The 57,671-nt window shown below is 31.1% G+C and carries 54 protein-coding genes and 1 riboswitch (2 of these 55 running past the window's edge); of the genes, 19 read left to right on the top strand and 35 right to left on the bottom strand.

Going from position 1 to position 57,671, the window contains the following annotated elements; translation table 11 throughout:
• From BXY80_RS10080 to BXY80_RS10015, 14 genes are all read right to left on the bottom strand, one after another.
• Positions 1–631 carry the 5' portion of an acetyl-CoA C-acyltransferase gene (locus BXY80_RS10080; protein WP_120201529.1) on the bottom strand. The gene continues 563 nt to the left of window position 1, outside the view, so only the first 631 of its 1,194 coding nucleotides appear in the window; its start codon is at positions 629–631; its stop codon lies off the left edge, out of view.
• A gap of 102 nt (positions 632–733) precedes the next feature.
• A complete protein-coding gene (locus BXY80_RS10075; RefSeq protein ID WP_120201527.1) occupies positions 734–3,142 on the bottom strand; it encodes a 3-hydroxyacyl-CoA dehydrogenase/enoyl-CoA hydratase family protein in 2,409 nt (802 codons plus the stop codon).
• A gap of 1 nt (position 3,143) precedes the next feature.
• Positions 3,144–3,599: a MarR family winged helix-turn-helix transcriptional regulator gene (locus BXY80_RS10070; RefSeq protein ID WP_120201525.1), complete on the bottom strand. Its 456-nt coding sequence runs from the start codon at positions 3,597–3,599 to the stop codon at positions 3,144–3,146.
• Between the two features lie 89 nt (positions 3,600–3,688).
• Positions 3,689–5,461, bottom strand: coding sequence for an AMP-dependent synthetase/ligase (locus BXY80_RS10065; protein ID WP_120201523.1), 1,773 nt, complete (start codon positions 5,459–5,461; stop codon positions 3,689–3,691).
• Positions 5,462–5,623: 162 nt separating this feature from the next.
• Positions 5,624–9,322, bottom strand: a complete 3,699-nt coding sequence (gene purL / locus BXY80_RS10060; protein ID WP_120201521.1) for a phosphoribosylformylglycinamidine synthase — start codon at positions 9,320–9,322, stop codon at positions 5,624–5,626.
• A 159-nt stretch (positions 9,323–9,481) separates the two neighbouring features.
• Positions 9,482–11,362 (bottom strand): endonuclease, encoded by a 1,881-nt coding sequence (locus BXY80_RS10055; protein ID WP_120201519.1) that lies wholly within the window; start codon positions 11,360–11,362, stop codon positions 9,482–9,484.
• Between the two features lie 3 nt (positions 11,363–11,365).
• Positions 11,366–12,574, bottom strand: a complete 1,209-nt coding sequence (locus BXY80_RS10050) for an RsmB/NOP family class I SAM-dependent RNA methyltransferase (RefSeq protein ID WP_120201518.1) — start codon at positions 12,572–12,574, stop codon at positions 11,366–11,368.
• Positions 12,575–12,776: 202 nt separating this feature from the next.
• Positions 12,777–13,226: a sensor of ECF-type sigma factor gene (locus BXY80_RS10045; RefSeq protein ID WP_120201516.1), complete on the bottom strand. Its 450-nt coding sequence runs from the start codon at positions 13,224–13,226 to the stop codon at positions 12,777–12,779.
• 179 nt (positions 13,227–13,405) lie between these two features.
• Entirely contained in the window at positions 13,406–13,915 is a 510-nt protein-coding gene (locus BXY80_RS10040) for a hypothetical protein (RefSeq protein WP_120201514.1), read from the bottom strand.
• Positions 13,916–13,948: 33 nt separating this feature from the next.
• The gene (locus BXY80_RS10035; protein ID WP_120201512.1) at positions 13,949–14,491 is read right to left on the bottom strand and encodes an RNA polymerase sigma factor; all 543 of its coding nucleotides are present in this window, start codon (positions 14,489–14,491) and stop codon (positions 13,949–13,951) included.
• Positions 14,492–14,769: 278 nt separating this feature from the next.
• A complete protein-coding gene (locus tag BXY80_RS10030; RefSeq protein ID WP_120201510.1) occupies positions 14,770–16,605 on the bottom strand; it encodes an ABC transporter ATP-binding protein in 1,836 nt (611 codons plus the stop codon).
• Entirely contained in the window at positions 16,605–18,335 is a 1,731-nt protein-coding gene (locus BXY80_RS10025; RefSeq protein WP_211328348.1) for a phospho-sugar mutase, read from the bottom strand. Before BXY80_RS10025 ends, BXY80_RS10030 begins: the two co-directional genes overlap by 1 nt.
• Positions 18,336–18,413: 78 nt before the next feature.
• Positions 18,414–19,361, bottom strand: coding sequence for a glycosyltransferase family 2 protein (locus BXY80_RS10020; RefSeq protein WP_120201508.1), 948 nt, complete (start codon positions 19,359–19,361; stop codon positions 18,414–18,416).
• 45 nt (positions 19,362–19,406) lie between these two features.
• Positions 19,407–19,937 carry a DUF4199 domain-containing protein gene (locus BXY80_RS10015; RefSeq protein ID WP_120201506.1) on the bottom strand — a complete coding sequence of 177 codons (531 nt, stop codon included), beginning with the start codon at positions 19,935–19,937 and terminating at the stop codon, positions 19,407–19,409.
• A gap of 191 nt (positions 19,938–20,128) precedes the next feature.
• On the opposite strand from BXY80_RS10015, the gene BXY80_RS10010 reads away from it, so the two are divergent.
• A complete protein-coding gene (locus BXY80_RS10010; protein ID WP_120201504.1) occupies positions 20,129–20,380 on the top strand; it encodes a type B 50S ribosomal protein L31 in 252 nt (83 codons plus the stop codon).
• Positions 20,381–20,484: 104 nt separating this feature from the next.
• Positions 20,485–21,660 carry a GlmU family protein gene (locus BXY80_RS10005; protein WP_120201503.1) on the top strand — a complete coding sequence of 392 codons (1,176 nt, stop codon included), beginning with the start codon at positions 20,485–20,487 and terminating at the stop codon, positions 21,658–21,660.
• Here BXY80_RS10005 and BXY80_RS10000 read toward each other — a convergent pair whose 3' ends face one another.
• A complete protein-coding gene (locus BXY80_RS10000; protein ID WP_120201501.1) occupies positions 21,661–23,289 on the bottom strand; it encodes an ABC transporter substrate-binding protein in 1,629 nt (542 codons plus the stop codon). It abuts the gene before it with no gap.
• A gap of 45 nt (positions 23,290–23,334) precedes the next feature.
• On the opposite strand from BXY80_RS10000, the gene mtaB reads away from it, so the two are divergent.
• On the top strand, positions 23,335–24,666 hold the full coding sequence (mtaB, locus tag BXY80_RS09995) for a tRNA (N(6)-L-threonylcarbamoyladenosine(37)-C(2))-methylthiotransferase MtaB (RefSeq protein ID WP_120201499.1): 1,332 nt from the start codon (positions 23,335–23,337) through the stop codon (positions 24,664–24,666).
• A gap of 54 nt (positions 24,667–24,720) precedes the next feature.
• Here mtaB and BXY80_RS09990 read toward each other — a convergent pair whose 3' ends face one another.
• Positions 24,721–25,017: a GNAT family N-acetyltransferase gene (locus BXY80_RS09990; RefSeq protein WP_120201497.1), complete on the bottom strand. Its 297-nt coding sequence runs from the start codon at positions 25,015–25,017 to the stop codon at positions 24,721–24,723.
• 111 nt (positions 25,018–25,128) lie between these two features.
• On the opposite strand from BXY80_RS09990, the gene BXY80_RS09985 reads away from it, so the two are divergent.
• Both BXY80_RS09985 and BXY80_RS09980 read left to right on the top strand, forming a co-directional pair.
• Positions 25,129–25,797, top strand: a complete 669-nt coding sequence (locus BXY80_RS09985) for an alpha/beta hydrolase (protein WP_120201495.1) — start codon at positions 25,129–25,131, stop codon at positions 25,795–25,797.
• Positions 25,798–25,844: 47 nt separating this feature from the next.
• The gene (locus BXY80_RS09980) at positions 25,845–26,792 is read left to right on the top strand and encodes a lytic transglycosylase domain-containing protein (protein WP_120201493.1); all 948 of its coding nucleotides are present in this window, start codon (positions 25,845–25,847) and stop codon (positions 26,790–26,792) included.
• A gap of 2 nt (positions 26,793–26,794) precedes the next feature.
• Here BXY80_RS09980 and BXY80_RS09975 read toward each other — a convergent pair whose 3' ends face one another.
• Entirely contained in the window at positions 26,795–27,355 is a 561-nt protein-coding gene (locus tag BXY80_RS09975; RefSeq protein WP_120201491.1) for a tetratricopeptide repeat protein, read from the bottom strand.
• Between the two features lie 160 nt (positions 27,356–27,515).
• Here BXY80_RS09975 and rpmH point away from each other — a divergent pair, with 160 nt between their 5' ends.
• From rpmH to BXY80_RS09955, 4 genes are all read left to right on the top strand, one after another.
• Positions 27,516–27,677: a 50S ribosomal protein L34 gene (gene rpmH, locus BXY80_RS09970; protein ID WP_040278062.1), complete on the top strand. Its 162-nt coding sequence runs from the start codon at positions 27,516–27,518 to the stop codon at positions 27,675–27,677.
• 101 nt (positions 27,678–27,778) lie between these two features.
• On the top strand, positions 27,779–30,631 hold the full coding sequence (gene carB / locus BXY80_RS09965; protein ID WP_120201489.1) for a carbamoyl-phosphate synthase large subunit: 2,853 nt from the start codon (positions 27,779–27,781) through the stop codon (positions 30,629–30,631).
• Between the two features lie 80 nt (positions 30,632–30,711).
• A complete protein-coding gene (locus BXY80_RS09960) occupies positions 30,712–31,236 on the top strand; it encodes an ankyrin repeat domain-containing protein (protein ID WP_245977250.1) in 525 nt (174 codons plus the stop codon).
• Positions 31,237–31,243: 7 nt separating this feature from the next.
• On the top strand, positions 31,244–32,068 hold the full coding sequence (locus tag BXY80_RS09955) for a T9SS type A sorting domain-containing protein (protein WP_120201487.1): 825 nt from the start codon (positions 31,244–31,246) through the stop codon (positions 32,066–32,068).
• Between the two features lie 52 nt (positions 32,069–32,120).
• Here BXY80_RS09955 and BXY80_RS09950 read toward each other — a convergent pair whose 3' ends face one another.
• From BXY80_RS09950 to BXY80_RS09925, 6 genes are all read right to left on the bottom strand, one after another.
• A complete protein-coding gene (locus BXY80_RS09950) occupies positions 32,121–32,666 on the bottom strand; it encodes a YceI family protein (RefSeq protein WP_120201485.1) in 546 nt (181 codons plus the stop codon).
• 12 nt (positions 32,667–32,678) lie between these two features.
• Entirely contained in the window at positions 32,679–33,038 is a 360-nt protein-coding gene (locus tag BXY80_RS09945) for a hypothetical protein (RefSeq protein WP_120201483.1), read from the bottom strand.
• 10 nt (positions 33,039–33,048) lie between these two features.
• The gene (locus BXY80_RS09940) at positions 33,049–33,900 is read right to left on the bottom strand and encodes a DUF5777 family beta-barrel protein (RefSeq protein ID WP_120201586.1); all 852 of its coding nucleotides are present in this window, start codon (positions 33,898–33,900) and stop codon (positions 33,049–33,051) included.
• A gap of 161 nt (positions 33,901–34,061) precedes the next feature.
• Positions 34,062–34,829, bottom strand: a complete 768-nt coding sequence (locus BXY80_RS09935) for a T9SS type A sorting domain-containing protein (RefSeq protein WP_162843302.1) — start codon at positions 34,827–34,829, stop codon at positions 34,062–34,064.
• Between the two features lie 11 nt (positions 34,830–34,840).
• Positions 34,841–35,218, bottom strand: a complete 378-nt coding sequence (locus BXY80_RS09930) for an OB-fold protein (protein ID WP_120201479.1) — start codon at positions 35,216–35,218, stop codon at positions 34,841–34,843.
• 104 nt (positions 35,219–35,322) lie between these two features.
• On the bottom strand, positions 35,323–36,399 hold the full coding sequence (locus tag BXY80_RS09925) for a hypothetical protein (protein ID WP_120201477.1): 1,077 nt from the start codon (positions 36,397–36,399) through the stop codon (positions 35,323–35,325).
• A gap of 110 nt (positions 36,400–36,509) precedes the next feature.
• Between BXY80_RS09925 and BXY80_RS09920 the strand changes: the two genes are divergently transcribed.
• From BXY80_RS09920 to BXY80_RS09910, 3 genes are read left to right on the top strand one after another with little or no spacing between them, the layout of a single operon-like run.
• Positions 36,510–37,034, top strand: coding sequence for an RNA polymerase sigma factor (locus BXY80_RS09920; RefSeq protein WP_120201475.1), 525 nt, complete (start codon positions 36,510–36,512; stop codon positions 37,032–37,034).
• Between the two features lie 47 nt (positions 37,035–37,081).
• The gene (locus BXY80_RS09915) at positions 37,082–37,990 is read left to right on the top strand and encodes a FecR family protein (RefSeq protein ID WP_120201473.1); all 909 of its coding nucleotides are present in this window, start codon (positions 37,082–37,084) and stop codon (positions 37,988–37,990) included.
• Positions 37,974–40,274: a TonB-dependent receptor plug domain-containing protein gene (locus BXY80_RS09910; RefSeq protein WP_120201471.1), complete on the top strand. Its 2,301-nt coding sequence runs from the start codon at positions 37,974–37,976 to the stop codon at positions 40,272–40,274. The genes BXY80_RS09915 and BXY80_RS09910 overlap by 17 nt, the downstream gene beginning before the upstream one ends.
• Here the strand turns inward: BXY80_RS09910 and BXY80_RS09905 are convergent.
• From BXY80_RS09905 to BXY80_RS09880, 7 genes are all read right to left on the bottom strand, one after another.
• Positions 40,264–40,971 (bottom strand): DUF3307 domain-containing protein, encoded by a 708-nt coding sequence (locus BXY80_RS09905; RefSeq protein WP_120201469.1) that lies wholly within the window; start codon positions 40,969–40,971, stop codon positions 40,264–40,266. The genes BXY80_RS09910 and BXY80_RS09905 overlap by 11 nt on opposite strands.
• On the bottom strand, positions 40,968–41,603 hold the full coding sequence (locus tag BXY80_RS09900) for a SatD family protein (RefSeq protein ID WP_120201467.1): 636 nt from the start codon (positions 41,601–41,603) through the stop codon (positions 40,968–40,970). The genes BXY80_RS09905 and BXY80_RS09900 overlap by 4 nt, the downstream gene beginning before the upstream one ends.
• Positions 41,604–41,916: 313 nt before the next feature.
• Positions 41,917–42,072 (bottom strand): hotdog domain-containing protein, encoded by a 156-nt coding sequence (locus tag BXY80_RS13945; RefSeq protein ID WP_162843301.1) that lies wholly within the window; start codon positions 42,070–42,072, stop codon positions 41,917–41,919.
• A 44-nt stretch (positions 42,073–42,116) separates the two neighbouring features.
• Positions 42,117–43,436 (bottom strand): DNA recombination protein RmuC, encoded by a 1,320-nt coding sequence (gene rmuC, locus BXY80_RS09895; protein ID WP_120201465.1) that lies wholly within the window; start codon positions 43,434–43,436, stop codon positions 42,117–42,119.
• A gap of 92 nt (positions 43,437–43,528) precedes the next feature.
• On the bottom strand, positions 43,529–44,326 hold the full coding sequence (locus BXY80_RS09890) for an ABC transporter ATP-binding protein (protein WP_120201463.1): 798 nt from the start codon (positions 44,324–44,326) through the stop codon (positions 43,529–43,531).
• Positions 44,326–45,342, bottom strand: a complete 1,017-nt coding sequence (locus tag BXY80_RS09885) for a FecCD family ABC transporter permease (RefSeq protein WP_120201461.1) — start codon at positions 45,340–45,342, stop codon at positions 44,326–44,328. Before BXY80_RS09885 ends, BXY80_RS09890 begins: the two co-directional genes overlap by 1 nt.
• Positions 45,343–46,488 (bottom strand): ABC transporter substrate-binding protein, encoded by a 1,146-nt coding sequence (locus BXY80_RS09880; protein WP_120201459.1) that lies wholly within the window; start codon positions 46,486–46,488, stop codon positions 45,343–45,345. It lies immediately after the preceding gene.
• 69 nt (positions 46,489–46,557) lie between these two features.
• Positions 46,558–46,752, top strand: a riboswitch (cobalamin riboswitch).
• Positions 46,753–46,819: 67 nt separating this feature from the next.
• Between BXY80_RS09880 and BXY80_RS09875 the strand changes: the two genes are divergently transcribed.
• Positions 46,820–48,751, top strand: coding sequence for a TonB-dependent receptor plug domain-containing protein (locus BXY80_RS09875; protein WP_120201458.1), 1,932 nt, complete (start codon positions 46,820–46,822; stop codon positions 48,749–48,751).
• A gap of 92 nt (positions 48,752–48,843) precedes the next feature.
• Here the strand turns inward: BXY80_RS09875 and BXY80_RS09870 are convergent, their stop codons facing one another.
• The gene (locus BXY80_RS09870) at positions 48,844–50,289 is read right to left on the bottom strand and encodes a S41 family peptidase (protein ID WP_120201456.1); all 1,446 of its coding nucleotides are present in this window, start codon (positions 50,287–50,289) and stop codon (positions 48,844–48,846) included.
• Between the two features lie 171 nt (positions 50,290–50,460).
• On the opposite strand from BXY80_RS09870, the gene BXY80_RS09865 reads away from it, so the two are divergent.
• From BXY80_RS09865 to BXY80_RS09850, 4 genes are all read left to right on the top strand, one after another.
• Positions 50,461–50,970 (top strand): RNA polymerase sigma factor, encoded by a 510-nt coding sequence (locus tag BXY80_RS09865; RefSeq protein ID WP_120201454.1) that lies wholly within the window; start codon positions 50,461–50,463, stop codon positions 50,968–50,970.
• Positions 50,957–51,448, top strand: coding sequence for a hypothetical protein (locus BXY80_RS09860; RefSeq protein ID WP_120201453.1), 492 nt, complete (start codon positions 50,957–50,959; stop codon positions 51,446–51,448). The genes BXY80_RS09865 and BXY80_RS09860 overlap by 14 nt, the downstream gene beginning before the upstream one ends.
• A 64-nt stretch (positions 51,449–51,512) precedes the next feature.
• Positions 51,513–52,085, top strand: a complete 573-nt coding sequence (locus BXY80_RS09855; protein WP_245977248.1) for a DUF4252 domain-containing protein — start codon at positions 51,513–51,515, stop codon at positions 52,083–52,085.
• Positions 52,086–52,092: 7 nt separating this feature from the next.
• Positions 52,093–52,638 (top strand): DUF4252 domain-containing protein, encoded by a 546-nt coding sequence (locus BXY80_RS09850; protein ID WP_162843300.1) that lies wholly within the window; start codon positions 52,093–52,095, stop codon positions 52,636–52,638.
• A 42-nt stretch (positions 52,639–52,680) separates the two neighbouring features.
• On the opposite strand, the gene BXY80_RS09845 is transcribed toward BXY80_RS09850, so the two are convergent.
• From BXY80_RS09845 to BXY80_RS09835, 3 genes are all read right to left on the bottom strand, one after another.
• Complete coding sequence (locus tag BXY80_RS09845) at positions 52,681–52,878, bottom strand: hypothetical protein (RefSeq protein WP_120201447.1); 198 nt, start codon at positions 52,876–52,878, stop codon at positions 52,681–52,683.
• Positions 52,879–52,893: 15 nt separating this feature from the next.
• Positions 52,894–54,237, bottom strand: a complete 1,344-nt coding sequence (gene purB, locus BXY80_RS09840; RefSeq protein WP_120201445.1) for an adenylosuccinate lyase — start codon at positions 54,235–54,237, stop codon at positions 52,894–52,896.
• A gap of 115 nt (positions 54,238–54,352) precedes the next feature.
• Entirely contained in the window at positions 54,353–54,916 is a 564-nt protein-coding gene (locus tag BXY80_RS09835; RefSeq protein WP_120201443.1) for an adenylosuccinate lyase, read from the bottom strand.
• A gap of 127 nt (positions 54,917–55,043) precedes the next feature.
• On the opposite strand from BXY80_RS09835, the gene BXY80_RS09830 reads away from it, so the two are divergent.
• Both BXY80_RS09830 and BXY80_RS09825 read left to right on the top strand, forming a co-directional pair.
• Positions 55,044–55,511, top strand: a complete 468-nt coding sequence (locus BXY80_RS09830) for a heme-binding domain-containing protein (RefSeq protein ID WP_120201441.1) — start codon at positions 55,044–55,046, stop codon at positions 55,509–55,511.
• 5 nt (positions 55,512–55,516) lie between these two features.
• Complete coding sequence (locus BXY80_RS09825; RefSeq protein ID WP_120201439.1) at positions 55,517–56,752, top strand: glycosyltransferase family 4 protein; 1,236 nt, start codon at positions 55,517–55,519, stop codon at positions 56,750–56,752.
• A 74-nt stretch (positions 56,753–56,826) separates the two neighbouring features.
• Here the strand turns inward: BXY80_RS09825 and BXY80_RS09820 are convergent, their stop codons facing one another.
• Positions 56,827–57,671, bottom strand: partial view of a hypothetical protein gene (locus BXY80_RS09820; protein WP_120201437.1) — the 3' portion only. The gene runs 79 nt beyond the window's last position; only the last 845 of its 924 coding nucleotides appear in the window; its start codon lies off the right edge, out of view; it ends in the stop codon at positions 56,827–56,829.

The following is a 57,671-nucleotide window of genomic DNA, read 5'->3' as shown; positions in this document are numbered from 1 at the left end:
TAGTTGCTTTTTTTCCGTTAGCATCAATATATGTTTGTTCTACTTGAATTGGTACAATTTGATCTTGAAAACGATTTTCTGCTTGTGCTTTTAAGGCTTTCATATGAGAATTGTATGCAAACTCATCTTGATCTTCACGAGATATCTTGAATTGGTTTGCTACAGCTTCAGCCGTATTTCCCATGCCCCAATAATAATCTTCGTGACCAGCTTTTACAATAGCATCGTAATTTAGTTCTGGTTTAAAGCCAGTCATTGGAACACTACTCATACTTTCTGCTCCACCTGCAATGATGCAATCTGCCATTCCAGCTTGAATTTTGGCAGTTGCCATTCCAATAGTTTCTACTCCAGAAGAGCAAAAACGATTAACAGTTACTCCAGGAACATCAATTACTTCTAATCCCATTAACGAGATTAAACGTGCCATATTTAATCCTTGAGAGCCTTCAGGCATTGCGTTACCAACGATAACGTCGTCAATACGTTTAGGGTCTAAATTTGGTAATTCCTTCATCATATGCTGAATTGTTTCAGCAGCTAACTCGTCAGTTCTTTTAAAACGGAACACGCCTTTTGGTGCTTTACCAACTGCGGTTCTGTATGCTTTTACTATATATGCTGTTTTCATTCTTTTTATGCTTTTGGCTATTAGCTTTTCGCTTCTAGCATCTATAATTGTTTTATTAAAATGACCAATAGCAAACTGCTAAAGGCAAATAGTTTAGTAATTTTAATTACGTAATGGTTTTCCTTTGGTCAACATGTGCTGAATACGTTCTAAGGTTTTACGTTCTGTACATAAACTTAAGAAGGCTTCACGTTCTAAATCCAATAGGTATTGTTCTGTAACCAATGTTGGTTCTGATAAATCTCCACCAGCCATAACGTATGCTAATTTGTTAGCAATTTTCTTATCATGTTCACTTATGTAATGACTTGCTTGCATAGAGTCTGTACCAACCAAAAACATACTTAATGCTTGTTTGCCTAGTACTTTGATGTCTTTACGTTTTACAGGTTGCGTGTATCCCATTTCTGCCATTAATTTAGCATGTTGTTTAGCTACAGCAATTTGACGGTCTTTGTTTACAACAACAATATCTTTTCCTTTTTGAAGAATTCCTAAATCGAAAGCTTCATAGGCTGATGTTGCGACTTTTGCCATTCCGATTGTTAAGAAATATTCTTGAAGTGTGTTTAATTCTACATCTCCTTTTTTGAAAGTATCTTGAGCTCTTAAAGTCATTTCTTTAGAACCTCCACCACCAGGAATTACACCAACACCAAATTCAACTAAACCAATATAAGTTTCTGCAGCAGCTACAACTTTATCAGCATGCATAGATAACTCACATCCACCACCAAGTGCCATGCCATGAGGAGCAGCAATAGTTGGAATAGAGGAGTAGCGCATGCGCATCATTGTATCTTGGAAATACTTGATAGCCATATTTAGCTCATCATATTCTTGTTCGGCAGCCATCATGAAAATCATGCCAATATTTGCACCTACAGAGAAATTTGCTGCTTGGTTACCAACTACCAATCCTGCATAATCTTTTTCAGCCAAATCAATAGCTTTGTTAAGTCCAGCTAAAACATCGCCACCTATGGTATTCATTTTAGACTGGAATTCTACATTAAGGATTCCATCTCCTAAATCTTCAACTACAACACCAGAATTTTTAAATACTTCAGATGTTTTTCTAATATTATCTAGTATGATGAAACTGTCTTGTCCAGGAATTTTTTCTTGTGTTTTCTTTGGAATATCGTAAGCATACGTTGCACCATCTTTTACTGTATAGAAAGATGTGCTTCCAGAAGCTAACATTTCAGAAACCCAAGCATTTGGCTCAAGACCTTCGGTTTTCATCATTTCAATTCCTGCTTCAACACCAATAGCATCCCAAATTTGAAAAGGACCATGTTCCCAACCAAATCCAGCTTTCATGGCATCATCAATCTTATATAAATCGTCAGTTATTTCAGGTATTCTATTTGAAACATAAGCAAATAATGAAGCAAAACTCTTTCTATAAAATTCACCAGCCTTATCTTTTCCTTTGACTAGAATTTTGAATCGATCTACTACTTTATCAACCGTCTTGGTGAGTTCTAAGGTTGCAAATTTTGCACGTTTCTTTTCTCTATATTCTAATGTATTAAGGTCAAGAGAAAGTATTTCTTTTTTGCCTTCTGCAGATACATGTTTTTTATAAAAACCTTGTCCTGTTTTACTTCCTAACCATTTATTTTCCATCATTGTGTTGATGAAATCAGGAAGTGTAAAAAGTGCATTACATTCGTCTTCTGGGCAATTCTCTTTAATTCCGTTTGCCACGTGAACTAGAGTGTCTAGACCTACAACATCAACTGTTCTGAAGGTTGCAGATTTTGGACGACCAATAACAGGTCCTGATAATTTATCAACTTCTTCAATAGTTAAGTCCATCTCTTTTACAGCATGAAACAAGCTCATGATGCTAAATATTCCGATTCTATTTCCAATAAATGCAGGAGTGTCTTTTGCAACTACAGATGTTTTTCCAAGGAATTGCTCACCATATCCATTTAAGAATTCAAGAACTGAAGCATCAGTTTTTGGTCCTGGAATGATTTCGAATAATTTTAAGTAACGTGCAGGATTAAAGAAATGTGTTCCGCAGAAGTGTTTCTGAAAATCTTCAGAACGACCCTCGCTCATAAACTTAATAGGAATTCCAGATGTATTTGATGTAATTAAAGTTCCCGGAGTTCTATATTTTTCTAGTTTTTCAAAAACTTGTTGTTTGATGTCTAGTCGTTCTACAACAACTTCCATAATCCAATCGACATCTTTTACTTTAGCAATGTCATCTTCTAAGTTTCCTGTGGTAATTCTGTTTTTAAACGAATTATGATAGAGTGGTGCCGGCTTCGATTTTATAGATGCTGTTAATGCATCATTTACTAACCTGTTTCTAACAACTTTATCTTCTAGAGTTAAGCCTTTTGCTTTCTCTTTATCATTAAGTTCTCGTGGTACAATGTCTAATAATAAAACATCAACACCAATATTGGCAAAATGGCAAGCGATTCCGCTTCCCATAATTCCTGAACCAATAATGGCTATTTTTTTAATTCTACGTTTGCTCATATTATTTTAAAGTATGTTCTTTTTGGTTGTATATTTTTTTATTTGAAATCATATTATTAATGGTTTCAGCTACTTCATAAAAATTATTAAGTTTCTCGTCAGATATGTTTTCGCGAATTGTATTATTAAAGGTTAATACACGGTCTCTAGAATATTCTCTTTTTTCTCTACCAAAATCTGTTAGAAATATAAGTACACCACGACCATCTTCTGGATTTGGTTTACGAACTATTAATCCTTTTTCTTCCATCATTTTTAAGGTACGAGATAAGCTTGTGGCTTCCATTCCCATTTTTGGTCCTAATGATGTTGAAGGTGTTCCGTTTTCTGGATCAATACTTAATAAAGCAAAGCCTGTAGCCATTGTGGTACCAAATTGCGCAGCTTCTTCGTTGTACATTTTGTTAACGGCTAACCATGTGGTTCTTAATACGTAATCTATGGTTTTATCCTTCATAAAAAAGTTTTGAAAACCAAATATACAAAAAAATACTATGCATGCATAGTATTTTTAAAAAATTAAGAAATGTGATATAAGCTTAGAGATTAATCTCTATAAATTTTTTCATAAAGATCTTTGTATATTTCTCTTATGATTTTACGCTTCATTTTCATAGTAGGAGTTAGGTGACCACCATCTATAGTCCAAGCTTCTGGCGTAAGTTCAAAACGTTTAATTTGTTCCCATTTTCCAAATTTTGAGTTGCATATATCAACTTCTTTTTGGATGCGTTTTATGATAATGTCTGAATTAGCAATTTCTACTTCTGTAGTGCCAACGTTTTTAGATTTGCGATTAATCCAATCAATTATAAATTCAAAATTTGGTTGAATTATTGCTGCTGGCATTTTTTCGCCTTCGCCAACAACCATAACTTGTTCTATAAATCGAGATTGTTTTAATTGATTTTCTATTAGCGTTGGAATCACATATTTTCCTCCAGAGGTTTTAAACATTTCTTTTTTACGACCAGTAATTTTTAAGAACCCTTCTGGGCAAATTTCACCTTTATCACCTGTGTGAAAATAATCGTTTTTTATTACTTCTTCAGTTTTTGCATTATCCTTATAATAGCCTAGCATTACATTAGGACCTTTAACTAAAATCTCACCGTCTTCGGCTATTTTAACTTCTACACCATCAATAATCCTACCAACAGTCCCTATTCTAAATCCATTATTGTTTTGGTCATTAACAGAAATAACGGGAGAGGTTTCTGTTAACCCATAACCTTCCATAATGGGCATTCCGGCTGCAGCGAAAACACGTGTTAATCTTGGTTGTAAAGCTGCACTTCCTGATACCATAATTTTTAAATTACCACCTAATGCAGCTTGCCATTTACTAAAAATAAGTTTTCGAGCCAGTTTTAATTGTGTTTCGTACCACCAACCATTTTTTCCATAGGGCTCATATTTTAAACCTAAGTCTATTGCCCAGAAAAATAACTTATGTTTAATACCAGTTAAGTCTGCGCCTTTTGCATAAATTTTGTCGTAAATTTTTTCGTATAATCTTGGAACAGCTGTCATGACATCTGGCTTAATATCAATAGCATTGTCACTAATCTTATCTATAGCTTCGGCAAAATAAATTTCTACACCACAATATTGATATAGATACAATATCATACGTTCAAAAATATGGCAAATAGGTAAAAAGCTTAATCCTTTAGATTGCCCTTTGTGTAAGGGTACACGTTTTTCACTACTTAAAACATTTGATACAATATTTTTATGCGAAAGCATCACACCTTTTGGTCGTCCTGTAGTTCCAGAGGTATAAATTAAAGTTGCTAAATCATCTGGTTTTACTGCGTCTTTTCTTGCCTCTACTTCTAGTTGATTTGAAGTGTCTTTTCCTAATTCTAAAACCTCATTCCAATTGTTCTCATCTGAAATATCATCAAAAGTATATATGTTTTTAAGTTTGGTGTTGCCTTTTATTTGATTTAGCTTTTCTAAAATTGATGCATCAGATACAAAACAATATGTAGATTCCGAATGATTTAAAACATACTCATAATCTTCTTTAGAAATGGTTGGATAAATAGGTACGTTTTGAGCACCAGTTTGTAGAATACCAATATCCATAATATTCCATTCAGTTCTATTTGTAGTAGAAATAACTGCAATTTTATCATTAGGTTGTACACCCAACCTTAATAAGCCTCGACTTATTGCATTGGCTTTATCAATATATTCTTGTGTTGAAATTGAAACCCATTTGTCGCCATATTTTGTTGTTAAGGCTTTTTCTAAATTATAAGTTTTAAGCTGATATTGAGGGAATTCGAAAAGTCTAGTTATCTCTGCCATTAATTTGTATCGTTAGTAGTCTTGCAAATTAAGGAAAATAGAATGATTTTTAAAGTGAGAACATAAAAAAGAGTTATAACTAAATATAACTCTTTTAAATTTTTAAATATTAGCTTAATAGATAGTTCTAACTAACAAGCATAACAAAACAAATTCTAATAATTAATGTGCTTTATCTTGATTTTTTTCAATCCATAATCTCGCATTTACAAATGCTTCTAACCAAGGCGAAACTTCATCTTGTCGTCCTGTTGGATAGTTTGCCCAATTCCATTGGAATGTTGAACGCTCAATATGAGGCATGGTTACTAGATGACGGCCTGTTTTATCACACATCATGGCGGTGTTATAATCTGAACCATTTGGATTATGAGGATAGCCATCATAACTGTATTTTGCACAGATACTATATTTGCCTTCAGTATAAGGTAAGTCAAATTTTCCTTCGCCATGAGAAATCCAAACACCTAAAGTTGTTCCTGCTAAGGTTGATAGCATAACAGAATTATTTTTTTGAATTTTTACAGAAGTAAATGCACTTTCGTGTTTGCCAGAATTGTTATACGTTAACTTTCCATGTGTTTCATGTTCAGGATTTACCAAACCTAATTCCATCCACAATTGCGCACCATTACAAATACCAACAGATAAGGTGTTTTCTCTTTTAAAGAATTTCTTTAAGGCTATATTTGCTTTTTTATTGTATTTAAATGCGCCAGCCCAACCTTTAGCTGAACCTAAAACGTCTGAATTACTAAAACCACCAACAGCTCCAATAAACTGTATATCTTCAAGGGTTTCACGACCAGAAATTAGATCGGTCATGTGTACATCTTTTACATCAAAACCTGCGAGATACATGGCGTTTGCCATTTCACGTTCAGAATTAGAACCTTTTTCTCGGATAATTGCTGCTTTTGGCTTCTCGATATTATTTTTTTTCGAAAAATCACTCGAAGTGGCATCTTTTATTTTGCCTGTAAAATGACTTGGGAATGTAAATTGTAAAGGCTGCTTTTTATAATTTTCAAAACGTACATCTGCTAAACCATTTGCAGTTTGTTTGCGGTCTAGTAGAAGTGAGGTTTTGTACCACATGTCTCTCAATCGTGAAACTGTCATGGTAAACACTTCAGTATTATTAATGACACTCAATACATCAGAAGAAGTAACTTTTCCGATATTATGGAAATCGATATTAGCTTTAGAAAGTGCTGTTTCTATTGAAGCGTCTTTAGATTGAAAAACGATTCCTGAATTTTCAGCAAATAATACCTTAAAAGAATCTTTTTGGTTTAATGCAGTAATATCTAATTCTGCGCCAAGATTGTTATCGGCAAAACAGAGTTCTAGCAAGGTTGTAATTAATCCGCCAGAAGCCACATCATGTCCTGCTACAATTTGATCGTCTTTAATTAAGTCTTGAATGGTATTGAACACTGTTTTTACATAATCAGCAGATTTAACTGTTGGTGTGTTGCTTCCTATTTTATTATTAATCTGTGCAAACGAACTGCCGCCTAGTTTAAAATCATCTTGAGACAAATTGATATAATAGATGTCTCCTTGATTCTTTTTGAAAACGGGTTCAACCACTTTAGAAATAGCATTACAATTTGCGGCTGCAGAAATAATAACCGTGCCTGGCGAAATAACATCACCATCAGGATATTTTTGTTTCATTGACAAGGAGTCTTTTCCTGTTGGCACATTGATGCCTAAATCAATTGAAAACTCCGAAATGGCTTTTACGGCTTCGTATAAACGTGCATCTTCGCCTTCGTTTTTACATGGCCACATCCAGTTGGCGGATAGTGAAATGCTTTTTAAATTATCTTTTAGAGGCGCCCAAATAATATTGGTTAACGCTTCTGTTATAGAATTGCGACTACCAGCAACTGGGTCAATTAAACCGGAAATAGGTGAATGACCAATTGACGTGGCGATTCCTTCTTTGCCTTTATAATCTAAAGCCATGACACCTACATTATTAAGAGGCAATTGTAATGGGCCAACACATTGTTGCTTGGCTACTTTGCCACCTACACAACGGTCTACTTTATTTGTTAACCAGTCTTTACATGCAACAGCTTCCAATTGAAGGACTTGGTCTAAATAGTCGTAAAATTTATCTGTATTGTAGGAGATTCCACCATAATAACGTTCTACAGTTTTGTCGATCATTATGGTTTTAGGAGAACTTCCAAACATGTCTTCCATAGCTAAATCCATAGGTTTGTCGCCTTTGGTTTTAGACTCAAATGTAAATCGGTCGTCACCAGTAACATCGCCAACGGTGTATATCGGAGAACGTTCGCGTTGAGCAATTTTGTTTAAGGTGTCAATATGTTTTTCAGCAATTACTAATCCCATACGTTCTTGAGATTCGTTACCAATTATTTCTTTAGCCGAAAGTGTTGGATCGCCAACAGGAAGCGCATCTAAATCTATTTTTCCGCCAGTATCTTCAACCAATTCTGATAAACAATTTAGATGTCCACCAGCACCATGATCGTGAATAGAAACAATGAAATTTTCATTGCTCTCAACCATACCACGAACTGCATTTGCAGCACGTTTTTGCATTTCTGGGTTAGAACGTTGTACTGCATTTAACTCAATACCTGAAGCAAATTCACCAGTGTCAGCAGAGGAAACTGCTGCGCCTCCCATACCAATACGGTAATTTTCACCACCAAGAATTACGACTTTATCGCCTTCTTTTGGAGTGTCTTTTAGTGCTTGGTCGGCTTTACCATAGCCAATGCCTCCGGCTTGCATGATGACTTTGTCATAGCCTAATTGTCGACCATCTTGCTCATGTTCAAAAGTTAAAACTGAACCACAAATAAGAGGTTGCCCAAATTTGTTTCCGAAGTCTGAAGCACCGTTAGAGGCTTTAATTAAAATATCGATAGGTGTTTGGTAGAGCCAATCACGAGCTTTAAATTTTTGTTCCCATGATCTATCTTTTTCTAGTCGCGAATAAGATGTCATATAAACAGCAGTTCCAGCCAATGGTAATGATCCTTTTCCTCCAGCTAATCTATCCCGAATTTCACCTCCAGAACCTGTTGCAGCCCCATTAAAAGGCTCAACAGTTGTAGGAAAATTATGTGTTTCTGCTTTTAAAGAAATTACAGATTCAAACTCTTCAGTTGTATAATAATCTGGAACATCTGCACGTTTTGGCGCAAATTGCTCAACTTTAGGGCCTTTTATAAACGCTACATTGTCTTTATAAGCAGAAACAATATCATTAGGATTTTGTTTCGATGTTTCCTTAATCATTTTAAAAAGGGATGTTTCCTTTTCTTCGCCATCAATAACAAAAGTGCCATTGAAAATCTTATGCCTACAATGTTCACTATTCACTTGAGAAAAACCAAATACCTCAGAATCCGTCAATGGTCGATTAATTTTTTTAGAGACACCTTCAAGATATGCGACTTCTTCGTTACTTAAAGCTAAGCCTTCTTGTTGGTTGTAAGCTGCAATGTCTTCAATATTTAAAATAGGTTTTGGCTCAATATTGATTGTAAATGAGTCTTGCTGTAATCCATTATACTTTTCAGAAATCATTGGGTCATAATCTTTGAAGTCTTTAGAAGTTACTTTAAATTCTTCAATACGAATGATGCTATCAATTCCCATATTCTGGGTGATTTCTACCGCATTAGTACTCCATGGTGTTATCATTGCTGCGCGAGGACCAACAAAAAAAGCATCGAGTGATGCTTGTTCTAATTTTGGTTGGTTGCCAAAAAGCCATGTCAGTTTTGAGATGGTTTCAGTTGATAATTCTTTTGTTGCTTGAACAGCAAATACCTTGCTGTTTTGGTTTCCGAAGAAATGAATCATTATGTCTTAGTTTGTGTTGTTTTTTACAAAGCACAAATTTACATTTTTTAGTTGTATTTAATATTAAATTTGACTTGTAAAATTATGAGTTATTCACGCCTTATTAACTATAAAAAAAGCGACCCTAAGACCGCTTTTTATAATTATTATGTTTATTGTTTAGTTTTTTATAAACTTTCTAGTTATAGTATTATGACCTTGTGTTAGCTTGATGATATAAATACCTTGACTTAGTTGCCTAGTGTTTAAAGTATCTGAGCTTGTAATTGTTTTTGAAATTACTTTTTTGCCTAATATATTAAAAACGTTTACGGATGTTTCTAGTTGAGAATTTAAAGCGATATGTAAATTGTTTTTTACTGGGTTTGGATAAAGTTTTACAGATTCTAATTTAAACTCGTTTGTACTTAATGCTGTATAACATGTCCATGATAAATCATCAATAGCAACACGAGCACTTCCTGAGTCATTATCTTGAATAACAAGATTAATATTTCCTTCTACGTTTATTCCAGTAATTGTTGTGGTTTCTTCTGTTGCATTATAAGGGATGGTTCCAACTAAAACAGTGTTTATTAAAACATCAAATGTACCATCGGATCCAGTAAATTTTCTTTGTGTTGTAACGGTTAAATTTCCTATTCCTCCAGCTACTGTTGGTGAAGTTAGAGTTCCGTTAGATGAGTTTCTACAATCTATAGTAATCGCTTTTCCAGTAATGGTTTCATCAACTCTTCCTCTTGTTGCATTCCAAGTACCATTGGTTCCAGTCCACATTCTGTCTGCATAACCTGAAGGATTATCTGTTGGGATATTTGTAAAATCTTCATTTGCACAGTCAGTAGTACCTGATCCATTGTTAGTGGTCATTTCACAAGATTGATTACTAAAACCAGACTCGTTTCCAGCAGTATCTTTTGCTTTTATAGTGAAACAATAATTGGTGTCTGGTAATAAGCCTGTAGCTGTTGCTGATGATGGATTTGTTGTATTGAAAGCAAAAATAGAATTAATATAAATATCGTAAGAAGCAACGCCAATGTTATCTGTAGAAGCTGTCCAGTTTAAATCTATAGTAAAATCTGTTGGGCTAGAAGCTATTAAATTTGTTGGATCTGTTGGTGCTTCAGTATCTGGTGTTGGATTCCAAATCATATTTGCATATTCTGGATGATCAACAAAAGGATTTGCATTGCCTTGAAATGCATATGCAGCATTATTTCTGTCACGTTCTCTTTGATCTACTGGGTCTATATTATAATGCCAATCTAGTAACATATCAATAGCCCAAGGGAAAAACACTTCATCTTCAGTTCCGTTAAACATATCAAAACTTGTATAACCGTCTACAGTATTTTGATAACGTGTAGCAAAATAGAGTAATGCTCTAGCAATATCTCCTTTAAATTCATCAATAGGTTCGAACATAGTTCCAGAATAACCATTAATGTCACTTGATCCTCTTTTTGATCCATTCATTGATGTCCAATTAGCGGATGCTACTTCTCCAAAAGGTAAAGAGCCTCTAAAGTTATTTACACGACAGTCTGTAGGGATTACATGATGTATATCACTTTGCATTGGAAAATTACTACCAAAAGATGATTGAGGTACTAAATGTTCACGATTGTAACAATCACCTTCTTCTGTTTGATTTCCACCTGAATCTGTAACATGTGTAAAATTATAAGGATCATTTGTAGGAGCGTTAGGCATACCTTCATCAGGAGTGTCATTAGCAGGATTCTCAGGATTCTCAGAATACATGTCTAAAACAGTACCATCGTTTTCATAAATATGTCCACTAGAAACATCAACATCTGAGTGTGTGTCTACATAGCCTTGTGAACCACTTATACCTGAGCCATCATATAATTGGTCATATGATCTAGAAATGTGGCCTTGACTTGTAATATCTCTTAATTCTGTTTTTAAAGCAAAACCAGAAAGCCCATTAGCACTATCATAATAACCTGCTGGGATTTGCGCAGATGCGTTAATAGTAAATAGTAAAATAAGTAGTAAGTAACTGTTTTTCATAATTTAATTTTTCTTTTCTAACAATGCCATATAAAATCCATCAAACCCAGATTTGTGTGATAGTACTTTTTTGTCTTTTACAAAAGTAAAATCTTTATTTGAGTCTAAGAAATTTTTAACTTGGTCTTGGTTTTCAGAAGGTAAAATAGAGCAAGTAGCATAAACCAATTTTCCTCCAGGTTTTACCATTCTAGAATATGTGCTTAAAATCTCTGACTGTGTTTTTTTAATGTTTTCAATAAACTCTGGTTGTAGTTTCCATTTAGCGTCAGGATTACGTCTTAAAACACCTAAACCAGAGCATGGCGCATCTATAAGTACGCGGTCTGCTTTATCGTATAATTTCTTAATCACTTTTGTTGATTCAATAGGGCGTGTTTCTATATTAAAAGCACCTGCACGTTTTGCGCGACGTTTAAGTTCGTTTAGCTTATTGGCATAAATATCTAGCGCAATTATTTGCCCTTTATTTTCCATTAAAGATGCTAAGTGTAGCGTTTTTCCTCCAGCTCCTGCGCAAGTATCAATAACTTTCATTCCTGGTTTAACATCTAAAAAGTCTGCTACTAATTGTGAAGATGCGTCTTGAACTTCGAAACCACCATTTTTGAAAGCATCTGTAACAAATACATTTGCACGCTCTTTTAATTTTAAAGCGTATGGATAATCTTTGATTTCTTCGGTATCTAAATCGAGATCAAACAATTCTGATTTTAATTTTTCTTTTGTTGTTTTTAGTGTATTAACACGTAAAACTACTTCGGCTTGTTTGTTAAGAGCTGCAATTTCTTTTGACCACAAATCATTCCCTAATTCTTTTTCGCATAAATCATCCATCCAATCTGGAACAGATTCACGAAATTTTCTAATTTTTAGAAGTTCATCAAAACGTCCTTTGATTTTACGTTGAGGTGTGTTTTCAAAATACGACCAATCTGGAAGTTTTATGCCTTTAAGTGTTGCCCAAACTGCAAATATTCTCCAAATCTCATCTCTGCTAAAAGGTTCTTTTACGTTTGCAATTTCTGCATACAGGCGTTTCCAACGTACAATATCATAAGTGGTTTCTGCAACAAAACCTCTATCACGACTTCCCCAGCGTTTATCACGTTTTAAAAGTTGTTGTACTACTTTATCTGCATAAGCTCCTTCGTTAAAGATTTGTAATAAACCATCAACAGTAGCAAAGCATAAATTTCTATGTAATCGCATATATTCAGTGTTCAGTGTTCAGTGTTCAGTGTTCAGTGTTCAGTGAATCTTAGTATTTTGATAACTGCCAACTGTGACTAAAACTACCGAAGCATAAAAGCATGCAAAGATACGCTTAATTGGTCAATTAATTTTATCTAAATTTGATTAGTAAAAATAATTTTTGAGCAGAGGAAGCTAGTTTATTTTTTAAACTTAAATTTTAAGGCTTATTTTTTCTAAACTGCTCTTTTCTCTTTTTCATTTCTTCAAACATTCTTTTATTAAATGCATCTTCTGTTGCCTTTAATAAGATTATTTTTTTTGCTGGAAGTACTTTTAATAAATCTTTAATCTGATTTGTTTGGATGCTATGACGTTTGTTTTCTAAACTAATTAAACTATTTACTAAATCATTAGCTTCTTTGTCTGATATGGTTTCTATGTCTAAACCTCTTCTTAACTCTCGAGATTCTTTTCTTAAGCTTTCTCGTTGTGTTTCAAAAGCGTTATAAACTGGCCAGAATTGTTCTGCTTCTTCTGTTGTTAAATCTAAACGTTCAGTTATAAATGCAATTTTTAAGGCTTTAATGTGTTTACCTCTTTTTTGTTTTTGAGAGAAACTATTAAATGAAATTGCTAAAAAAAGTAGTGTTATAATTATTTTTTTCATCTGTTTATAATTAATGTCTTTTATCGGTCATATGTAACATTCATTTGGTCATTTTCTTGTGCATTTAAAATTTAATTATGAATGTTTCATGTGTTAATGTTCATTATCTTTTTATGGTCACATGGAACACCTTTTATTAACATTCCGTTGTGTGATTAAAATTAATTATGGGCGTTTCATTATTCTATAATTAAGTCTTCAATAGACGTGTTTTCTAATAGATAATCCTCTAAAGAATCATCTGAAATTATTGTATGTGTTAGGTTGCTTGAGTTTAATTCGTTTTCAGTAAATAATGAAGCCAATTCTAAACTTGTATAATCTTCTTGAGATAAGTAATCTTCTATTGTAGTTATTTCTAGAGTATCAAAACTTAGCTGTTCTGAAGTGTTAAAAACAGTATTAAACATTAATACCAATGCTGCTGCTACTGCTGAGGCATAAGCTATTTTTTCCCAAGGAAATAGTGTAACAACCTTAGTTTCTTTTTCTGTATTAAGTGCTTTTAAAACTTTATCGTCAAAAGAAACAAAGTAATCTTCAGGCATATTAAAACCATGATTTTTAATTGTGTCTAAATGGTTGCTGTCATTTAGCTTATTAAAAAGGGTTTCATCAAAAGATTTAAAATAATCTTCTGGTGTTTTAAACCCTGTTGTGTTTATTGTATTTAATTTTTTATTTTTCATTTCACTACTTTGACTAAAGTACACACAAATGGTTTAATTTGATGCTAAATAGGTTTCAATTTTTTTAACTGCTATATGGTATGATGCTTTAAGCGCACCTTCACTTGTGTCTAATATTTCTGACATATCTTTATATTTTATGTCGTCAAAATATTTCATATTAAAAACCAATTGTTGTTTTTGTGGTAAGCTAGAAATGGCTTTTTGTAATTTTATTTGAATCTCATCACCATCAAAGTATACATCAGATTTTAAATTGTTTATAGCATGTGCTTGTAATTCTTCATTTGTAATATTTAAACGTTTTGCATTTTTATTTAAATGTGTAATAGATTCATTTGTTGCTATACGATACATCCATGAAAATAATTTACTTTCTCCTTTAAAGTTATGAATACTTTTATACACTTTTATGAATGTATTTTGTAGCACATCATCGGCATCATCATGAGATTTGACTATTTTTCTAATATGCCAATACAGACGTTCCTTATAAAGCGCAAGTAATTCTTTAAAAGCTTGTTCTCTAGTTTGACTTGATTTTAACCTTTGTATTAAATCGGTATCGTTGTTCACAAAACGTTTTTTATTAAGACTGTTGAAATTAGTAAAAGTTTAATTAAAAAAGTTTAATTTTTTAAAAAATTGATAATCAATTAGTTGGTTAAAAAAACATCGATTAAACGCATAATAAATCGCTGAATTACATATTTTTTTTGGTTTGTACAAATATTTATTATAAGTTTACACCAGCCAAAACCTACTTATATTGCCAGTTTCCCCAAACCTGGTGATAGGAACGAAAAGGACATAACGAGAGTTATGTCCTTTTCTTATAAAATATATTTGAGTTGTTATTCAAAGCTTTGCATATCTACAAGCTTACTATAAACACCGTTTTTAGAAAGTAGCTCGTTGTGAGTTCCTTGTTCTACAATTTCGCCTTTTTGCATAACGATTATTTCGTCTGCATTTTGTATTGTAGATAAGCGATGTGCAATAACTATTGATGTTCTATTTTTCATCATGTTTTCTAGAGCAACTTGCACCAAACGTTCGCTTTCTGTATCTAAAGCTGATGTTGCTTCATCGAGAATCATAATTGGAGGATTTTTTAATACTGCTCGAGCAATACTAAGTCGTTGTTTTTGTCCGCCAGAAAGTTTTCCTCCAGCATCACCAATGTTTGTATTTATTTCGTTAGGTAAATTTTTAACAAATTCCCAAGCATTGGCAATTTTAAGTGCTTCAATTACTTCTTCATCTGATGCATCTTCCTTACCAAGCAAGATGTTGTTTTTTACAGTATCATTAAAAAGTATTGAATCTTGGGTTACTAAGCCCATTAAATCTCTTAGAGAGTGTTTTGTTAATGTTCTTATATCTTGATTGTCTACTGTTATACTGCCTTCATTTACATCATAAAAACGTGTGACCAAATTGGCTATTGTAGATTTTCCACTTCCAGATTGACCAACTAATGCGATACTTTTTCCTTTAGAAACTTTAATTGAAAAGTTTTTGAGTACTAAATCATCTTCATATTTAAATGATACATTGTTTAAAGCGATAGCCTCAGTAAAATCTTTTTTTGTGATTGCATCAGGACTATCTATTAAAGGTGAAGCTGTATGTAATATTTCAAGAACACGATCGGCTGAAGCATTACCTGCTTTTACTCTGTAGCTTGCTTTACTAATTGCTTTTGCTGGTGTTAAAATATTATAAGCAAGAGCCATGTAGGTTATAAACTCATCTGGAGTTAATATTTTATCTACTAAAACCATTCGTCCACCGTATAATAGTATTACTGCTATAACTCCAATACCTAGAAACTCACTAGTTGGCGAAGCTAAGTTTTGTCTGTGCGCTAATCCATTAGCATAATTATAGAGTCTATTTGTAGATTTTTTAAATGTTGAAGTAAAACGAGACTCTGCATTAAAGCCTTTAATTACTTTAAGTCCGTTAAGTGTTTCATCTAATACAGAAAGAAAAATACCATTTTCATCTTGTACTTTTTTAGAGTGTTTTTTTAAACTCTTTCCTACCCAAGAAATAATTAAACCAGATATAGGAATAAAAATAAAAACAAATAATGTAAGCTTTAAGCTAATAGTAAACATCACTATTATTGTAAAAATAATAGTTAGTGGTTCTCTTACTAACAACTCTAAAATGGCTAATAGTGAATTTTGAATTTCATTAACATCTGCAGAAATACGTGCGATGATATCTCCTTTTCGTTTTTCGGAAAAATAGGATAGAGGCAGTTCTACGGTTTTTTGGTATAGTTCGTTTCTTATATCTTTTAGAATACCATTTCTTAAATAAGCTAAAAAGAAATTAGAAAAGTAACCAGCTGCATTTTTAAGAAGGAAAGTCGTTAGAACAATGCATATCATTAAAATTAAAACACTGTATTGGCCATCTGCTTCAATTTTTTGAGTGATAAAATAGTTTAATGAATCTTCTAAATAAGCACCATATTCTAAAATGCCATCATAGTTTTCTTTTAGAGGCTTAGCAGCTATTGGCTCTGCTGTTTTTAATAAAACTTTAAGCATTGGCATTAATGATACAAAGGAAAGTGTACCAAATAAGGCGTAAAGAATATTAAAAAAGATATTTAAAAACGCATATCTTTTATATGGAATTATAAATCTAGAAAGTTTCTTTAAATAATCCATTAGTTAATTTTCAAATCGTTTATAATCGCATCAATTTTTGATTCGAGTTGGTTTTCAGTCTTAGTAAATTGAGCAGCAGATTCTAATGTGGTATTTACACTTATATAGAATTTTATTTTTGGTTCTGTTCCACTTGGTCTAAGTGCAATTTTACTGCCATCTTCTGTATAATAAATAAGAACATTAGATTTAGGAATCTCAATATTATTTTCTTCTCCTGTAACTAAATTTTTTGCTTTGGAAAGTTGATAGTCTTCAATTAAAACAACCTTAGAACCATTAACTTCTTTTAGAGGATTTTCTCTAGCATCAATCATCATTTGCTTAATTTCTCTTGCGCCTTCAATTCCTTTTTTAGTCATTGAAACAAGACGTTCTTTATAAAAGCCATGCTCAACATATAATTGAATTAATTCTTTGTAAAAAGAACTGCCATTTGCTTTTGCTTGAGCAGCTATTTCACAAGCTAAAAGTGTAGCAGTTACTGCATCTTTATCACGCACAAAGTCACCAACCATAAAACCAAAACTTTCCTCACCACCACCAATAAAATCAAGTTCTGGAAAGTCTTTAATCATTTTAGCAATCCATTTAAAACCAGTTAAACCAATTTTGCATTCGGTATTATAAGCATTTGCTAATTGGGTCATCATTGGCGTAGAAACAATTGTAGAACCGATGAATTCCTTGCCTTTAATTCTACCTTCATTTTGCCATTGCTTTAATAAAAACTCGGTCATTACAACCATGGTTTGGTTTCCGTTAAGCAATTTCATGTTTCCGTCTAAGTCACGTATGGCAATACCAACACGATCACTATCTGGATCTGTACCAATAACAATATCTCCATCTACTTTTTCTGCAAGCTCTAAAGCCATTTTTAAAGCTTCTGGCTCTTCAGGATTCGGCGATTTTACTGTTGGGAAATCTCCATTAGGTTCACGTTGCTCTTCAACAATATGCACATTATTATAACCTGCACGTTTTAAAGTTTCTGGAATAGTAGTAATAGATGTACCATGAAGTGAAGTGAAAACAATATTTAAATTATTTTTAGCTTCATCTGATGTATTAAAACTTCCATTTTTTACTGAAGCATTGATAAATACATCATCCACATCTTGGCCTATATATTCAATCAAACTTTCGTTGGCTTCAAATTTAATTTCTGAATAATCTAAGCGATTAATTTCTGCAATAATTGCTGTATCTTGTGGCGGAACTAATTGTCCACCATCTTGCCAATATACTTTGTAACCATTGTATTCTGGCGGATTGTGAGATGCTGTAAGTACAATGCCGCAGTGACATCCCAAATGTTTTAAAGCAAAAGAAAGCTCTGGTGTTGGGCGCAAATCTTCAAATAAATACACTTGAATATTATTTGCAGAAAACACATCTGCAACCACTTTTGCTAATGTTTTGCTATTATGCCTGCAATCAAAAGCTATAGCTACTTTAAGAGCTTCATCAGGAAATGATTGCTTAAGATAATTACTTAAACCTTGTGTGTTTTTTCCTAATGTAAATTTATTAATTCGGTTGGTTCCAATTCCCATAATACCACGCATTCCGCCAGTACCGAATTCTAAATCTTTATAAAAGCTATCTTCTAACTGTTTAGAGTTTGTAGCAATTAAATTTTGTATATAGTCTTGAGTTTCTTTATCAAAAGTTGGTGTTAACCAAGTGTTTACTCGTTGTAAAAGTTGAGGTTCAATATAAATCATGTGCAATTTAATATGGTGCAAAAATAAGGATTTAGATAAATGTTAAATGCTAATACTAGGTTAATTTGAATGAAAACCTTATAAATTTAATTCATCTTTAATTAAATAGCGTTGTTTGCTTTCTTTGGTTCTGAGAATAATTTCTCCAAGAAAACCTGCAACAAAAAATTGTGTACCAATAATCATGGTTGCTAAAGCAATATAAAACTGAGGTCGTTGTGTTATTAATCGCCCTGTTGGATTTAAAAAGAGTTTGTCAATCCCTAAATAAAAAGCAAAAGCAAAACCAATTGCAAACATTATAAAACCTAAGGCTCCAAATAAATGCATAGGTCTTTTACCAAAACGAGATAAAAACCAAATTGTAATTAAGTCTAAAAAGCCATATATAAAACGATTCATCCCAAACTTGGTGCTTCCGTATTTTCTGGCTTGATGTATTACAACTTTTTCTCCAATATTAGTAAAGCCTGCATTTTTTGCTAAAACAGGAATGTATCGATGCATTTCGCCGTTTACATCTATGTTTTTTACAACATCGTTACTGTAAGCTTTGAGTCCGCAATTAAAATCGTTAAGCTTTACACCAGAGGTTTTACGAGCAGCCCAATTAAATAGTTTTGATGGTAAATTTTTTGCTATTACAGAATCGTAACGTTTCTTTTTCCAGCCAGAAACTAAATCATAACCTTCAGAAATAATCATATTGTATAGAGATGGTATTTCGTCTGGACTATCTTGTAAATCGGCATCCATAGTAATAATAACATCACCATTGGCTTTATTAAAACCAGCATGCAATGCTTGAGATTTGCCAAAGTTTTTTAAAAACCTAATCCCTTTTACATTAGCATTTTTTTGAGAAAGTTGAGTAATAGTTTGCCATGAGTCATCAGTACTTCCATCATCGATAAAAATGATTTCATAAGAAAAATGATTGGACTGCATAACATTTGCAATCCAATCATGTAATTCTGTTAAAGACTCTTGTTCGTTAAGTAGTGGTATAACTACTGATATATTCATTTAAATAGTTTCAAAAATTTGATACCTCAAAAATACTGAAATTATTTAAGCATCTGGGTTAGCTTTTTTCATAATTGCAGCAACTATAAGTCCAATAACTGCATGGAATACTAAATAGAAGGCATTAGATTTTAATTGACTTACAATTTCAAACTGACCTTCTTGCTCTTCCATTTTTGTTATTGTATCTGCTATTGCGTCTTCAGGAGCACCAAAATTTTGCATCATTTCTGCAGTTTTTTCAATCATTTTTTCTTTTAAAGTAATAGCAGCATCTGGATCTATAAAATTAAAAAGTATAATACTTACTAGCATGCTAATTAAAACACCTATAGCTACCGTTATAAAGTAAGAGCTAAAAGCTTCTTTAAAGGTCAAAAAGCCATTAAGCATTTTTTTAGACTTACTAGTAGAAAATATACCAAAGCCTATTATTACAATTAGCATAATGATACCTAGCCACCATTGTGTTAGCAATTCAATTTGTATAGCATAAGCAAGTATAGTAACTGAAGCTAGAAAAAGGCCTAAGTATAAGCCATAATTGATAGCAGAAGATTTTAAAGATTTTTCCATAATAATTGTGATTTGTTAGTTTATATGTTAGTTAGTATTAAACATTAGTGGAATGTTACATTTTTATTTTTTTAAGAGTAAAAAAACGAATTAGAAATTTTAAAATAAAAAACAAAATAAATTATTGGTAATTTACAAAAAATACTTAAATTTGCAGCTCGAAAAAAGTAAAGATTATAAATCGTAACGCGATGAAAAAAGGTATACATCCAGAAAATTATAGACTAGTAGCATTTAAAGATATGTCGAATGAAGACGTATTTTTAACTAAGTCGACAGCAGATACTAACGAAACTTTAGAAGTTGATGGTGTTGAGTATCCATTAATTAAATTAGAGATTTCTAGAACATCTCACCCATTTTATACAGGTAAATCTAAATTGGTTGATACAGCTGGACGTATTGATAAGTTCAAAAACAAATACGCTAAATTTAAAAAATAAATTAAGCAACAATTTATATTTAAAGCCTTCAAGATTTATCTCGAAGGCTTTTTTGTTTTCTACAATTGCGTTACATTTGATTATAAATAACTGTAAATTTTCTGATGAATTATATTCTTTTTGATGGACCTTCACGTAATAACTTGTTACCATTTACTTATACAAGACCTGTTGCAGATATTAGAGTTGGTATTTTAACCATTCGCGAAAAATGGGAAACGTATTTAAAAAGTACTACAACAACAGTTACTGAAGCCTATTTATCTGAAAAATACCCGATGGTTGAGTTTGATGAAAATGTGATGATAAACTCATCATATCTTCCTAATAAGAGTCTGGTTGATTTGATTAAGAATTTAAAAGAGAATCAAGCTATTTTTAAAGGAGAAGATGTTGTCGCTTTTTACACAAAAGACACTCAAGACACTATTAATTTAGATTTGTATGACGCTATAGAACTTGAAGATGAGGTTATTAAAATAGAACATACATGGGATATTTTTTCTAAAAATGGAGATGCTATAAAAGCAGATTTTAATCTGTTAACAAAAGACAGAAAGTCACAGTCTATTCCTGAAACAAATAATATAATTGCTGCTGAACATATTTTTATAGAAGAAGGTGCAAAACTTGAGTTTGCTACATTAAATGCAAGTTCTGGACCTATTTATATTGGTAAAGATACAGAAATAATGGAAGGTAGTATTATTCGTGGTCCTTTTGCTTTGTGTGATAATGCTACGGTAAAATTAGGAGCAAAAATTTATGGACCAACAACAGTTGGGCCACATTCTAAAGTAGGAGGTGAGGTTAATAATTCAGTTTTGTTTGGGTATTCAAATAAAGGGCATGATGGGTTTTTAGGAAATTCTGTGCTTGGTGAATGGTGTAATTTAGGAGCAGATACTAATAACTCAAATCTTAAAAATAATTATGCTGAGGTAAGACTTTGGGATTATCAAACCGAAGGTTTTGCAAGAACTGGTTTACAGTTTTGTGGCCTTATGATGGGAGACCATAGTAAATGTGGTATTAATACTATGTTTAATACAGGAACCGTAGTTGGTGTAAGTGCTAATATCTTTGGAAGTGGTTTTCCTCGTAATTTTGTACCTAGTTTTTCTTGGGGAGGAAATTCTGGTTTTACTACTTACTTAACCAAAAAAGCTTTTGAGGTTGCTAAAGTTGTTATGTCTCGACGAGATATAGAATTTTCACCACAAGATGCCCAAATTTTAGAGCATGTTTTTGAAGAAACAAAAAAATACAGACGTGAATAATTACTCTTTTTTTACGCGTTTTAAATCTAATAAGTTGATGGGATTGATGCCTAAACCTGAAACATTTTTTCTAGTAAAACGAACCACTTCATCATAAAACATATTAATAACAGGTGCGTTTTGCATTACTAAAGAATCCATTTTAGTATAAAGCTTTTCTCTTTCTACAATGTTAGTTTCTGTAAAAGCTTGTTCATACCACGTATCAAATTGGTCGTCTTTAAAATGTGTATAGTTGGGACCATTTGGAGCGAAGTTCTTACTGTAATATAAGGATAGATAATTTTCAGCATCAGGATAGTCTGCAACCCAACTGGCTCTAAACATGTTTAGTTTACCGTTAGCTTTTGCGTCTTTAAGCGTTGCAGCAGGAATAACATCTACATTAATTTGTAGTCCAATTTTTTGAAGTTCCCTTTGTATAAATTCGCAAAAACTTAAGTAATTACTTGTTGTCGTTATTGTTAATTCAGGATTTTGGTTTTGGGTTTCTTCTATATATTGTTTAACTAAAGCTTTTGCTTTTTCAGGTTGATAATCGTAACCAATAGTGTCATCATATCCTGGTAAACCTTTTGGAATAAAACCTCCATTAGCAGGAATACCAACACCATTACGTAAATATATCATCATCTTTTTTCTGTCAAACCCATAGTTTGCTGCTTTACGTAGTAATTGTGATTGTATTTCAGAATCATTAGAATCCATGAAGAAAGCTAAATATTCGGTATTTAAATATGGTCCTCTAATCATGTTTACATCTAATAAATATGATTCTCTAAGTTTTCCGCTAGCAGTTAAAATTTCATCTTTGTAAGATGCATCTAAACCAGAAACAAAATCTATATTACCTTGTGCAAATTGTAAAAATTCACTTTGTTTATCAGGTAAAAAAGTGATGGCTATAGCTTCAAGATAGGGTAACGTATTTCCGTTAGAATCTGTTTCAAAATAATTGTTGTTCTTTCTTAGAACAAGTTTTATGTTTTCTTCCCAACGCTTAAATTTAAAAGGTCCTGTGCCAATTGGATGAGATCTAAAATCACTTCCATAGTGTTCTACAATTTCTTTAGGAACGACAGAACAATATTTCATAGTAAGTAAACCTAAAAATGCAGGGAAAGGTTGTTTTAAGTGTACTTTAAATAGGCTATCATTTTTAGCTTCAAAACTATCAACTTTATTTAAAACCCAACGTCCAGGAGATGCTACATTTTTATCTAATAGACGATTAAAACTATATTGAAAATCACGAGCATTTACTATTCTTGTAGAATCTATTCCAAATAGTTTAGATTTATGAAATTTCACATCATCTCTTAATATAAAAGAGTAGGTGAGTGCGTCTTCAGAAACTGACCAATCTTTAGCTATACAAGGTTGTACGTTTAAATTTTCATCCATTTGCACCAAACCATTAAAGAGTTGGTTAATAGCCCAAATATCTGCATTGTCTTTTGCGAAAGCAGGATCTAATGAACCTATGTTTTTGTGCTCATTATATCTAAAAACAAGATTGTCTTTATTAGTATTAGTTTGGTCTTTGCAAGAAAACAAAAATAATACAATACAACTCACTGATAAACAGATTAATGTTTTAGGTAGTTGTAATGAAAACCTTTTTACCATATCATATATAAGTTGTAAATTTGCCAACTTGGTAAAAATACAAGAATGAACGCTAGAAAAAAAGTCGCATTTTATACTTTGGGTTGTAAGCTTAATTTTTCTGAAACCTCTACAATTGCTAGAGATTTTAAAGATGAAGGTTTTGATCGTGTAGATTTTTCTGAAGAGGCAGATATTTATGTTATCAATACCTGTTCTGTAACAGAAAATGCAGACAAACGTTTTAAAACTATTGTAAAGCAAGCTCAAAAAACAAATCCTGAAGCTTTTGTTGCTGCTGTTGGTTGTTATGCGCAGCTTAAACCTCAAGAATTGGCAGATGTTAATGGTGTAGATTTAGTTCTTGGAGCCACAGAAAAATTTAAGATTACAGATTATATTAATGACTTATCTAAAAATGATTTTGGAGAAGTACATTCTTGCGAAATAGAAGATGCTGATTTTTATGTTGGTAGTTACTCAATAGGAGATCGGACTAGAGCATTTTTAAAAGTACAAGATGGCTGTGATTATAAATGTACCTATTGTACAATTCCATTAGCGAGAGGAATTTCTAGAAGTGATACTTTAGAAAATGTACTAAAAAATGCAAAAGAAATTTCTGAAAGAAATATTAAAGAGATAGTTTTAACTGGCGTAAATATTGGCGATTACGGTAAAGGTGAGTTTGGCAACAAAAAACACGAGCATACCTTTTATGAATTGGTAAAGGCGTTAGATAATGTTGAAGGTATAGAGCGTTTGCGCATATCGTCTATAGAGCCAAATTTACTTAAAAATGAAACGATTGATTTTGTGTCTAAGAGTAAAACATTTGTGCCTCATTTTCATATTCCTTTGCAAAGTGGAAGCAATACAATTTTAAAATTGATGCGTCGTCGCTATATGAAAGAGTTGTATGTAGATCGCGTGAATAAGATTAAAAAAGTGATGCCACATGCTTGTATAGGAGTTGATGCTATTGTAGGTTTTCCAGGAGAAACAGACGGGCATTTTTTAGAGACATACAATTTTTTAAATGAACTAGATATTTCGTATTTGCATGTTTTTACATATTCTGAAAGAGATAATACTGTAGCAGCAGAAATGGATAATGTTGTGCCTAAAAATGTAAGAACAAAACGCAGTAAAATGCTTCGAGGTTTATCTGTAAAAAAAAGACGTGCTTTTTACGAAAGTCAATTAAATAGTGATAGAACCGTTTTGTTTGAAAGCGAAAATAAAGAAGGTTACATTCATGGGTTTACTGAAAATTATGTAAAAGTAAAAACGCCTTGGAATCCAGAGTTAGTAAACACACTTCACAACATAAAGCTCACAAAAATTGATGATGACGGCATGGTTAGATTTGAGTTTATAAACGAATTAGTTGAATAATAAAAAAGGCTGAAACTAAAATTTCAGCCTTTTTTATTATAACTCTCTTAGCTATTATATTCTAATGCCTACAGGAAGCATTTTTTTATAGCGTCTGTTACGTCTAATAAATTTAGCTATTTCTGGACTAGTTGGAACAACACTAATATTACGTTCTTCAATATTTGCGAAAACTAGTTTTAAAAAATCTGCTTGAAACTCTTCATTATCTATAGCATCAGGAACTATAAGTTTTGTTAAAAAAATCTTACGATCTTGTAGCGAGTATTCAATTTTTGCTAAATTGCCATCCACCTTAAGTTCAAATTGGCGTAAAAAATCATTGTCAATTAATTCTGCTGCATCAGTCATAGTAATTTGTATTTAATTCGATGGTCGGTAAGGGTAAAAACTATAATTTTGTATAGTATAGAAGCGCAAATTTACAAAAAAATATAGCAGTTTCAAAAGTTTAAAAATTAAATGCCTGAAAATCAAGAAATCATACACGTGTATTTAATGCCAGGAATGGCAGCAAGTCCAATTATTTTTGAACGTATCAAGCTGCCAGAAAATCAATTTAAAATGCATTGGTTAGAATGGATGATACCTAAAGAAAATGAGTCTTTAGAGTCATATGCAAAGCGAATGACTGATAAGATTAAACATGATAATATTGTTTTACTTGGTGTGTCTTTTGGTGGTGTTTTGGTGCAAGAAATGAGTAAGTTTTTAAATTTAAAGAGACTAATTATTGTGTCTAGTGTAAAATCTAGATATGAATTACCTAAGCGTATGAAGCTTGCTAGAAAAACTAAAGCTTATAAATTAGCACCAACAAGAATATTAGCTAATGTTGAAACCTTTGCAAAATATGCTTTTGGTAAAAATGTAACAAAACGAGTGGAGCTTTATAAAAAGTACTTATCTGTAAATGATATTAGGTACTTAGATTGGGCTATTGAGCAAATGGTATGCTGGAATCAAGAAGAAGATATTGTTGACATCATTCATATACATGGAGATAAAGATGGCGTTTTTCCATACTCAAATATTAAAGATTGTATTACTATTAAAGACGGAACACATATTATGATATTAAACAAGTATAAATGGTTTAACGAAAACTTACCAAAACTTATAGTGCGCTAACTTTGAAAGCATTATGGAATTATTTACATTTATAAAAAAGGAATAAAATGAAATTTTTAAAAAATATTTTTGCAGCAATAGGCTTATTATGTGTATCTGGACTATTTATATTTGCTACTCAAGAAGTGCCTTCTGATGCACCACAGGATAATACTATAGAAAAAGAAGCTAAACTCATTAACGATTACAATATCTATGCATTATCTGTTCCAGATGCTTTAGATTTTGCTGGAGAAGCAATGCCTTTAGATAACCCAGATATATTAGAACGTATGGATCGTGAGTTATTGGTAAATACTTATTGGCAATCTAATGGTTTGTTAATGTTTAAAAGGGCTGAAAAATATTTCCCTATTATAGAACCTATTTTAAAAGCTAATAATATCCCAGATGATTTTAAATATCTAGCTGTTATTGAAAGTGGTTTAACTAATGCTGTGTCTCCAGCAGGTGCAAGAGGTGTTTGGCAAATCATGAAAACTACTGGTCGTGAAAATGGATTAGAAATAAACTCTAATGTTGATGAACGTTACCATTTAGAAATGGCAACTCAAGTAGCATGTAAATACCTTAAAAAGGCTAAAGATAAATTGGGGTCTTGGACGTTAGCTGCAGCTGCATATAATGCAGGTAATGCAGGTGTGTCAAGACGTTTAAAAGAACAAGGTGTCGCTAATTATTACGATTTACTTTTAGGAGAAGAAACGGGACGTTATTTATTTAGAATTGTAGCACTTAAAGAAATATTAAACCATCCTAAAAAGTATGGATTTAATTTTACAGAGAAAGATTTATATACTAGTGTTCCTACTTATAAAATTGAAGTAGATTCAGCAGTTACAGATTTTTCAAAATTTGCTAAGCAATTTGGTATAAACTATAAAATATTAAAAATTCACAATCCTTGGTTAAGGGAGAAACACCTTAATAATAAAACGAAAAAACAATATGTGATTGAAATTCCTAAAGAAGGATTTTACAGTGTTAACCCCTAAAATTAACGACGTCTCATATTTCTATTACCATAATGCTGGTTTGGTATAGAAGCTTTTTTCATTTGTTGTTTCATCATTTTAATTTGATCCGCCAACATATCACGTTTATCTAATTTTTTGGCTTCAGCTAATAGTTTATTAGCTTCTTGTGGTCGCCTTTTACTAAAGGCAATACCAGCTAAGTTTAATTTAGCCATAGCTAAATCGTGATCCATAGACAAACCTAAACCAATAGCCTTTTTAAAATATTTCTCGGCAGCATTCATATTAGTTTGTGATACCATAACACCATGCAAGTAGTTAAAATAACCTTCTTGTTTTTTTACTAATGCACTTGATGGGTTTTTTATTTTATTTAACCATTTTGTTGCACCTTCAAAATCCTGTTTGCGAAGTCTCAAAAAAGCAAGTAAAATAAATTCATTTTTAAAGTAAAGAAACACAAAGATTAATGATAGTAAAATAAACATGATACCATTACCAATATAGCCTTCAGTAAATTGATATACAGCATAAGCAAGGATTAAAAAAGTGATTACTAGTTTTATATTTTTATTGTACATCTTTATGTTTTAAAATTGAGAGTGCAAAGTTAATAAAAACAAATGAAAAAATTTTAATTTTTGGTTTGGCAAAGTAAAAACTCTTTGTATATTTGCACGCAGTTTTTGAGGACAGCTCGAAACAACAAAAAAGATATAAGTTTTTTAAAAATATAAGACAATGCCAAAAAGAACGTTTCAACCGTCAAAGAGAAAAAGAAGAAATAAACACGGTTTTAGAGAAAGAATGGCTTCTGTAAACGGAAGAAAAGTTTTAGCACGTAGAAGAGCTAAAGGAAGAAAGAAATTGTCTGTATCAACTGAAACTAGACATAAAAGATAATGATTAACAATTGTTAATATTTTAAAGGTGTTACTTAGGTGTAACACCTTTTTTTGTACCTAAACGTTACCTATTTTTGAACTCTCTAAAAGAACAAAAGAATGCCTAAAAACGAAAAATTAAAATCTATTTTAATAATTGGATCTGGTCCAATTATCATTGGTCAAGCTTGTGAATTTGATTATTCTGGGACACAAGCATTACGCTCTCTTCGAGAAGATGGTATTGAAACCATACTTATAAATTCTAATCCGGCAACTATAATGACGGATCCAACAATGGCTGACCATGTGTATTTGTTGCCATTAACAACAAAATCGATAATAAAGATTCTAAAAGAACACCCACAAATTGATGCTGTATTGCCAACAATGGGTGGACAAACTGCCTTAAATTTATGTATACAAGCCGATGAAAAAGGTATTTGGGAAGATTTTAATGTAGATATTATTGGTGTTGATATTGATGCCATTAATATTACTGAAGATAGAGAGCAATTTAGAGAATTAATGCTCAAAATAGGAGTGCCAATGGCGCCACAAGCTACAGCAAACTCATATTTAAAAGGAAAAGAAATTGCTCAAGAGTTTGGGTTTCCTTTAGTAATTAGAGCATCCTATACTTTGGGTGGAGAAGGTGCTTCTTTTGTTCATACTGAAGATCAATTTGATGAATTATTAACGCGTGGATTAGAAGTCTCTCCAATTCATGAAGTTATGATTGATAAAGCTTTAATCGGCTGGAAAGAATACGAATTAGAACTACTTAGAGACCAAAATGATAATGTTGTAATCATCTGTACAATAGAAAACATGGATCCAATGGGTATCCATACAGGAGATTCTATAACAGTTGCTCCAGCTATGACATTATCTGATACTACATACCAAAGAATGCGTGATATGGCAATACATATGATGCGCAGTATTGGTGATTTTGCTGGTGGATGTAATGTACAGTTTGCAGTAAGTCCTGATGAAAAGGAAGATATAATTGCTATAGAAATCAATCCTAGAGTTTCTCGTTCTTCTGCATTAGCAAGTAAAGCAACAGGATATCCTATTGCAAAAATTGCTGCTAAATTAGCCGTTGGTTATACTTTAGATGAACTTAATAACCAAATCACTAAATCTACATCTGCTTTATTTGAGCCTACGTTAGATTATGTTGTAGTTAAAATTCCGCGTTGGAATTTTGATAAGTTTGAAGGTTCTGATCGTACTTTAGGACTTCAAATGAAAGCTGTTGGTGAGGTTATGGCTATTGGCCGTTCATTTCAAGAAGCATTACATAAAGCAACACAATCTTTAGAGATTAAGCGTAATGGTTTAGGAGCAGATGGAAAAGGTTATAAAGATTATCAGCAAATTATAGATAAGCTAACGTATGCAAGTTGGGATCGTGTATTTGCCATTTATGATGCCATTCAAATGGGAATTCCATTGAGTAGAATACATGAGATTACAAAAATAGATATGTGGTTCTTAAAGCAATATGAAGAACTTTATATGCTAGAAAAAGAGATTTCTACATTTAATATTGAAACTATTGAGCGTGACTTATTACTAGAAGCTAAACAAAAAGGTTATGGTGATCGTCAAATAGCGCACATGCTAAAATGTTTAGAAAGTCAAGTTTATAATAAAAGAGTAGAGTTAAATATTAATCGTGTTTACAAATTAGTAGACACTTGTGCTGCAGAGTTTAAAGCACAAACACCATACTATTATTCTACGTTTGAAAATGAAGTTGAAACTACAAATGGAGAACGTTATGCTCATAATGAAAGTGTAGTTTCAGATAAAAAGAAAATTATAGTTTTAGGATCTGGACCAAACCGAATCGGACAAGGTATAGAATTTGATTATTGTTGTGTTCATGGCGTTTTAGCTAGTTCTGAATGTGGCTACGAAACTATTATGATTAACTGTAATCCTGAAACTGTATCTACAGATTTTGATATTGCAGATAAATTGTATTTCGAACCTGTTTTTTGGGAACATATTTATGATATTATTCGTCATGAAAAACCTGAAGGCGTTATTGTACAATTAGGCGGACAGACAGCATTAAAACTAGCTGAAAAACTAGATCGTTACGGAATTAAAATTTTAGGAACGACATATCAATCTTTAGATTTAGCTGAAGATAGAGGCTTGTTTTCTAATCTTTTAAAGGAGAATAATATTCCTTATCCAGAGTTTGATATCGCTACAACAGCAGATGAAGCTTCTGCTATTGCAGATGTATTAGATTTTCCAATTTTAGTGAGACCATCATATGTACTTGGAGGTCAAGGCATGAAAATTGTAATTAACAAGCAAGAACTAGAAGAGCATGTCGTAGATTTACTTCGTAAAATGCCTGATAATCAACTGTTATTAGATCATTATCTTGATGGTGCCATAGAGGCTGAAGCAGATGCGATTTGTGATGGAGAAAATGTGTATATCATTGGTATAATGGAACATATTGAACCTTGCGGAATCCATTCTGGTGATAGTAACGCTACTTTACCACCTTTTAATTTGGGAGAGTTTGTAATGCAACAAATTAAAGACCATACTAAAAAAATAGCATTAGCCTTAAACACAGTAGGCCTAATAAACATTCAGTTTGCTATAAAAGATGATAAGGTATACATCATTGAAGCTAACCCAAGAGCCTCTCGTACAGTACCTTTTATAGCTAAAGCTTATGGAGAACCTTATGTGAATTACGCAACCAAAGTCATGTTAGGAGAGAAAAAGGTTACAGATTTTAATTTTAATCCAAAACTAGAAGGTTTTGCTATAAAACAACCTGTATTTTCATTTAATAAGTTTCCTAACGTAAATAAAAAGCTAGGACCAGAAATGAAAAGTACTGGTGAAAGTATACTATTTATTGATAGCTTAAAGGAGGACGAATTTTATAATTTGTACTCTAGACGTAAGATGTACTTGAGTAAATAGCAATAATTTTCGATAAACTACCTAGTGTAATTGGTTATTAATAATTATTTTAGCTGAAAATTGTCTCAAAATTTATCTAAATGATGATTAAACATGCTTACTTAGTTGTTTTGTTATTTATGTCTACACTTTCTTTTTCGCAAAAGAATATATTTGATGTGGCGCGTTCTGGTACAATAGATGAACTTAAAGCATTAATGTCTATAAATGCTGATACTATAAATGTAGTTGACGCTAATGGGTTTTCACCATTAACTTTGGCGTGTTATAAAGGTAGTGATGAGTTAGCTGTTTTTTTAGCTAGTAAAGTTAAGGATATAGATGGCAATAGTAAATATGGTACACCTTTAATGGCTGCTGTTTATAAAAATAGAGAAGCAGTTGTTAAAGCTTTATTAGACTTTAAAGCAGATCCAAATAAAGTAGATGCTAATGGAAAAATCCCTTTACATTATGCGGTTTTTAATCGTAATGAAGCATTAATCAAACTTTTAGTTGATGCAGGAGCTAATCCTACTTTAAAAGATAAAAGAGGAGATTCTGCTTTAGATTATGCGAAAATGACACAAAACGAAGCGATACTTAAACTTATTAATAATAAATAAATTGACTATGAAAAAAATTACTTTAATCATATTATGCTTGTTCGGGTTTTCTAACATAGCATTTAGTCAAACTTATACTACAGGGTCTATGCAACTCTTTAGTGATGAAGATTATAATTTTTCTGCAAAAATTGACGTTACTTCTACACTTGTGACATTAACTTTGAGTGGTCCTGATGGCAAATATTTGGCTTTAGGTTTTGGAAATCCTAATGATTTAGGTGGAACACCAAGAGGTATGATAGTGGGCAATGATGTTGTTATTTATGATGGTACCAACTTATCTGATCGTTATTTTGGTCTTGAAGGGATGACGCCAGGAACCAATGCGCAAGGTATTGAGCCTAGTGTAGATGATAATCAAGATTGGACAATTGTATCTAATACTATAGATGGAGAAACAGGTAATAGAGAGATTGTTGCAACTAGATTACCAGATACAGGTCATGATGGCGATTATGTATTTTCTGCTGGAGCTGCTTCATTAGATTTAGTATGGTCGTTTGGATTTACTTATACTATAGCTTATCATGGCGGGAATAGAGGTATAACTATGCAGTCATTTACTCTAAGTACAGATAGTGTTGAAGCTACACCTAATAAATTTTATATTTCACCTAATCCAGCACATTCAAGACTTAATTTGCATTTAACACAAAGTATAGAAAATGCTTATGTTTCAGTGTTTGATGTATTAGGGAAAAGAGTTTACAGAGGAGAAATTAGTACGTTATCATCATCTATAGATGTGTCTAAATGGAATAGTGGGATATATCTAGTTAGAGTATTTAATGATAATGTAACACTTACTAAACGTTTTGTGAAACAATAACAAATTACAATTATAAAGATACTATTAAACCATCAGTTTTGCTGATGGTTTTTTATTTCTGATTAAGTTCAAATTCAAAAGACACTTTAATAGCTTCTGATACTTTATTTCTTACAATTTTCGGGATTTTTATTTCATAGTCTGATGCATTAGCTTCAAAATGTCCTTTGATATAAATTATGTTACCAATTCTTTTAACATCAATACTAATTGATTCTAGTTTTTTTGAAATACCGTGAAATGTCAGTTCACCATTAAAACTCAAATGTTTAGAGTTTTGATTTAATTCTTCAGATGAAAAGCCAACAATTTTACCTTTAAATATTGCTTTAGGATACGTGTCAGATTCAGCATAGTTCTCATTAAAATGTTCTTCCATTAAAGCATTTTTAAAACGAAATCCTTTAACTAGAAGTAGAGCTGCAAATTCACCATTTTCAGTATTTAAAATAGCCGTTGTTGAAGTGTTCTTTGCTTTCACTTCTTCAAAAGAAGGAACAGAAGCTTCAAATGCTACCAATCCAACTTTTGTATAGTATTTGCTTTGAGAAAAGCTAGAAATAGAAATAAGTAAGAGTATATAAATTAAATGTTTCATTTAGGTTATGTGTTATTCTATTAAACCATCTGCTTCCCATTGTATAACGAGGTCTATCAAGTTTTGAGGTAATTTTGGACCACCAAAAGGCATAGAAAATGCTAAATCATCAGAAGAGATTCTATTTATTAAACCTCTATTTTCAATTGCATCTTTAACATTTTCATAAGTTAATAATGGCATTGGTGCATCGTTTATTGGAGGATTGTTATGACACTCTATACAATTGTTATCTATTATCGTTTTTATATTAGAAGTGTAGGTTACAACTGTAGGCAATGGTATAGTCTCTATCAAATCATTTTCACTAGCGTTAGTACAATTAAATAGTATTAAGCTAGAAATTAATAATGTTGCAATACTGTTTTTCATGATTTATAGTTTAAAATACACGACTTAAATTAAATCCAAAATAGATGTTACCATCACTCCAATTCCCTGTTCCTTGGCCTAAAAAACTGTTTGTGTTCATGGCTTGAGCGTTAGAAAAATGCATTTGAAAGACGTGTCCTCCGGTTTCTAAATCAAAACCTATAGATAATGGGTTTTTGAATGGAGAATTACTAGCTCTATTTAAATGCCATCCATAATCCATATTTATTGACCAACGTTTTCCTAGTTTATGTCTACCTCCAATACCAAGAGCAAATTGAGAATTATCTTGTGGATTATAAAACACATAGTTATCATGAAAGAAAGTTGGCGCAATTTCTACTGAAAAATTTGTATTAAGTTTTCTTGAAATTAGTAATTGCATAACATAGCTTAAGCGATGCTTAAACTCCAATTTTGGTAAGTTTTCTTTTTCAAGACCAGTATTTATTGTAATAGAATTAAAACCTACAATAGTAAAAGGAGAACCAATTTTCTTTTGTCTACAAAGACGATATTTTAATGCTATATCATACACTTTTTGAAATGAACTTCTCGAAACACCAATATTAAACCCATCAGTAACTCCATAAACAAAATTTAGTCTTGTAACTGCATCATCTAGACCAAAAAAATTATCTAATCCATTCTCAATACTACCAAATCTGTGCGATACAATAAAAGTGAGTTCTTTTTTCGCAACAAGTTTTGTAGATTCAAAATTCACGATTTTTAATCCCTTAAATGCTGCAGATACATAATCATTTTGTGTTGAATCTGTATCTATCTCACTAAGCAAATCATTTTGTGCTATTACAGAAATAGTAAAAAAAGTAAATAGAAACAGTAGTAAAACTTTCATTAGTATATTGAATTTAAAAGGCTGTTTGAAAAGTGTCATTCTGAATGAAAATGAAGAATCTCTAAAAAATCAAAGTTCTAATTTATAGATGGTTGAGATTTTTAGACTTAGCTCAAGATGACAATAAAATCACTTTTCAAACAGTCTCTATTTAGTATATGTTAATTTTTTATAAATCGTTGTGTTTCAGATTTGTCTTCAGCAGAAATTTTAATTAAATATAAACCACTATTAAGATGAGCAACATTAATTTCTGATAGGTTTTCTGAGTTTAAACCTTGGCTTAAAACGAGCTTTCCTAGTATATCAAAAACCTCTAGATTTCCATTTGAAATCCCGCTTTTTAATTGAATATTCAGCATAGAATCTGTTGGATTTGGGTACACTGAAAAACTAGATGAATTCTCGAAATCATCTATGCCTAATAACGTATCCCAAAATGATGCTCCGTTTTGACCTCCATTTCCGGTATACTCATATGGTGGCGAAACATTTACAAATGTACCAGCTGTCCAAATACCTTTTGTTACAGCTACACTTTCTCTTCCATTTCCTCCGCTTCCCCATTGCATAAAGTCTACCATTCTTGTTGCATCACCAAAACTTCCTGTAGCAAGATATAAGCCTAAATCTGCTGCAGTATCATTTAAATAACCACCGCCATTAATAGATACAACAACATCTTGATTTGGTCCTAAGTTTAATGATCCGCTTTGTACTGTAGTTTGCGAGCTTAATGTTCTGTAAGCTATTAAAGAGCAAAGCCTATAGTTTGCAATATTTACTGTTGATCCACCATAATTATGAATCTTTACTGTTTCTGCTGCTGGATCTACTTCAACTATTCTAATTTGCGCATTAGTAGTATTGCTTATAAATGTGATAAGCATTAGTGCTAAAATTCCTTTAATTGTGTAATTTTTTTTCATAGTATTTAATTTTAATTGATTATTGAACATTGATCTAACTTTATTTGCTCTAGCAAATCGTCGTATCCTATAACACGACCTTTAATTTTTACTTTTTCACCTTTTTTTATTGTTTTAATTATTTGGTTAGTAAACAAACAAAACACCTTATTATCTAAAGTGATATTATTAGAGTTTACTTCTGTTACTTGACCAGAGATTTCAATAGTTTTGTTCAAGTATTTTTCCTGAGATAATACAGGATTATTTATAAATTCTGCATTTATATTATTTGAGCTTATGGTAAATTTGGGTTGTTCTTTATGTATATCTCTATGGTCTTTATAGATATAGTTATAACCAATTATGATAATTAATATTAAAGCAATAAGAGCAATATATTTTTTCATAATTATATTTTTTTAAAACTGCTTCAGAACTTTAACTGAAGCAGTTTTTTGGCTAAAGCATTTAACAGATATGCTAAATTTTTCTTTTTCATTTTAGCCATTATTTAGTTACAATTGTTTCTGTATCTCAGTCTATCATTATCTCCTACAACAAAATTTATTCTTGATTCATCATTGTTTTCTCCAGCTTCTTGTAATCTCCAATTATTGTTGCAAAGCGGTAAGCTGGGTATATCTATTATTACGGTAATGTTATTTCCAGTTCCGCTAATTATCCATGTTCCATAAACAGTAATACTTGACCAAAAAACAGATAGTGTTCCATCATTAAAAAAGTTGAAGTCATAACCCTCATAAGCAGAGTCATAATTAGTATCATTTCTTTTTAACTTATCTACATGCCAATTTGGGCAATTAATTAATATGGCTTCAATTTGTGATGGTGTACAAGTATTACAATCATCGTCATTATAATCATAATCGTCATCTTCATTGCAATTGTTTTGAGCATTTTCTATAGAGCTTTCTAACTCATTTAGAGTATTTACAATTACTTGAGATTGGTCTGAATGTATAAGCGTAATAGGAAAGTTTAGAGTTACAATATTACTATCATTAATAGTTGTAATAAAAGTGTATAGCTGATTGTCATTTGTAAATGTTTCAGTTGAAAATAATTCTGTATTGATATCAAAAACTGAAGCAGAAAATGGGTATTGAAAATCTATACATTCTATATCATCATCAATTTCGTTTTCACCATTACAGTTACTAGCATAATTATGTAACGCAGTAATACTATTAATAACAATTTCAGTGAAATCTGCTTGAATTATTGTTATAGGAAATTGAATATCTAATACGTCTACATCGTCATCAGTTTCATCAAAAATATATTCAATACTATAATAGTCGCTACTAGAGTTTATAATAAGTTCTTCATTATTAGCGGTTACAGTTGTTGGAAGTTTTACGTTTAGACAATTTGCAGAATCTATTATATTGTCTTCAGAACCATCATTTAAAGCTGTTCTTTGCAACAAAGATGCTATGTTAGAGTTTGCTTCAACTGTATCTTCATCTGGAGCTTGAATGAGCTCCATTTCTTCCTTTCTACAAGATGAAAACATCAAGAAAGCTATAATGATTAAATATGTAGTTTTATTTAGTTTAGATGTCATAATGCGTTTATTAACGTGTTCGCATTTATAATATAACAACTTGGCTTTTAAAACTCCTGAACTTTTATTAAAAAAATATTTATCTACCTTTAAGCAAAACTATTAGACCATTGCCTGAGAATTGCACTAACAATGTATGCGAAACACCAGTTTTTGAGCGTGTTTATAAACAACATTCAAAAGATTTACACGATTTTTTGTACTATAAATATGGTGCTCAATTTAATCCAAAAGACAAAGTGCAAGAAGCATTTATTAAGCTTTGGGACAATTGTAAACAAGTGAGTTTAGATAACGCAAAGTCGTTTTTGTTTACAGTTGCAAATAACTTAACGCTTAATGAAATTAAGCATCAAAAGGTAGTTTTAAAGTACAAGCAAAATAAACCAAAGCATTATACAAAAGAGACGCCTGAGTTTATTTTAGAACAAGAACAGTTTCTCGAAAAATATAAAAAAGTACTTTCTAGTTTAAGTGAGGATCAGCGCGTTGCATTTTTATTAAGTAAAGCTGAAGGAAAAAAGCATAGTGAAATTGCAGAACTCTTGGGTGTAACAAAAAAAGTTGTTGAGTATAGAATATATAGCGCTTTTAAAATTTTAAAAACTGAACTAGAAGGATTTAAATTAAAATAATAAGGAGAAATAATGTTTTAGTTGTTATATAAGTAATAAAGCCGTTTATGGATAAAGACTATTTAATAGAAAAGTGGTTAAAAAATGAGTTGACTGATGCAGAAAAAGAAGCATTTGAAAAGCTAAATGATTATCAATTACATGTTGATGTTTTAGACCACGCAAAACATTTTAAAGCATCAAACTTTTCTGATGTTGATGATTTTAACACATTTAAAGAGGCATACCAAGATACTACACCTATAAAAAAAATAGATTGGTTTAAGCCAATGCTTCGTATGGCAAGTGTTTTAGTTATTGGCTTTGCTATTTATTTTTCTTTCTTTTATAATAACCTGACGCAAATAGAAACCCTAGTTAATCAGAAATCAACAATTCAATTACCAGATAATTCTCAAGTAACGTTAAATGCAGATTCTAAGCTTGTTTATAATAAAAGCAATTGGGAAAATAAACGAACGCTCGAATTGGATGGCGAAGCATATTTTAAAGTAGCAAAAGGTAAAACCTTTGATGTTGTTACTAGTAATGGGATTGTTACTGTAGTAGGAACAGAGTTTAATGTAAAACAGCGCAATGATTATTTTGAAGTTAAGTGCTTTGAAGGTATTGTGCGCGTAACTTCAGATACTATTACAAGACAGTTGTTAGCTGGAGATACGTATCGTGTTTTAAATACTATTTTTACTCAAGATAAAATAACATATACAGTTCCGCAATGGACAAAAAATGTGAGCACATTTAAAGCGGTTCCTTTTTCTAGAGTGATTTTAGAATTTGAGCGTCAGTATGGTGTTCATGTAAAGGTTAATAATACAGATGAAAAACGTTTGTTTTCTGGCGGATTTACTCATAATAATATTGAAAATGCCCTTATGTCTATTACAGAGCCAATGGACTTAAACTATAAAATAAGTACACCCAATCAAGTTGTCATTAATGGGAATAAAAAGTAGGCTGCTTTTATTAGTATTGACACTTTTTATCGCCTTTTCTTTTAGCTTAAATGCTCAAGAAGAAGTTGGTGCAAAACCTCTTGTAGAAATTTTTAAGGTTTTAGAACAGCAATATAGTGTTCAGTTTAACTATGCTGAGGATCGTGTTGAAGGTATACTAATCAAACCACCATCTTTAGAGTTATCTTTAAAAAAAGCGTTAGAATATATTGAAGAATTAACAGGTTTGTCTTTTTTCATCGTTAGTGATAATTTTATTCTGGTTAATGCCAATAATAAAACGTTGTTTTTTAAACTTCAATCACTTCCAGAAGTAGTCATATCTAGTTATTTGGTTAAAGGAATAAATAAATTAAATGATGGGTCTTTTCAAGTCGATTTTTCAAATTTTGATATTCTTCCAGGCCTTATAGATACAGATGTATTGCAAACAATTCAAGCATTTCCTGGTATTTTAAGTAGTAATGAAACGGTTTCAAATATAAATATTAGAGGAGGAACACATGATCAAAATTTAATACTTTGGGATGATATTAAAATGTACCAGTCTGGACATTTTTTTGGGCTTATTTCTATGTACAATCCGCAAATAACGCAAGAAGTAAGTTTAATAAAAAATGGAACAGAAACCAGTTTTACCGATGGCGTTTCTGGAACCATTTCAATGAAAACAGAGCAAAAAATTAATAAAGAGTTTAAAGGCAGTTTTGGAGCTAACTTTATAGATGTAAATGGGTTTGTAGATGTTCCTGTAAACGAAAACTCTTCGCTTCAATTTGCAGCAAGAAAATCAATTAGTGATGTATTAGAAACACCTACATATAGTAATTTGTTTGATAGAATTTCGCAAGATACAGAAGTTGAAACCAATGTAAACAGTATCATCAATTCTGATAAAACATTCGATTTTTATGATGTGTCTTTAAGATGGATTTATAAAATAAATGATAAAGATAAACTACAACTCAATTTCATTAATGTTGACAATGAGCTTATGTTTAACGAAAACGCTATGGTAAATTCTGTTGAAGAATCTAGGCAGAGTAATCTAACTCAAAATAGTATTGCAGGAGGCATAAATTATAATAGAATTTGGAATAATAAATGGCAATCTTCACTCGAGATTTATGAAACAGATTATAAGTTAAAAGCTATTAATGCCAATATAATTGATAATCAAAGGTTTTTGCAAGAAAATGTTGTTTCAGAAACAAGCCTAAAATTAAAAGCAAATTATAAATTAAACAATAAGCTGCAACTACGTAATGGTTATCATTTTGTTGAAACAAAAGTCACAAATTTAAATGATGTAGATGTTCCTGTTTTTAGACAGTTAGTATCAGAAGTTGTTAGAACCCACGCACTTTTCTCTCAATTAAAGTTTAAATCATTAAATAGGAAAACTAACTTTAATTTTGGATTAAGATATAACTATATAGATAAATTTAGAAAGCATCTTTTAGAACCAAGGCTTAGTTTTAATTATAAGATTTCTGATGCATTTACATTTGAAGCTTTAGGAGAAATGAAGCATCAAAATACTTCACAAATTATTAATTTCCAAAATGATTTTTTAGGCATTGAAAAACGTAGATGGCAACTCTCTAATGATAATGATATACCTGTTTTACTGAGTAAACAAATATCTGTAGGTATTAATTATACTAGCAAAGGATGGCTAGTAAGTACCGAAAGCTATTTTAAGACTATAGATGGTATCACAACGCAAAGTCAAGGATTCCAAAATCAATACGAATTTATTAGAACAAGCGGCAGTTATGATGTTTTTGGTTTAGATGTTTTATTAAGGAAACATATTAAAAATTTTAACGCATGGTTAAGTTATTCTTATATGAATAACGATTACACATTTAATTCACTTCCAGAAAATTCGTTTCCTAGTAATTATGATATTACGCACGCAATAACCTTTGGTACGGCTTATGTTTCTAGTAGATTTAAAGTTTCTAGCGGATTAAATTGGCATTCGGGGAAACCAACAACAAATCCAAGTAATGGTCATGAGATAGTAGATAATGAGATTAATTTTGAAGCAACTAATACAAGTAAATTAAAAAGCTATTTAAGATTAGATGTGTCTGCACTTTATAATTTTAAATTAGGTAAAAAAGCGAATGCAAATTTGGGGATTTCAATCTGGAATGTATTAGATAGAAGTAATGAGGTTAATAATTTTTTTAGAATTAATGATGATGCAATTAATGAAGTTAGACAGAGTTCTTTAGGCATAACACCCAATGCTTTTTTTAGAGTTAATTTTTAGCATATAAATATAATAAGCCAATAGCAATAGCAATACCAAAACTTATAAGTGTTCCTATTAAAATATATTCGGTTAATTTTCTATGTTTAGATTCTTTTAAATCTCCAAATCTAAAAACAGATTTGGCAGTAATTAAAAACCCAACAGCTTCCCAATGGTCGGCAATAATAAATGTAAAAACGAGAATTCGTTCTAATATACCAATATATTTGCCAGCGTCTTTTAGAGATTCGTTATTTTCAGTTAGTTTTGAAATATCCCATTTTAAAAAAATAGCTTTCATAATAATAGATACGGGAATTGTTAAAAATAAAACACAACTCAGGAGTAAAAGATTGTGTTCTGTTATTAAACCGTTGAGAGAAAATGTTTGTTCTGTAAATAAGAAATAGACCAAGACGATAATAAATATATGTAGCAACTGGTCTATAAAGAAGAACATTTTTTTTGTTTCCTCTTTCTGGATTAAAAGTTTTGTAGCATCAATAATGAAATGTGACACACCAATAATAACTATTACTGGCCATAATGTAATATCCCAAAGCATAATAAATAAAAGGGCCACATGAATGGCAATATGCAAATACAATTTTGGCGATTTAAGTTTCTTGACTTCCTTTTCTTTAACCCATTTTTCTGGTTGTAAAAAGAAATCTCCAATTATATGTGTTAAAAATAGTTTTATAAGTAAAATCATTTTTCTTTAATTAAATTTAATTCTAATAGAGTTATTTTCTCATTGTATAATCTATTTAAATCCATTATATCATTAAAATTAGCTCGTTTAAAACGTTTACTAATTGCATCCTGACTAATGCCTATTGCTTCAGCCATTTCTGACTGCGAAACGCCATAGTTTTCTAAGTATAATTTAATAACTTCAGAAGAGTTGACAGTCCAATTATCCATCGATATAAGAGCTAGTCTAAAATATAAATTAAGCTCTTTGTTTAAGTTTAAATATCTTGTCTTTATTTTTAAATTAGTTTTTTCTCCTTTCAACTGCTCTAAAGTTTCCCCTGAAAATTGAAAAGCTTCACCATTAGATTCTGTGACTATACTTCCTTCAAAAGTTTTATCACCAACACCAATTGCCATACGCACATCTAATCCTTTTACTGTTTTTATACATGCTTTAATATATGTTACTATATAAAAGACTTGTTGGTTATTTTTAACTTCAATTTGAAAGCTATCACCACGATATATTTCCCAATATTTTTTATCTATACCAGTTTTTGTTAATGCTTCTTTTAAAGGCATTAACCATGTTTCTGGGTTGGTAAATTTCCCAGACCTAATTATGTCTCCAGTTATTACGCTTGTCATTTATTCCTTATTTATGGAATAAACAAATATATGCCATAATTATGGAATAAACAAATACATGCCTTTAAAACGGAATGTATACGTGTTCCTTACTTAAGAAATATTGAACAGGTAGAGTGTAATTAGCTATAATCTTTTAGGAGGTAAATTTTTGCACAATAGTTTTTTAAGTCTTCTAAGTAGTGAACATAAGAAAAATTACAGTGCTTAATCACTTTTATTTTAGTATTTTATATCTCAACACGAATACCAAAGAGTATTGAGGTGCTATCAACATAATTTATTGAAGCTTTCATAGTTACGCTTGCCAACCTTAATAAGGCTTAAAAAGCCATACTGTATTTGCAGAAGCAGTAACACAATAAGTGCCAGAGTGTTTTGAAGCACAAGCAAAAGCAATTTCATCCATTATGCTTAAAATATAACTACCATGAATTTTTACCTCAAAATTTGAATGTATAGGTTGCATAAGTTGTGATATGCTAATACGTGTTGAATCGTATATTTTTATAATTACTCATCGTCTTCTGCACGTTTTACAATAGCTTCAGGTAATGCCTTTTTAGCTTTGGCTCCCATTTTTTTAAGCTTCTCAACACTTGTGATAAGATTTCCTCTGCCTTCAAAGAGTTTATTCATTGCTAGAGAATAATTCTTTTTGGCTCTATCCATATCATTTCCTACACTAGTTAAGTCACTCATTAAATTATGAAACTTATCATATAAAGCACCAGCTTGACGTGCTATTTCTATAGCATTACGCTGTTGTTTTTCATTATTCCACATCGTATCAATTGTGCGTAATGTTGCTAAAAGCGTAGAAGGTGTAACAATTACAATGTTTTTCTCGAATGCTTTATTATATAGCGAGTTATCATCATTAATAGCAACAGCAAATGCAGGTTCTATTGGGATAAACATTAAAACAAAATCTGGTGATTCTATATCATATAAATCTTGATAGTTTTTATCAGACAATTGATCAACATGTTTTTTAATAGAATTAACATGTGCTTTTAAAAATGTAGGTTTATCGTCATCTTCGGCATTTACAAGGCGTTCGTAATCAGTTAATGACACTTTACTGTCAATAATCATTTTTTTGTTATCTGGAAGATGTAAAACCACATCTGGAAGCACACGAGAACCATCATCTAAAGTAAAACTCTGTTGTACAAAATATTCTCTGTCTTTTTCTAATCCAGATTTTTCAAGAACACGCTCAAGTACCAATTCACCCCAATTTCCTTGCATTTTACTATCGCCTTTTAAGGCTTTAGTTAAATTGGTAGCTTCTTTGGTCATTTGCTGATTGAGGTCTTTTAAGCCAAGTAGCTGCTCTTTTAAAGCAGAATGCATACTAATACTTTCTTTTTGAGAATCTTCAACCTTTTTCTCAAAACCTTGAATTTTTTCTTGTAAAGGATTTAAAATCTGCTTTATATTTTCTTTATTCTGAAGTGTGAATTTTTCTGATTTTTCATCTAAGATTTTTGTGGCTAATAACTCAAAGTCTTTGCGTAGTTGCTCTTGTCTAACTTCTAACTCTTCATCACGTTTTAAATTTTGTTGCTGAAGGTTTTCATACTCAGTATTTTTCCGAGTTAATTCAGCATTTAAAAACTCCTTTTCTCGTCTAATATCTTCGCGTTCATTTTCAATTTTATTAAGATTTTCTTTTAGCAATTCAATATTAGAAGCCATTTGATTCTGACGTTCTTGAAGTGTACTCTGTTCACTTTTACTTTTTAGTTTAGTAAAAAGCATTCCTAAATAAGCACCAATTGCTGCAGAAATTAATATAGAAAGTATGAGAATAAGGTTGTCGTTCATTTAAAATTGAAGTTTAACCAAAGATAATTTTTTTAGTTGAAGCCTGAAGCTAAAACTTAGAAGTTTTAACAGAAAAAAAGAAATTCTAACTCTCATTTATTAACCTTAAAGCTTTCAGAATTCTTGTCGAAAGAGATTAAATCATCAGGGAAAAGATTTTCAAAAACACCTTGGCTTATTAGTTTGTTTGGTGAGTTTGAAACTACTGCGTCTTCAGTCATTACTATCATTGAATCACATAATTGAATGGCTAAATCTATTTCATGTGAGGAAAACAAAATGGTTTTACCAGTTTCTTTTGTTAAACGTTGTAGCAACTTTAGGATATAAGCTTTATGATACATATCTAGATGCGTTGTTGGCTCATCAAGAATTATCAAATCTGTATCTTGGGCTAAAGCGCGAGCGATCATCACTTTTTGTAATTGACCATCGCTGAGTTCGAAACACTTTTTATGTTTTAAATCGTCAATATTAGTTTGTTGCAACGCTTGGTTTATAATTAAGAAATCGTTTTCACTTAGGTTACCAACCCAATTTGTGTAAGGCTGTCGCCCTAAAGCCACGACTTCAAACACTGATAAGTTTTTAGAAGCTATAGGCTCTGTTAATACCAAGCTCATGGCTTTAGCTAATTCATTTGCGTAGTATGTTTCTAAAGTTTTTTTATTAATAAAGATATCACCATTTAGAGCTTGTTGTACATTGGTTATAGTTTTTAATAAAGTAGACTTTCCAATACCATTTGCACCAACTAAACCAATAAGCTCACCTTTATGTAATTCAATAGTTATATTTGAACTAATAACTGTTTCTTTCTTCTTGGTTTTATAGCCAATTGAAAGTTTATCTGTTTTTAAAATGATATGTTGATTAGATTTATTAGTCATTAAAACATCATTTTTCGTTTTCTAATTAATAGCCAAATAACTACTGGAGCTCCAATTAAAGATGTAATGGCATTAATTGGAAGCGTATAATCACTAGTTGGTAATTGCGCAATACTATCGCAAATAAGCATAATAATTGCACCAAATAGAAAAACAGCTGGTAGCAATATTTTATGATTTGAGGTGTTGAAAATTTGACGTGTCATATGCGGAATAGCCAAACCTATAAAGGCTATTGGTCCAGCAAAAGCGGTAATGGTTCCTGCAAGTAAACTAGTTGCAAGAATTATAATTAAGCGACTTTGTTTAATATTTAAACCTAAGCTTTTTGCATAGTTTTCACCAAGTAAAAACGTATTTAATGCTTTAATTGATGCTATAGTCATTAGTATTCCTATACAATAAATGATAAAGAAAATAAAAAGCTCATTCCAAGATAGGTTTCCTAGGCTTCCAAATCCCCAAAAAATGTATTGTTGTAGTTGCTCAGCAGAACTAAAATAGGAGAGCACACTTACAATTGCGGCTGTAATGCTCCCAAACATCAACCCAATAATTAGAATAGCCATAGTATCTCTAACTTTTGATGAGACTAGCATTACAGCTAATAGTACTAAAAAACTACCTAAACTTGCAGCAATAACTATGCTCCATTTAAACATAAATAAACTGGCCATTGCACCTCCAAACAGACCTGAACCTAAAATAATTAAGGCAACTCCTAAACTTGCTCCAGAACTAATACCCAAAACAAATGGACCAGCTAATGGATTTCTAAATAAGGTTTGCATTAATAATCCAGATATACCTAAACCTGAGCCAACTAAAATTGCTGTAACAGCTTTTGGTAATCTATAGTTTAGAATAATATAGTTATCTGCAGTACCAAATAAGCTATTAAAAATTTCTTTTGTAGAAATAGAAACAGAGCCTAAACTAATATTACCTATAAAACAGACAATCAAAATAATGATTAATGCTATAAACGAGTTTCTATATGTTTTTGTGTTTGTCAACTATTGTAAAGGTTTAAAAAAGTAAGGTTGATAATTTTTTAGTAATTCTGGGTGACAAACTTTTATAATATCTTTGAGCACTAAATCTGGTCTTGCTATACCTAATTCGTAATATAAAACACCTCCAGTTTTTCCTGTGGTGTTAGAAAACGTATAGATGTTTTTGTTTTTAAAAGCATCAAATTTAGTGTAATGAGCGTTGGCCTTTTCTAAAGCTTCAAAACTTGGGTAATAAGATGGACTTAACCACAAGTCTGCTTGCTTGGCTTTATCAAAGACAGTTTCAAAACTTAAAGCTAAACTACCACTTCCTGTGGTTGTACTCCAAAGATAATTTGTATTGGCATCTTTTAAAATTTGAGCTTCCGAGCTTGTTCCTTTTGGCAAATACCAAATGTCTTTATGCATGGCACCACTTAAAATAGTAGGTTGTTTTTTTACTTTTAATGCGAGTTGTTTTGCTTCTAAATAGTCTTTTTCAATGTGATTAAAAATAGAATCCGCTTCTTTTTCTTTATTAAAAAGTGCGCCAAAAAACTTAATCCATTCTGCTTTTGCTAAAGGTGAAGACTCAACCCAATCACCATTATAAATTACTGGAATTCCAGATGTTTTAATGGTATTTAAAGATTTACTAGTGCCATCAACACCAAAACCCACTACCAAATCTGGATTGAGTTCAAGAAGCACTTCGGTATTTAAGCCTTCATTTTTGCCAAGTTCTCTAACTTTTCCATTATCTATTCTGATGCGTGTTTTTTCTGATGATACATAATCACATCCAGGAAAACCTACAAGAGTTTGTTCGACACCTAAAAGCTCTAAAGCAGGAATGTGAGTTGTAGATGTTACAACAATATTTTCTATAGGTAAGGTAATAATGCCATCATAATCATCTTTTAGAAAAGACGTTATTGAAGCTTTCTCTTTAGTAATTAATGCATAGCGATATGTCTTTTCAGCTTTTGGCCAAGGATTTTTAATTTCTAGAATAGAAAAATTTTCGTTTTTGCTTATTGAAAAACCAGTTGCATGAGATAAATTAACATGTTCGATTGATTTAGGTGGTAGTAATCTTTTTAAGCCTTTGTCTTCTTTACAGGAGAAGATTAAGATTAATAAAAGTAAGGTTATATAATTTTTCAAAATTATTTCTTTTATGCATCAAAAGTAATATTATTTAATGTTTTGCTTAGAAGATTAAACAAAATGTTTAATTTCGCAGCGAATTTTGGTTCTATTTAATTTATTTAAATGGATTAAAAGGGAATCTGGTTAAAATCCAGAACTGTTCCCGCAACTGTAAGCTATAAAGCTTCATGTTAAACTTCACGTCACTGAAGAGTAAATCTTTGGGAAGACCAACATGAAGACGCAAGTCAGGAGACCTGCCATATTCAAAAAAAAATAAGTCAAACTTTCGGGATAAAAGTTTACGTATGATAATCCATGCGATTCTCGATTAATTACATTAAAAATGAACACAAAAACACAAGTTTTTGGTATGCTATGTTTTGGTATATCATTATTTGGATTTGCTCAGCAAGTTAAAGATTCAACACAAGTGCAGCAATTAGATGAAGTTGTTGTAACAGATTCTAAATTTAAATTAAAACGCGAAAATTCTGGTAAAGTCATTACTAAAATTACGCAAAAAGAACTGCAAAACCTTCAAGGAAAAACGATTGCAGAAATTATTAATACTGAGGCAGGAATTGAGGTTAATGGTACAAAAAGTAATGCAGGCCAAAATCTAAGTTATTTTATTAGAGGTGGAAGAAATAGGCAAGTTTTGGTCCTTATTGATGGTATTGCGCTAACAGATGCTTCGCAAATTGCAAATGATTATGATTTACGTTTACTAAATGCAAATCAAGTTGAAAGCATTGAGATTTTAAAGGGAGCTTCAAGTACTTTGTATGGCTCTGGAGCAGCAACTGCTGTAATTAATATAAAATTAAAACATGCATCAAAGAATGTTGTTTCTGCAAGTTTGAGAAGTGTACTTGGGACTAATCAATCGCAGGAAGATAATAGCTATGCAATTGAAAACTTTAATAATAGTGTTTCTGTAAATGGAACTCTTAACAAGTTTAATTATTTAGCAAGTTTTGGAAATCAATATACTAATGGGTTTTCTGCAGTTTCTAACGGAATAGAAAAAGATGCATTTAACTCAATTAATGGAACTGCAAAATTAGGATATCAATTTTCAAAAGCTTTTAAAGTTAATGCTTACGGAAGTTTTGATAAATTTAAAGCTGATTTTGATGATAGTTTTGGTTTTGTTGATGCAGATAATGTTTCTAAAACAAATCAATATAGAATAGGTGTTACATCTGAGTATGCATATAAAAATGGAAGCCTAACACTTAATACTGCATATAATGATACAGAACGTAAGATTATGTCTAGTTTTCCAAGCGAATTTAAAGCTAAGAGTATGATTGGAGATATTTTTAATCGTTATAATTTTAATGATACGTTTTATACAGTTTTAGGTGTAAACGCCCAAGAACAAGACATGGAAAGTTTTGCAATTCCTTTTGGTAGTACTTCATTAGAGCAAAGTATAAATCCAGATGATGCAAAATTTACAATAGTTGATCCTTATGCTAATGCAGTTTTTGTTTCAGATTTTGGACTTAATGTAAATGCTGGATTACGTTTAAATAATCACAGTGAGTATGGTTCACATTTAGTATATAGCTTAAATCCATCATTTAAAAAAGATGTAAACTTTGGTTATATTAAAGGGTTAGCGAGTTATAGTACCGCTTATATTACACCTTCATTGTATCAATTGTTTGAACCTACTTACGGAAACGCAGATTTAAAACCAGAAGAAAACACAACTATAGAGATAGGAGCAGAGGTAAATATAAAAGATAAAGCAACATTTAGTGTTGTCTATTTTAATAGAGATGAGACTAATTTTATTGATTTTGTTGATACGGGTAGTTTTGTATTTAAGTATAAAAATATAGATGAATCGTTTACAGCTAGCGGAATAGAGTTTTCTACAAATTATAAGTTTACGAAAAGCTTAAAATTGAAAGCTAATGCAACTTATACTAAAGTAGAAGATGATTTAAACTTGCGTATACCTGAGCTTAAAGTAAATGCGCAATTAGAATACCAGTTTAATCTAAAAACATTTATGAGTTTATCGTATCAATTTAATGACGATAGAAGAGATGTTGTTTTTAATAATTTAACCTTTATGAATGATGATGTTACTTTAAAAAGTTATAGCCTTTTAGATCTGTATTTTAGTCATAAAGTACTGCAAAATAAAATGACACTTTTTGCAAGTGTATCTAATATCTTAAATGAAGATTACCAAGAACTATTTGGTTATACTAGTAAAGGTCGAAATGTAAATATTGGATTTAATTTAAATCTATAAAACTAAAAGCCGTTGTTTAAAAAAGTGTTATTCTGAATGAAAATGAAGAATCTCAATAAAATCACTTTTTAAACAGCGGCTTTTTTAATTGTTTAATTGAATTTTAAAAAGGGATGTTCCTCGTCATTTTCAATATACATTTCGTTTTCAAAACCATTAGTATCTATTTTTGAGTTTATTGGCATTAAACTAGAGTTTTGATAATATGGCATTCTGCCAGCACCCATTATATCTAATATTGCCGCAGCAAGTAAAGGCTCATTAATATCTCCAAATGTGCCATAGTTTAATGGTGATTCTATAATTTGAATGTTTGGTACCAAACCTGTAGGTGGTACTTCAAGATCATCAACATTAATAGAATTAGCAACTAAGGGTTGTAAAGCATACGTATGATTTGGGTTTGCATTAGCGCGACCAAAATCAGGAGAATCATAAATTGTAATAGATGCTTGAGTTTTACCAACAGTAGTGTCACCTATTTGTATGACTTCTATATATGGTCTTAAGCTATTAATAATAAGTTCACTTGCAGATGCTGATCTTGCAGATGTTAGTACATAAATTTTTTCTAAATTATTAAGACTATTAATTGCAATGTTATTAAACGTGTTAGTGAAATTAAAGTTTCTATTACTTGCTTGTTGATCTTCATTATAAACTAATTTAGAAAATACATTGCCGTTTTCTTGTCCAGCAATCATACTTCCTAAAAGGGAAGCAGTGTTTACAGAACCTCCACCATTATATCTTAAATCTAACACAAGATGTTGTATGTTACTAGCAACAAACTCACCAAAAGCATTATTGAGCTGCGTATCAAAATCTGATAAAAATCGATTATACATTAAATAGCCTACATTTTCACCATCAACATCTATGATTTTGGTTCTATGCACAGGGTTTTCTGTAAAAAGGACTTTTGTTAATGTAATTTCTGTGTCTGAAGATTCTATTGTGTCATCATCAATTTGTGGTGTTCCATTATTGTTGTAGTTGGCTAGGTTTAATGTGTATGTGTCTTGATTTAAGAGAGAATTTAAATTGTCATTAGTTAAGCTTACACCATTAACAGCATCAAAAACTTGTCCGCGTTCTAGTCCTAAATCGTCTGCAGGACTACCATTTAAAACCATACGCACAATGCCAAAAACATTATTTTGGCTTTCTGGAGAAAAATAAAACTCTAAATGTAAACCATTAGTTTTGGTAGAGCCAGTAAGAAAATTTTCTAAAGCAATATAATCTGGTACTAAAACACTAAATCTATCAACAGTTTCAGGTTCATAAATAAGGCTTTCAAATAAATCTTCTGGTCCAGAAAAACCATTTAAATAATCATTATAGTCATCATTTGTAGTAAATCTGTCATTAAATAAATCTGGAACATCAGCTTTGTATAAATAGACTGAGTTCATACCTTTCCAAACAAAATCACTTATTTCAACGGCTGATATTGTATTATCATCATTATCTTCAAAACAACTTGTTAAACTAAAAATAATAATTGCTAAAAGACTTATCTTTAATATTCTCATGGGAATTGTTTTTTTCTTTTTCAATGTACAAAACCAATAGTACTTTGTTCTAGTAAACTATAAATTTACTTACATTATTGTAAAATAAAAATTTTATGTAACAAATTTAAAAGTGTATCGTCGTAATAATATGAAGCAGAATAATCATCTGTTTTAAACTAACAAACCACAATGACACAAACTGATTTTACAAAATTGGTATTGCCTTTTAAGGATAAAGTCTTTCGTTTAGCAAAAAGACTTTTAGTTTCTAGAGAAGAAGCAGAAGATGCGACGCAAGAGATTTTATTGAAGTTGTGGAATAATAAACAGAAAATTGCCGAATACAAAAATGTAGAAGCGTTTTCAATGACAATGACAAAGAATTTTTGTTTAGACAGATTAAAATCTAAACAAGCACAAAATTTAAAAATTGTTCATAGTAATTATCAAGACAATAATACATCGTTACAAAAAGAAGTAGAAAATAAAGATAGTGTAGATTGGGTTTCAAAAATAATTGAGGAGCTACCAGAACAACAAAAAATAATATTACAGCTCAGAGATATTGAAGAGTATGATTTTGACGAGATAGCAAAAGTAGTAGATATGAATCCTACAGCCATTAGAGTAGCATTATCTAGAGCAAGAAAAACAATAAGAGAAAAATTAACTAATACACATCGTTATGGTATTAAATAGTATAGAAAAATTATTAGAAAAATACGACAATGGTGAAACATCGCTTAAAGAGGAGCAAAAACTTAAAGATTATTTTGCACAAGATGATGTAGCGCCTCATTTAGAGTCTTATAAAATGATGTTTCAATACTTTAACACAACAAAACAAGAACTATATACTAAAGACGTTCCATTAAAACCTAAGAGAAACAATCTGTATAAATGGATTTCTGTCGCAGCAGTAGCAGTTCTAATGTTAGGTATATTTATTCCTAGAGATTCGCAAATAAATAGTTTAGCTGAGTTAACTCCAGAACAATTAGAAGCGTATTCTCAAACCAAAGAAGCTTTGGCAATGTTGTCTTCAAATTTTAACGAAGGTACATCTGGTTTAAATGCTTTAAAATTTGCAGCATCAAGTTTTGATAAAGGTGCAGAACAAATGAATTACGTAGGTGAATTCGGAAAAACAACAAACAAAATTTTAAAAAACAAGTAAATTAAATAGTAAAATCATGAAAAATTCAAGAAATTTTCACAAACACTTAATCAATAAAAGTCTCGTGAGTAAAAAATTAATTTTAATAGTTGCAATAGTTATAACTCCAATGTTATCATTTAGTCAAAGTATTTTTGATAAGTTTGAAGATTATGAAGACGTATCATCTTTTGTAATGAATCAAAAAATGTTTAATATGCTTGCAAGCATTGATATTAATCTTGACGATCCAGAAGAGCAAGAATTTTTAGAAATGGCTAAAAAAATTACAGGACTTAAAGTATTTACAACTGGAGATGCTAAAATTTCTAAAGAAATGAATGGGACTGTTACAAAGTATTTAAACAGTTCTGCTCTTGAAGAGTTAATGCGTTTTAAAGATGGCTCACAAACAGTTAAGTTTTATGTGAAAGAAGGTAAAGACGAAAATCATGTAAAAGAGTTATTAATGTTAGTAAATGGTTTAGGAGAAATGACCAAAGGACAAGATATTACTATTAATGGCAAGAAAAGAGAATTTGAAACCGTTTTATTATCGCTTACAGGTGATATAGATTTGCGTCAGGTATCTAAAATCACAAATAAAATGAATGTTCCAGGTGGGAAGCACCTTGAGAAAGCAGGATCAAAAAACTAATAGTGTAATGACATCATCAATCAATAAAATAATCATGTTGTTGATTTTGGTTGCAACTCTACACAGTTGCAACCAAGGTCCAACATTACAAACATATTATGTAGATAATGAATTGCTACCAGGTTTTACATCGTTAGATGTACCTACTAGTTTTTTAAACATAGACGAAGCAGGATTAACAGACGAGCAAAAAGAAGCTTATAATTCTATAGATAAATTAAACATGCTAGGCTTTGTTATTGGAGAAGATAATAAAGCAGAGTATAAGGTAGAGTTAGCTAAAATTAAAACCATTTTAAAAGCACCTAAATATCAAGAGTTAATGCGAGGAGGCAATGCTACAGATGGTAAGTTTGTAATTAAATTTATTGGCGAAGAAGATAGTATTGATGAGTTAATTCTTTTTGGTAATGCAGCAAATCGTGGTTTTGTTATAGTAAGAGTTTTAGGTGATGATATGAATGTTAATAAAATAATGAAATTATCATCTGTGCTTCAAAACTTAGATTTGGATAATTCGCAATTAAATCAATTTACAGATTTTTTTAAATAAACTGACACTTATTTAAATTGTTAATAGAAAATCACTTAAAGGTTACTTTGAGTGATTTTTGTTTTCAGTATTTTTTAAAATTATCATAAGCATATATATGCCAAAAAAAGCAAAGCCAGTAAACAAAAGCACTTTAACAATAAAGTAATCAAGTACATCAAGAATACCAGCTGTTAGAAAACCAACCGTAATAATTCCTGTATAAATAAGACCTAAAGTATTTTTACTTATTGTTGCCATGAGGTTAAGTAGTTTTTAGATACCTGTATAATTACTTGGGCTTATTGCTTTTAATTCAGTTTTTATAGATTCTGAAACATCTAAGGTATCAATAAAATCTGAAATAGATTTTTGATTTATTTTTTCATTAGTTCTTGTTAACCCCTTTAGAGCTTCATAAGGATTTGGGTAAGCTTCACGACGTAGTATCGTTTGTATGGCTTCTGCAACTACAGCCCAATTGTTTTCTAAGTCTTCAGCAAATTTACTTTCGTTTAAAAGTAATTTATTTAAACCTTTTAAAGTAGATTTAAAACCAATTAGTGTATGCCCAAAAGGAACACCGACATTACGTAGTACAGTACTATCTGTTAAGTCACGTTGTAATCTAGAGATAGGAAGTTTAGCAGATAAATGTTCAAAAATAGCATTAGCAATACCTAAATTCCCTTCAGAATTTTCAAAATCTATCGGATTTACTTTATGCGGCATTGCACTACTTCCAACTTCTCCAGCCTTAATTTTTTGCTTAAAATAATCCATTGAGACGTAGGTCCAAATATCTCTGTTTAAATCTATAATAATAGTATTAATACGTTTTAAACAATCAAACAGTGCAGCCATATGATCGTAATGTTCAATTTGGGTTGTTGGAAACGAATGTTGTAAACCTAATTTCTCTTGTACAAATTGGCTTCCAAAAGCTTTCCAATCAACAGACGGATAGGCAACTTTATGGGCATTAAAATTACCAGTAGCTCCACCAAATTTTGCAGCACTTGGGATATCGTTTAATAAATTAAATTGTTCTTCAAGTCTAACTGCAAATACTTCAATTTCTTTTCCTAATCGTGTAGGAGAAGCTGGCTGACCATGTGTTCTTGCTAGCATTGGTATATTTGCCCAATCTTTAGATAAAGCTTTTAGCTTTTCAAGAATTATAAAGTATTCAGGAACATAAACATCGTTCATAGCTTCCTTAATACTTAATGGTATTGCTGTATTATTAATGTCTTGAGAGGTTAATCCAAAATGAATAAACTCTTTATATTTTGAAATATTTAAAGCATCAAACTGCTCTTTAATAAAATATTCAACAGCTTTAACATCATGATTAGTTACACTTTCAATAGCTTTAATTTTTAGAGCATCTTCAGAAGAAAATTCAGAATAAATATGTCTTAAATCTTCAAAAAGTGAAACATTAAAATCACTAAGTTGAGGTAATGGAAGCTCGCATAAGGCAATAAAATATTCAATTTCTACTTGTACGCGATATTTTATGAGTGCTTCTTCAGAAAAATATGGTGCTAATGTTTTTACTTTGCCTCTGTATCTTCCGTCAATAGGAGAAATAGCATTTAATGGTGATAATGACATGTGTTGTGTTGTTGTTTTTAAAGGTGCAAAGATACAGTTTTGGTTTACGATTTTCGATTTTTGATTTATGATTTTTTTTGAAATTTAACAGCTCACTTTTTACTGAGACTGAAAACTAACTTTTAACCTTTTTTAAAATATGTCTTGCTCTAGCTTTAAAGCCAGAGCTTTGCATTTGATAGTCACGCTCTAAAATCATGACTAATTCTGGGTGAATCCAATCATAATCTTTGCCGAGAAGATATAAAGAATTCATTGCATAGGCCTTAGGTGCAATTTTTTCGTCATTTATCATCCAGTCAAAGCATGATTCTACAATTTTTTCTTGATGCGCTTTGGTTAAAGCGTATTTTATCTTATTATCAGTTTTTGCGTAGTAAGCCGTTACTAAATATTCGCAAACTTTTGCAACAGGTCTTACAGCAGAATCTAAATGTACACGATGCATATTTTTAGTAAATGTATCTAAATACGGGATTGCAGCTTCTATGTTTTTTCCACACATAAACTCAAATACCCAAGCAGCACGAGGCGAAATTTTATCATCTACCATAAAAAGAATATCTAATAGTTTAGGAATCAAGTTAGGGTTGTCGATAACAAGATTTGCGTAGTGTAATCTTTTTTCTCGAGAATGATTAACGTAATTTAATTCTTTATAGAGTTGGTCTGTAGTCAAAAGGTTTTATTATTTTTAAGTTCTAAAATTAATCAAAATGAAACATCTGTGTATAATTTTACATAATTATACTATAAAGTTGATTTGATGTTCTATGTGATTTAATAAAAAAAATAAATATTTACTCATGAAAATCATAAAAAAAATACTTTTAGTCTTGCTTGTTCTATTCTTAATTGCTCAGTTTTTTGAACCAGAAAGCAATGAAGGCGATATAGCTTCTATCGGCACTTTTTTAGCAGAGACAAATCCTCCAGAAGATGTAAAGCAAATATTAAAAGAGAGTTGTTTTGATTGCCATAGCAGTGTTACACGCTACCCTTGGTATAATAAAATAACACCAGTAAATTATTGGTTAGCAGATCATATAAAACACGGTAAAGGGCATTTTAATGTCTCTAAATGGAATGAATATTCTATAAAAAAGAAAGACCATAAGCTCGAAGAACTTATTGAAATGGTTGAAACTAAAGAGATGCCCTTAGCATCATACACATGGACACATAAAGAAGCTAATCTTACTGATGCTCAAATTAAATCTGTACTAGATTGGGCAAAACAAGTGCGTTCTGAGTATAACTTAGAAGCACATTAATTTCTATGAATAAAAAACTGTTAATCATTGGTTTTGTTTGGCCAGAACCTAAAAGCTCTGCAGCCGGAAGCCGGATGATGCAACTCATTCAAACATTTAAATCTCAAGATTACAATATTACTTTTGCAAGTGCTTGTGCAAAAACAGACAATGCATTTGATTTAACAACTATTGGTGTTAAACAAACTTCAATAGAACTTAATGACTCTGGTTTTGATGTTTTTATAAAAACATTAAATCCAGATATTGTTTTATTTGATCGGTTTATAACCGAAGAGCAATTTGGTTGGCGTGTTGCAGAACATTGCCCAGAAGCAATGCGAATTCTCGATACAGAAGATTTGCATTGCTTGCGTAAAGGTAGGCATCAAGCTTTAAAAGAGAATTCAGGTTTTAATAAAAGCTATTTATTTAATGATATAGCAAAGCGTGAAATTGCAAGTATTTATAGATGTGATTTTAGCTTAATAATTTCTGAAGCCGAAATAGAAATATTAAAAAATGATTTTAAGGTAGATAATTCATTATTGTACTATTTGCCTTTTCTTTTAGATAAGGTTTCTTCTGAGATTACAGCTAAATTTCCAAAATTTGAAAAGCGACAACATTTTGTAACGATAGGTAATTTTTTACATCAACCAAATTATGATGCCGTATTGTTTTTAAAACAGCATATTTGGCCTTTAATTCGTAAGCAATTACCAGAAGCTGAATTGCATGTTTATGGAGCATATGCGTCTCAAAAAGTAAATCAGTTGCATAACCAAAAAGAAGGTTTTATAATTAAAGGTTTTGCAAAAGATGTAAATGAAATAATGAAAGCAGCAAAAGTATGTGTAGCACCTATTAGATTTGGTGCTGGACTTAAAGGAAAGCTCGTAGATGCAATGCAAAATGGCACTCCATGCATAATGTCTACAATAGCAGCCGAAGGTATGTTTGGAAATCTTAATCCTAACGGTTTTATTGTTGATTCCTCAGAAGAGTTTGCAGATAAAGCTGTTACATTGTTTATTAATGAATCACTTTGGAAAGAGAAACAAAAAAATGGATTTTCAGTAATTAACGAGCGATTTAATAAAGCGTTGCATCAAAATGACTTTATTAACAGTATATCAAATATTAAGACAATGCTTAAAGAGCATCGCCTTAATAATTTTACTGGACAATTATTACAACACCACTTGTTACAAAGCACAAAGTTTATGAGTAAATGGATTGAGGCGAAGAATAGAAAATGATTCTTGTACGCATATTACCAATACTTAAACATATTAAAGTAATTACTAATTTATTATTTAGCGGTGAAAAACTGTTATTCTTTTTCGCTTAACGCTTTCACTTTTTTAGCCCAGTTATTTAGTATTAATTTTTGACTTTCAAAATCATCACCATATGGACCACAAACAATTTTTAGTTCTGTAATCTGTGTTTCTTTATTTTCTAAAAGAAGAAATTTTTCGTTGTAATGTAAATTAGCATAGTCATTTTGTATGTAAAAATTTCCAAACAATTTGCCATCATAAGAAGACGTTAAAACTCCTGTATATGGATAATGGTAGTTTACATTTGATGTTGCTCTCCAATTGCTAGTTAATGTATTATTTTTATCAAAAATTGGCTGAAGAGTTTTTGCATTTTCTGGTTTTGTAAGTACATCCCAAATCACATCTTGATTGGCTTTTATTTTTATATTATGTGTAACAAATCGTGATTTAGGAATCATATTAATTTCGTTATCATAAAGAAACTTAACGTCTTTTAATCTAGCACTACCATTACCGCCATTTAAATATCTAAAGCCAACGATAGAATCATTATCTACATTAATGGCTTGTATAACAATTATAAGGTCATTTCTTTTTGAATATTTATTGTAAAAACTAGCTAGTTTTGGCATAGTTATGTCTAGTATTTTTGCATTTGGGTATTTTTTTTTGTCTACAAAAATTAATGATGTACCATTTTGAGTTTCTTCTTTTGTGGGCATTCTTCCATTTACAACTGGCACATCTTTCCAATTACTTATATCTACCGCTGGAAAACCATTTAAATTATCAGGACAATACCAACCACCATATCTATGAGATTCACTTTTAATGGTTTTATTTTTTTGGACTTCCTTTTTTTGATTAGATACTTTAATGTCTTTACTTTTAG

This window comes from Ichthyenterobacterium magnum, assembly GCF_003610635.1.
In the GTDB taxonomy this organism is placed as follows: Bacteria; Bacteroidota; Bacteroidia; order Flavobacteriales; family Flavobacteriaceae; genus Ichthyenterobacterium; species Ichthyenterobacterium magnum.
This window is presented reverse-complemented; position numbering and strand designations above follow the sequence as displayed.

What these genes read in the sequence shown, in the direction of transcription:
- BXY80_RS09830 (WP_120201441.1), top strand. Translation starts at nt 55,044, where the DNA reads ATGAAAATCATAAAAAAAATACTTTTAGTCTTGCTTGTTCTATTCTTA.
- BXY80_RS09930 (WP_120201479.1), bottom strand. Translation starts at nt 35,218, where the DNA reads ATGAAAAAATATATTGCTCTTATTGCTTTAATATTAATTATCATAATT.
- BXY80_RS09910 (WP_120201471.1), top strand. Translation starts at nt 37,974, where the DNA reads ATGGGAATAAAAAGTAGGCTGCTTTTATTAGTATTGACACTTTTTATC.
- BXY80_RS09960 (WP_245977250.1), top strand. Translation starts at nt 30,712, where the DNA reads ATGATGATTAAACATGCTTACTTAGTTGTTTTGTTATTTATGTCTACA.
- BXY80_RS09935 (WP_162843302.1), bottom strand. Translation starts at nt 34,829, where the DNA reads ATGAAAAAAAATTACACAATTAAAGGAATTTTAGCACTAATGCTTATC.
- BXY80_RS10065 (WP_120201523.1), bottom strand. Translation starts at nt 5,461, where the DNA reads ATGGCAGAGATAACTAGACTTTTCGAATTCCCTCAATATCAGCTTAAA.
- BXY80_RS09905 (WP_120201469.1), bottom strand. Translation starts at nt 40,971, where the DNA reads ATGATTTTACTTATAAAACTATTTTTAACACATATAATTGGAGATTTC.
- mtaB (WP_120201499.1), top strand. Translation starts at nt 23,335, where the DNA reads ATGAACGCTAGAAAAAAAGTCGCATTTTATACTTTGGGTTGTAAGCTT.
- BXY80_RS09825 (WP_120201439.1), top strand. Translation starts at nt 55,517, where the DNA reads ATGAATAAAAAACTGTTAATCATTGGTTTTGTTTGGCCAGAACCTAAA.
- BXY80_RS09860 (WP_120201453.1), top strand. Translation starts at nt 50,957, where the DNA reads ATGGTATTAAATAGTATAGAAAAATTATTAGAAAAATACGACAATGGT.
- purB (WP_120201445.1), bottom strand. Translation starts at nt 54,237, where the DNA reads ATGTCATTATCACCATTAAATGCTATTTCTCCTATTGACGGAAGATAC.
- BXY80_RS10045 (WP_120201516.1), bottom strand. Translation starts at nt 13,226, where the DNA reads ATGAAAAAAATAATTATAACACTACTTTTTTTAGCAATTTCATTTAAT.
- BXY80_RS10015 (WP_120201506.1), bottom strand. Translation starts at nt 19,937, where the DNA reads ATGGAAAAATCTTTAAAATCTTCTGCTATCAATTATGGCTTATACTTA.
- BXY80_RS09915 (WP_120201473.1), top strand. Translation starts at nt 37,082, where the DNA reads ATGGATAAAGACTATTTAATAGAAAAGTGGTTAAAAAATGAGTTGACT.
- BXY80_RS09925 (WP_120201477.1), bottom strand. Translation starts at nt 36,399, where the DNA reads ATGACATCTAAACTAAATAAAACTACATATTTAATCATTATAGCTTTC.
- BXY80_RS09975 (WP_120201491.1), bottom strand. Translation starts at nt 27,355, where the DNA reads ATGTACAATAAAAATATAAAACTAGTAATCACTTTTTTAATCCTTGCT.
- BXY80_RS10040 (WP_120201514.1), bottom strand. Translation starts at nt 13,915, where the DNA reads ATGAAAAATAAAAAATTAAATACAATAAACACAACAGGGTTTAAAACA.
- BXY80_RS09845 (WP_120201447.1), bottom strand. Translation starts at nt 52,878, where the DNA reads ATGGCAACAATAAGTAAAAATACTTTAGGTCTTATTTATACAGGAATT.
- BXY80_RS09865 (WP_120201454.1), top strand. Translation starts at nt 50,461, where the DNA reads ATGACACAAACTGATTTTACAAAATTGGTATTGCCTTTTAAGGATAAA.
- BXY80_RS10020 (WP_120201508.1), bottom strand. Translation starts at nt 19,361, where the DNA reads ATGAATATATCAGTAGTTATACCACTACTTAACGAACAAGAGTCTTTA.
- rmuC (WP_120201465.1), bottom strand. Translation starts at nt 43,436, where the DNA reads ATGAACGACAACCTTATTCTCATACTTTCTATATTAATTTCTGCAGCA.
- BXY80_RS09875 (WP_120201458.1), top strand. Translation starts at nt 46,820, where the DNA reads ATGAACACAAAAACACAAGTTTTTGGTATGCTATGTTTTGGTATATCA.
- BXY80_RS09955 (WP_120201487.1), top strand. Translation starts at nt 31,244, where the DNA reads ATGAAAAAAATTACTTTAATCATATTATGCTTGTTCGGGTTTTCTAAC.
- purL (WP_120201521.1), bottom strand. Translation starts at nt 9,322, where the DNA reads ATGATTCATTTCTTCGGAAACCAAAACAGCAAGGTATTTGCTGTTCAA.
- BXY80_RS09940 (WP_120201586.1), bottom strand. Translation starts at nt 33,900, where the DNA reads ATGAAAGTTTTACTACTGTTTCTATTTACTTTTTTTACTATTTCTGTA.
- BXY80_RS09950 (WP_120201485.1), bottom strand. Translation starts at nt 32,666, where the DNA reads ATGAAACATTTAATTTATATACTCTTACTTATTTCTATTTCTAGCTTT.
- BXY80_RS13945 (WP_162843301.1), bottom strand. Translation starts at nt 42,072, where the DNA reads ATGCAACCTATACATTCAAATTTTGAGGTAAAAATTCATGGTAGTTAT.
- BXY80_RS10055 (WP_120201519.1), bottom strand. Translation starts at nt 11,362, where the DNA reads ATGAAAAACAGTTACTTACTACTTATTTTACTATTTACTATTAACGCA.
- BXY80_RS09990 (WP_120201497.1), bottom strand. Translation starts at nt 25,017, where the DNA reads ATGACTGATGCAGCAGAATTAATTGACAATGATTTTTTACGCCAATTT.
- BXY80_RS10010 (WP_120201504.1), top strand. Translation starts at nt 20,129, where the DNA reads ATGAAAAAAGGTATACATCCAGAAAATTATAGACTAGTAGCATTTAAA.
- BXY80_RS09890 (WP_120201463.1), bottom strand. Translation starts at nt 44,326, where the DNA reads ATGACTAATAAATCTAATCAACATATCATTTTAAAAACAGATAAACTT.
- BXY80_RS10030 (WP_120201510.1), bottom strand. Translation starts at nt 16,605, where the DNA reads ATGGATTATTTAAAGAAACTTTCTAGATTTATAATTCCATATAAAAGA.
- BXY80_RS10075 (WP_120201527.1), bottom strand. Translation starts at nt 3,142, where the DNA reads ATGAGCAAACGTAGAATTAAAAAAATAGCCATTATTGGTTCAGGAATT.
- BXY80_RS09980 (WP_120201493.1), top strand. Translation starts at nt 25,845, where the DNA reads ATGAAATTTTTAAAAAATATTTTTGCAGCAATAGGCTTATTATGTGTA.
- BXY80_RS10000 (WP_120201501.1), bottom strand. Translation starts at nt 23,289, where the DNA reads ATGGTAAAAAGGTTTTCATTACAACTACCTAAAACATTAATCTGTTTA.
- BXY80_RS09870 (WP_120201456.1), bottom strand. Translation starts at nt 50,289, where the DNA reads ATGAGAATATTAAAGATAAGTCTTTTAGCAATTATTATTTTTAGTTTA.
- rpmH (WP_040278062.1), top strand. Translation starts at nt 27,516, where the DNA reads ATGCCAAAAAGAACGTTTCAACCGTCAAAGAGAAAAAGAAGAAATAAA.
- BXY80_RS09985 (WP_120201495.1), top strand. Translation starts at nt 25,129, where the DNA reads ATGCCTGAAAATCAAGAAATCATACACGTGTATTTAATGCCAGGAATG.
- BXY80_RS10025 (WP_211328348.1), bottom strand. Translation starts at nt 18,335, where the DNA reads ATGATTTATATTGAACCTCAACTTTTACAACGAGTAAACACTTGGTTA.
- carB (WP_120201489.1), top strand. Translation starts at nt 27,779, where the DNA reads ATGCCTAAAAACGAAAAATTAAAATCTATTTTAATAATTGGATCTGGT.
- BXY80_RS09850 (WP_162843300.1), top strand. Translation starts at nt 52,093, where the DNA reads ATGACATCATCAATCAATAAAATAATCATGTTGTTGATTTTGGTTGCA.
- BXY80_RS09900 (WP_120201467.1), bottom strand. Translation starts at nt 41,603, where the DNA reads ATGACAAGCGTAATAACTGGAGACATAATTAGGTCTGGGAAATTTACC.
- BXY80_RS10005 (WP_120201503.1), top strand. Translation starts at nt 20,485, where the DNA reads ATGAATTATATTCTTTTTGATGGACCTTCACGTAATAACTTGTTACCA.
- BXY80_RS10070 (WP_120201525.1), bottom strand. Translation starts at nt 3,599, where the DNA reads ATGAAGGATAAAACCATAGATTACGTATTAAGAACCACATGGTTAGCC.
- BXY80_RS09945 (WP_120201483.1), bottom strand. Translation starts at nt 33,038, where the DNA reads ATGAAAAACAGTATTGCAACATTATTAATTTCTAGCTTAATACTATTT.
- BXY80_RS10050 (WP_120201518.1), bottom strand. Translation starts at nt 12,574, where the DNA reads ATGCGATTACATAGAAATTTATGCTTTGCTACTGTTGATGGTTTATTA.